The organism is Pedobacter foliorum (assembly GCF_013266735.1).
Lineage (GTDB): Bacteria > Bacteroidota > Bacteroidia > Sphingobacteriales > Sphingobacteriaceae > Pedobacter > Pedobacter foliorum.
The window spans coordinates 692,058-749,728 of the sequence record NZ_JABSNU010000001.1 but is presented as its reverse complement, the minus strand read 5'-3'; the positions used below and the strand labels follow the sequence as shown (position 1 = coordinate 749,728).

Sequence of the window (57,671 nt, the reverse complement as noted above, 5' to 3'; positions counted from 1 at the left end):
TATCTGGGTTGTATTAAGTCTATAAAATGTTTCCTTTAAAATATTCTCAGCATCGGCATCCACATGAAATCCTCTGTACTTAATAAAAATCACGCCCTTCAAATAGGTCCGGGTTTCGACATCTACTGTTGTTGTCCTGGTATATGTTCGAGTATTTTTTTCGTAACGGCTACTCGTGAGAGGATTCTTTTCCTCCTTTTTTAAATATTGATCGTAAATTGACCGATCATCTGGGTTACTTAAAATCTCATAAGCTTCATTGATCTCTCTTATCTTATTCTCAAACTCAATGTTTCCAGGATAAAGATCAGGATGGTAACGTTTAACCTGCTTTCTGTAGGCCAGTTTTATCTGATCTTCCAGAACGCCATGTTCTAGTTCTAGAATCTTATAATAATCTTTAGAAAAATTTATCATAGATCTATAAGGTTATTAAAGAAATCTTCCTGACTGCGATATTCGGGAACTGGTTTTCGTATAGTATTAAAGGGAGGATTTATAAAGGGCTCGTAGAATTCAACGTCTAGGTCATATTTAAATCGGAATAATTTTGAATAATACTGTTTAAATCTTTTGTAATCCTCTTCAACTAAAGTTTTATCGCTGTGCTTTTTTAGTGTATAATATCTACTATTACCCGAAATTGAATAAATCAGTGCAATTGGTGCACAAAATATTCCAAGAATAACAACGAGAATAAAATTCGCTATCGAATATTTACCTGCAAATTCAATTCTCTTTATGAAAAAATTTGATTGATGTATTTTTGTATATGCATTTGTATTTGCTTCATCAATTAAATTTTGAATGTTTGAGAGTTGTGTTTCTATTTTTTTTACCTGCTCATTAATGGTTTCACCTGGCCCTAATGAGGCATAGTGTTGTCGTTCATGAGTTAGTTTATTTATATCCGCCTTATAAAGATCGGTATTTGTTTTGCAGAAATTATTGTAGAGCTGTTCTTTGTAGTTTACGATGTCATTATCTAATTGGTGCCGCACAAAAAATATTTTAACGGGCTGGGCAATCAGGAACCCTATCAAAAGCACAAAACCAATTCTCGATAGATTCGACAAATTAAAAAACTTAATTTTATACGTAGTAGGAAAAACTTCCTTTGAAAAAGTTTGGATCAAAAAAATGTAGATGTTAAAGAACATTAAAGAAAAAAAAGAAGACAAAAGAAGCTCTGCGTGCCACATGCTAAACATAAGTTCGAATGCATAGAAAACAGATAAAAAGCTTATTATCATTATTAATACAACCAAAGATCCAGATAAATAGAACTTGGAAATGTTATCGTTATCTGTCTTTTGGAGAATAGCATAATCAATCCCAATCAAGCTTACAATTGATTTTCTATTTAAAAATTTGATATATACTTGTCTTGACATCTAAGCTTCTTTTATGTACTCATCTGGGTTTTGATGGATGTCATGAAGTTTTTTATCCTTCCATCGATCAATAGCATTTGAACTAAGTTCACTTTGGGCTTCGAGCAATCTTATTTTCTCCTTTAAAACTTTTATTACCTGATGATTGATTACATTATCACGCTCGTGTCCTTCTCCGTCAGGATAGAAATTATATTGGATTTCAATACCCTTATCTGCTTTAACTAACTCTTTTATGTTTTCTTCCATGTAGTCATATGGGCTTTTGATTAGCATTAATTTAAAGAAAATGGGTGTTAGCTCTATTGTCATAAAAAGTAGCGTTACAAATAGCGAAATTACCCAGCCCGCTTGTTCATGCGCCAACTTAATTCTTTCAAGAAGCCCATCTAATCCTGCGGAAACCTTATCAGACTCTTTAAGTTTACGATTTCTATCCACCTCGAGTTCATCTAATTCTTTTTTAACTTTAATATATTCAGGATCATTTTTAACTGACGCAATTTCGGCTTCGTTCGCAGCCAGTTGCTGTTTAAACTCTATACATTTTGTTTTGCAATCACCATTAGATGTTTCATATGCGATATTTGCTTTTCGCTCAGTACTGATAAGCTCTAATGCTGCAATTTTATCCAAAGTTTTTTTTATCGAGTTCTCTTTCTTTTCGATTTCAGAATTAAACACCTTATCTATGTTGGCTTTGTAAGCTTGCTGTTGCTGTATTTGTTTTTCATGTAAGGCAACATCAATCTCTGTTTTGAACATTCTGATTTCAACCGGCTTTGATATTGTCAAAGCTATTATGGCTCCCATAATTATTCTTGGCAGTGCGCCAACAAGTTCTTTTCTGGTTATTGCTTCTGTCCCATCTCCTTTTCCTGTACTTGTTACAATGAACCTATCAATGTTGAAGATAATTGCTCCCCAGATTATTCCAAATACAATGGATATTAAGGCGGTTGGTATGTCGGTTGGATCATAATCTCCTACAACGCCTTCTACAGTTTTAAAGGAATCAATTGCATTCCCCTTCGGAGCGAAAATAGTATAAAATGCATATCCTCCAGCTATAGCGGCCATAACCCCTGTTGCAATTATAATACCGCCTAAACAGACGTATTTAATCTGGTCGCCATAAGTACTTCTTTCCAGAATAAATCTGTCTGCTCCTGCAGCCTTCCAGAAAAGCCGCATAAATTTACTTGATTTTGGTGATTGGTAAAGTTCACTATCCATGCTTGTTAGATTAATGGTATTTAAGATTTATTATTTTTGGCGTACCGCTTAGGTTTTTAATGCTGGTATTGAGTGTTTTAACAGTGATTGTTTTTGGATTTGTTCCAGGAGAAGGCATAATAACTTCGGTCTTTTTTTTAAGATCACCTGTTAGGCACATGTTGAACTCAATTTTATCGGAGATAACAACCCTTGTAAGCTTAATAAATTGTCGTTCTGATCTCCAGCTATTTGATATTATGACTTCAAGAACATCAGTTTCTACAGGAATGGCTATGTATGCTGAAGAATGCGTTTCTAAGGACGAGAATTTCGTGTTTTTTACTCTAACCTTGTAAGCATATCTAATATTCCATGATATCAAAAAAAATGGCTTACTTCCAATTACGTAGTCTACGTATTCCAAATCCAGAAATCTTGGCTTTTGAAATACAAAACTGTTCCTCATCCAAAAAAAGAAGCTAGCTAATTTAGCTTTCATTATAGTTTACACTTATGATTTAATTTATACTGATAACAATAAGCCACTTTAGGCATTGTAGATATTAACTACACGTAACAAGCACTGGAAAGTATCCGAAAAATAGAGAATCGAGCGGTAACATAATATTCGCTTCTAAATCATTACGATTTAGAAGCCATGAATCGCACTCCTTAGAAGCGCAATTCAAGAAAAATTTGGTTGGTTACTTCAAATCTTATTAAAAGATTTCAATAAAACAATTATTTGGGTTAATTTTTTTAACTGATTACAATGCAATAAACAATTAAACTTGACTATAGTGAAACAAACTTTCTTTGGTTCGAATTGCCGAAGTAAAAATGTATTGTATTTCAAGCCACTTTAGCCTTTGTGACACGCGCGTGAACAGTAATAACACCCGTCAGATTTTGGATAGGTTCTTTTCGCTTCAGTTACTGCAGGTTCACAAGAATAAAATTCCCCCAAATACTTTCTGTTAGCTATTTCTGGTAGATAAATGCAACTTTCACTATGGACTTCATGATCGCCATTGGCCTGCGCATGTGTGTTTACATAATACTTCTTTTTCATAATTTTAAAGTTTTAGTTCCTAATTATGAATCAAATGTATAGAGGAAGATCAGACTTTCCTTACGGGAAACCGTAAAGCAAAAACCGATAATAAATCAAATGATTTTGAAATCTTTACAATATGCAATAAGCTGCTCATTAGTTGAAAAGCCCAACACATCTCTAATCAGATTAAGTCGCTTTTCAAGACTGCTTAAACCAGTAGGTATAATCTTATGTTCTTTAAGATATTGGGGGATTTCTTTTTGTTTCGCGCCTTGAGCAAGCAAACGTATAATTGTTGTATCGTATGGCGTAAAAGCAAATGAATTGTTTTCTCGTGTGGTTTGCCTGATTTGAATAGGAAAATAAGTTTTCCCTTTAGCGATCGACTCTATAGCTGATCTGAGCTCCTGGACATCATGACGGGCCTTACGCACATAAGCATCGATCCCAAGGTCCCTGATCAAAGAACTAATGACTTCTGGCCTACCCTCTGCAGAAAACACCAATATCTTTAACTCAGGTTGAATCTCTTTGACAGCTTTAATGAGGGCTGCGCCATCAGTAATCTCCTGAATGGTATGGTCTTCTACAAAGGAAAGATCAGTGATAAATAAATCATAAGGTTGAGCGATGTTTAATCCTTTCCGAATCCAAGATAAGGCTTGGTCACAATAGGCTACATATTTAGGATCTTCAACTCCCAGATCAATTAGCGCCCGTTTAACGGATAGACTGGTGTTTTCGTGATCCTCAGCAATTAATACGCGTTCGAACATGATATCTGTTTAGGTAGTAGGGAAAAAAATGTGAATGCTTAATCCCTTTTCGTTATTTGAATCAAAAGTAATCTCACCACCTATACTTTGAATACGGTTTCCCGTATTGGTGAGCCCATTATTAAATTTTGGTACCCCTTTAATGCCTATTCCATCATCAGTATAATAGATATTCACCTTGTTTTTAATATGCTCAAACTTGATCACCACATTACTTGCAGCACTGTGTTTATCCATGTTTACCATTAGCTCCTGAAGAATATGCATTATTTCGTGTTTAGCTTGTACACTTACCTGTTCCCATAATTCATCCTCATTGCCGACAAGAGATACCCTTCTTTCCTGAGTACCATAGGATGCCATGAGGCTATTAATTTTCCCTTTGAGATCAGGTTCAATAATTGGGGTTTCGTCATAAGCATCATAGGTAATGCCTCGGGACCTTTCGTAGAGTATTTCTATTCTATCCAGGATTTTTTCTTTATCCAGCTCTTCCTTATTCTCAATTTCAGACATTACGGTATAGAGGCCATTTGCAACTACATCATGTACCTTTTTATGAATTTTTAACTTGTTATCCCGAATCATATTTTCAGCCTCCAGCTCTATTTTTTGCCTCCTTTTTTTATACCAAAGCAAGCCAAAAGCAGATCCTCCAATAATTAAAATTAATGAGGCAATGATGAAAAAACGTTGTCTGGTAATCTGATACTTTTTCTCGTTAACATCTTTCTGAAGATTTAGATTTTCAGCTTTATTCTTTTCGGTTTCATAACGAATCAGTGCAAACTGATTTTTAGCTGCACTACGAACAAGCTGTACACTATCGGCAAGATGCTGATAGATTTCAAAATAACGCTTGGTATCGTTGGCTGGACTAAGCTTGATCAGCATTTGAAGAGAGTTGAGTTGATCGTCAGTACTGCTTATTGCTTGAGCAATCTTATATTTTCTATGGGTATAAACTAAAGCAGAATCTGGTTTTGCATCAAAATAGTAATCAACAAGATGGCCCAGACTTGCATTTTGTCCCCACAAATCTTTTTCCCGCTCTCTTATACTTAAGGCTTTTAGAAAGTCTGGCACTGGTTTGTAAGAGCGGTTTTGCATCCATTTGGTTTTGGCACTGTTAGACAGTATCCTTGAATAGGTGATTGGATTCCCGCTAATTCCTTTTTCACCCATTAATTTTTCAAAATATTTCAAGGCTTCGCTATACTTTCCATAGCTACTTAAATTGATCGCAATATTATTGAAATAGATGGTCCTGGAATTTTCATTCTTGGTAAGCGCTATTGCTTTCAGATAAAACTGATTGGCTTCCTCGTATTTTTTTAAAACATGGGCCATTTTACCTAAATTATTGTAATTCGAGGAAAGTATCTCGCTTTGTTCTTGAATGTTAGGGTTCAGATAGGCAATGGCAGAAAGTGAGATTTCCTGACTACCAAAGTAGTCCCCTTTATCACCACTAATGATTGCCATATTGATTAGGGATTTGGCTACCTTTACTTTATCGCCATCCTTCAATGACTTCTCTTTGGCTTTATTGAAGTAAATGAAACTACTGTCTGGGAGATTATTGTCCCAAAAAAACCATGCACGATCATAGTACGCATTATCAAATTGTGGTATTTTTTGCTTCATTTCTTGATGGCAAGAAATGAACAGCAACAATAGAAGAGACGTAATTAGTATTTTCAATATTTTTAATTATTCTCCTAATTTATAAAAAATGCGGGCAAAATCTTGCCCGCATTGAAACATGACTATCTTCTAGGAGGATTATTACCTGTTTCGCCACCATGATCACCAGGAAGTGGCGGATCGCCAAAGGTTGTTACTGTACCGTTACCACAATCTTTTGGAGTGTTATAATGAGGGGTTGCGAATCCCATGATCAAAGCAAATAAAAATGCAAACATTGTCAAAAATTTTAGAATTGAAATACTTGGTAGGCCTCCGCGATCCATACGCGGAGGTTGCTACATTGCATTTCAGAAGCGCTTCTGAAATTTTTGGGAAGTAGAATGAGATTCCATTGCGGGCGGCAGTAACTGCTTCCCAAACCGGTCACGTCCTACCGCAACTTCTTCTCATTTTTTGCAATCTGTTTGTACATGAGTTACAATAGCTAATCGACCCTCGAACTGATTACGGAAGCAAATGTATAGGGCTTGAAATCGTTAATTAGCAGGCGGTTCCGAGGATTCCGATAAATCCACCGGAAATCCGGAAAACCGTAAAAGAATCCGAAAATTCCGGCTACATTTACTTATCAATTATTTGGATAATGCTCGAGGATTATAAAAAGGCGGTGATTTCTAATTACCACGACAAGAAAGAAAAGGGATTACTTTCTTTAAATTTGGCACATCCCACACCTGCAAAACTGCGGAATGAATCCATTGTTGCTTTAAGGTCAAGAACCAAGAAGGAAGATGATGCCTTCATAAAAGATTTTTTCAATTTCGGCACCAAATTAGAAGACTATAGCCGTAGTATCGAGAGATTCGACGCAGATAAATTAAGACCCCTAGTTAAGTTCTTAAAAGGCCTAATAGAAGATACGGATCCTAGAAATGTGGAACTTCTGGCATGGCTTATAGATTTCGAACCTAGACCCTATAAGTTTGGGGTTGATTATGTACTGGACATCAAACCGGATAAAGAATCTGGAATTCCTGATAAGGATGAAGAAAAAGAAGAAGGTTCTGAGACATTACCTGAGTTAACTAAGGAAAGAGAATTTGAGAAAAATAGTTCCTTTCTCCCCACTAAAAACAGTTCAATAGCCAGAAAGGCTATTGTGCCGATGATGGTGCTTTCATTAGTAACCATCGGTGTTTATTTGTATACAAATCACGGGATCAAAGCATACATATGCGATAAAGGATCTGCCAGAAAGTATCATCTAAGTGATAAGTGCCCAGCTTTGAAAAATTGTAAGGATCAGTTTGTTCAAACTAGCATAGCCGAGGCGGAGAAAAATGGTAAAACCCTATGTGGTTTTGAACATAAATAGATAAGGTTCGTCTTAAAATTCTCTTGCATTACGGAAAACCGTAAGTAAACAGATTTACAGCCTGTTATATTTACAGCATTCAAAACCACAACCTTATTTTAAATTTTCTAGAAATTAATTATGGAAACAACTCAAGCTATTAAACCTGGACCAAAACCCAAAAAAGACAATGGGGAAGATGACAAAAGGAGAAGAGTGCGGCCAGAAACAAAGCCTAAACATCCTATTTTAAAGCCTCACGAACATAGGCCTAAAGATTAAAGGAAATAAAATAGCGCTCATCCAATGGGGACAGCCTGATAAAGTTCAGGTATGTCCCTTTTTTATTTTTTTAATTCCATTTTTATTTCTTTCAGATACAATATCTATCAGCTGGTGGCGCGCCAACTAGGATGAAATTTCAGTCTTTGTATTGATTGCAGACCCTTAATATAATTGGATTTTCAGTGTCACACGAACGCAAGGGCTTGACCAAAAGTCGATAAGTTATTTAAAATTCCTTCCCCCATGAAAGGTTTCCTTTGGAACTTCTCCAGGAACCGTTATCCGTTTGTTTTGTGAGGGATAAGGTGCACTTTTCTCATCAGAACGTGATAAAGTCAATACCGGCAATTCCTCCTGTTCCCGCTGAACAAGTTTTCCCATTAGTTTGGTCAAGTCCACACATTTGCTGACTACCACATGCACCACCTCTCCTTCCCGTTGTAAACGGCCTTCTACCATCAGCAGCCTTGAATGTAAAATTTCCTTTCGATAAGTATCAAAAAACTTTTCAAATACCACCAGGTTACTAAAGCCAGTTTCATCTTCAATGGTAATAAAACATACACCAGCAGCAGTTCCTGGCCGTTGTCGCACCAGTACGAGCCCTGCAACCTTCACCAGTTGCCCGTTACGTGCGTCCTTATTGATCTGATGGCAGGACAAGATGCGGAGCATTTCCAGTTGTGGACGTACAAAGCTCACTGGGTGTGCTTTTAATGACAAGCCTACAGTGGCATAATCCTGAACCACATGTTCCCCCTGACTCATGAGTGGCAATTCCACCTGCGCTTCCAATACACTTTCAGAGGGTTGCCCTTTAAAAATCTCCACCGGCATATCCTGTAAGGCAGATACCTCCCATAGCGCTTTTCTGCGATCCAGACCAATAGAGCGGAATGCGTCAGCATCTGCCAGTCTTTCCAATGTATTAATTGCTATCCCCACATCACGCAAAGCAGTAACCGTCCTATACCCCTTTCCCTTACAGTTCACCAAAACATCCATCTCCTCCTGTCCTAGCCCTTTAATCTGTCTAAAGCCCAAACGGATCGCATAATATTTCCCCGATTTCTCTTCCAGTAAATTATCCCAGGTAGAATAATTGATATCAACCGGACGTACCTCTACTCCATGTTTCTGTGCATCAATGACAATTTGTGCAGGTTGGTAAAAGCCCATCGGCATGCTATTGAGTAAAGCTGCCGCAAAAGCATCCGGATAATAATGTTTCAGCCAGCAGGATACATAAACCAGTAAGGCAAAACTTGCCGCGTGACTTTCCGGAAAACCATAACTACCAAAACCCTCCAGCTGCCTGAAGATCCTTTTGGCAAATTCCTCGCTATACCCCTTCGCCTTCATTCCTTCAATCAGCTTTTTTTCGTATAGGTTGACCGTTCCGGTATATTTAAAAGTGGCCATACTGCGGCGCAGACCATCTGCTTCGGCCGGGGTAAATCCAGCTGCTACAATGGCTATCTTCATTGCCTGTTCCTGAAAAAGTGGTACCCCAAGGGTTCTCCCTAAAATTTCTTCGAGTTCAGGAGATGGATATACCACAGGTTCTTCTCCATTCCTGCGTCGCAAGTAAGGATGTACCATATCTCCCTGTATAGGTCCGGGTCGGACAATGGCTACTTCAATCACCAGATCATAAAAACATTTAGGTCTTAACCTGGGTAGCATCGACATCTGTGCCCGGCTTTCAATCTGGAATACTCCCAGGGTATCGGCAGCACTGATCATCCCATAAACTTCCGGATCATCCTGAGGGATATTTGCCAGGGTCAGGTTTAAACCATAATGTGCTTTACACAAATCAAAAGCCTTACGGATACAGGTCAGCATACCTAAAGCCAGTACGTCCACTTTCAGAAAACCCAATGCATCAATATCATCCTTGTTCCATTCAATATTTGTACGGTCTTCCATCCGTGCATTCAGGATCGGACAGAGATCAGTCAGTTTCCCATTGGTGACCACAAAACCTCCGGTATGTTGTCCCAATTGTCTGGGGAAACCCATCATCTGTGCTGTCAGTTGCAAGGTTTTCTTTAAATGGGGATCCTGTGGGTTCAATCCTTGCTCGGTTACACGCTTGCCTTCAAACCATTCGTCTGTAAACTCCCAGATGGAGCTGGACAGCCGGTTAATGGTATCCACGGATAAACCCATCGCCTTACCCACGTCTCGTAAAGCACCCTTCTGGTGCAATTGGGTTACTGTAGCCACAATGGCCGCACGGTCACGGCCATACTTGGTATAGATGTACTGCATGATTTCCTCACGCCGTTCATGCTCAAAGTCCACATCAATATCCGGTGGTTCATTCCGGTCTGAAGAAATAAAACGTTCGAAAAGCAAATCAAATTTCATCGGATCAACAGAGGTCACACCCAGGCAGAAACAGATGGCTGAATTGGCAGCCGACCCCCTTCCCTGACACAATATCCCCCGACTGCGTGCTTCACGGACAATGTCTTCCACAAACAGAAAGTAATTCGCATAATCCATCTTACGGACAAAGTCCATTTCATGGGCAATCATGTTCAGCACTTTCTCCGGGATAACCTCACCATAAAAGGCATGCGCACCTTTCATACACAGGTATTCCAGTTCTTCCAGGGGTGAACGCCCACTTTTATTGATTTCTTCCGGATAGACATATTTCAGTTCATCCAGTGCAAAAGTACAGGCTTCAGCAATGACCATCGTATTGCGGATCGCTTCGGGATAGTTACGGAACAGACGGTGCATTTCATCAACAGGTTTCATGTAGCGCTCTGCATTCTGATGCAAGCGGAAGCCTGCTTCCTGAATGGTGCATTTTTCTCTGACGCAGGTCAGCACATCCTGCAACTCCCTGCGTGCAGGATTGTGGTAATGTACATCTCCAGTAGCCACTACAGGTATCTCAAACCGATCAGATAACTGCCGGATGCGAAAGATCAGCTTGTCATCATTACCCAGGTAAGTCCGTGTTGCAGATAGGTGCAACTGCTTACCCAGCGCTTCTTTATACTCCTGCAAATCTTTAATAAAGGAATCTTCAAAATTGAAATGACGGTTCAATATACCCGGCATAATCAGGGTAAACAACATTCCTTCCGAATGTGCATATACATCCGTCTTATTCAAGTGACAGGATCCTTTTTCCGCACGCAAGTTCCCAAGGGTCAGTAAAGCCGACAGTCTGCAATAAGCATCCTTGTTGCTTGGGTAAGCCAGCAAACTTGGTCCGTCCAGTAAATCCAGCCGGCAGGCTGGAATGAGCTGAATGTTCTTTTGTTTGGCAGCTGCATGTGCTCGCACAATGCCAGCTAATGTATTGCGATCGGTAATGGCTATTTTTTTATACCCAAAAGCTGCTGCCTGATCCACGAGTTCATTGGGATGGGAAGCTCCCATTAAGAAGCTGAAATTAGAAGTTACCTGTAATTCACTGTATTCCATTGTTTCCTCCTTATTTAAGCGAAAAATCCATGTAAAAACCATTGATAGCGCTGTTCGCCACCATAGTGACCTGAACGGAACAGCCAATAACGCTGTCCAAGTTCATCTTCCACCTGGTAATAATCCCGATGCTCCCCTGCATCCAGCCACCATTCCCGTTCTATGCGTTCTGGACCGTCGGCTTTGACTACTAAATGCTGGATGCCTTTGTAAATAAAAAACTTTGGCGGATGATCTGGGATCAGCGCCATTACTTCAATTGGGGCAGGTTTATTGAGCAATTCAGTGGGACGTGGTCTATCAATATGCCAGTCAGTGCTTGGTTTATCGGTAATGGAAACTGCACGATTTGCAGAGCGCTCTGGCCAGTAACGCGCTGCGGGGACATAACGGTGAATCACCTCGGCTCCCATTTTACCAACCACGCGGTCCAATAACTGGATCACACTTTGATCGTCCAGTCCTGGTTTACCCGCCCAAAGCGCTTCCTGTCCGGGTAAAATATCATCTACTTTAGGTGCCTCTAAGACAAACAGTTCAATGCCCAGTGCCGGTCGGATCTGATCAATCTTTAACTGAAAAAGTTTAAACAAATGACTTACACTACTGGTTGCTCCGCTGGTGCCTATGGAAACCTGGACTACTTTACCATCAATTCGGTAGCAAGTCAATACCCCGGTTCTCAAACCCTTCCCTTCGTTCTGCAAGCGAAGGCATAAATGTTCTAGTAATCGGCTGATCGCCATTTCGATACCTGTACGGGTTTTAATCGGTTCCAGACAGGGCAAACGTTCCTGAAAGAGAACAGGCAGCTGCAAGGGGGTAATCAGTTCATCCACAGTACCCAAAGCCTGAGCCAGACGGGTTAAAAAATCTTCTCCGAATCTTCTGCGTAATACTGAACGGGGCATCCCTACAAAACTTCTGATCTGGTAAAAGCCTAGCTTGCGTAGCTTAGCCAGGGTGATTTCGGGTAAACGTAAGGCTTCTGGTGGTAAAGCAAGTAATGCTTCAGTATGCGCTCCAGCTGCAATCAGTGGGCTTACTTTTCCGAAACGGGCGATGGCCCAGGCTGCACCTGGGGTATCCGCCATTGCCACACGTACTGTATATCCTTTGCTTTTTAACCTGGATACGATTTCTTTCAGGTATTGCCTTTCTCCGCCCCAAAGGTGGGGACAGCCACTTACATCCAGAAACAAACCATCAAAAGAAAAATCATCAACCATTACTACAGGTGAATAGCGTACACACCACTCTCCCAGTCTGTTCAGTAGTTTGGTGGCACGACCTGCTTTATCATCTAACACCTCCAGTCCTGGACACAGGGCCTTGGCATCAGCGGCACGCATCCCTGTTTCAATTCCCTGTGAAGTGGCTATTGGGCTGACTGCAGTAATCATATTCCGTCCATGATCAGGTGCTGCAAAAACAAAAGGTACCTCAGCAAGTTCCGGACTGCGGATAACTTGCCAGTCTGCCAGTAACTGGCGGAACCATATGGAAACATAACGCTTTTGCATTTTTTAACCGTTTAACCAATTTGTAGTTTTCCTTGATCGTACCATGCAGCTGTTTTTAAAGCAGGTGTTACTTCTACAAAACGATCTCCACCCCATTCCAGGATCCAGTTGCCTGGGTTTCCGTTACGGACTTTGGTGAGTTCCACCTTCCAGCGTGGGAAGCCCAGACCGGGCATTCCCTCCTCGGTTACACTTGGGACGGGGCTGATCTTCCAGCGTGCGGTAGCTACTGTACTTATGGCTTTTCGGGCATCTTTACGTAAAATAAATCCGGTCACTCCTGATTCTTCCACGGCAAGCTGGAGTCTGCGTGATTCAATCAGACTGAGTTCATTCAGTTCCGCCACTACAGCAGCAAGACCTTCACATTTTAAAGCTTCTTCCATGATCCAGAGTACATCCTTTTCTCTGGTAACGTCCATAAAAATGATCCGGTCGGGTTCCACATTGAAGGTACATAAGGAAACCGGGAATAACTTCCTGGTCGTACTGATCCAGACGCAGGCTGCTCCATCTTTCATCAATACCGATAGCAAACCACCGATAAATCCGTCACTGGCTGCTGCATGTTCGGGCAATACCGTGATGAATTCATGAATGGCTTTCCTGGGAAATACTCCGTTTGGAAATGCTTTTTCAATTGCTCCAAGACCAATCACTTCCTCAGTCATCGTTCCCTGGGCTTTAAAGCCCTGCCACAACAGGATATCCTGTTGTAGTTTATTGACTAATTCCTGTTTTGCGTTCATGATGTTATCCCCCTTTCCTAACTCATTGTATGAGTAATTCAAATGAACAAGCAAATATAATACTAAAAATATTAGTATTTAAGTTAAGTCGAAAAAGAATTTTTTCATCAGCTAAATTAACTTAAACGGAAAGGGGATATTTGGAGTTACTAATTAAAGAAATTCCGATATTGGCGCTTATTATCCTGTTTATGAAAAAAATTATCCTGCCTATCCTGATCATTCTACTCCTTGGCTGTAAAAAAAAGAACGATAACGTTCCTGATGCGCAAGCTATTTCCTTAAAGGAGTTTTCTTTTGATAATGACAATAATTCCAAACTGATGTTTCAGGATGGTGAATCTATGGCCTTATTAACGGCTGAGTCGCGTCGATATGATATTGGAAAGGTTTTGCGGGTAAAGGCAATAGATGAAACCACTATTGAAGTGGCAAACTTTGCACCTGTTGATATAGAAGATGCCACCATATTACTGACCATTGCAGGCTCGTCAAAGCAAATCAAACTTTTTAAAGTCAAAAAAATCAGGGCGCATGGGATGCAGAGAATAAAGTATCCCTTTATTGACGGAAGCTCAAAATTTGTTGATACAGATGATGTTGAAATAGATTTATCTCCCTACAAAGGGGCTGGACTTGCAGTAGATAAAGTAAACTTTGATTTTACTGGTGAAACTGAGCTCATTAGAAAATTAAAGAAATTGGCCAAGCTACATTGGAAAATAAAGTATACTGATTTTGATGTGAATGATAATACCACAGACAATTGGAAAGAAAACATTGAGGCTAAAGATGTAAGACGATTTTCAGGATTGATCATTAACCTGGCTTATCTGATTCAGGCCAATGAAACGAAAACCGCTTATCTTGCAGAACCGATAATAGGTAACGATGGGCTCAGCCCTTTAACAATAGCTCAAAAGGAAATTGCATTCCAGAAGATGATTGCCATACCACAGTTCAATTGTGGGGTTGTGGTGAATGTTTCCGGTTTAGGTGGCGGCTCCACTTTTGGGGTGGCTAATCACGTATTAAATGATTATCTCAGCAAGGACGTATGTTTTATTGCTATTCATGAAATAAGCCATATGATAGGTTATAATCATGATTCTACAATGACTTATCCAAAAGATGGAAAAGGTGCGGTTGAGGCTTGTACCAGAATTTATAAACAGATGTTAGCTAATAATGAGTTCCCCATTAAAAAAGCAGGATACTATAAACAAAGTGATTTATAAATTTTACTGTAATTGCGGTTTGCTTCTGCAAAATACTAATTTGTCATAGTATACGATAGATTTTACGTTTTGTTTTAATGTATTGATCCATACGTGCATTTAAAATGCGCTTACAGTCGAATGCAAAATATCATCTTCAAAATTTAACCCTCAGGCTCCGTTGCCATACCAGTAGTTGTGCTTTTGTATATGGCTATCAGTAAATACCCAATAAGTACTATTTTTTTAAATCAGATTCGGTATGCATGGCACAAATCCAGTTTTCCTGATCCTTCACCCAGGTCGAGGTACAGGCGCATTTCCCGGAAGATTGCAGGCCTTCCATGGTGTATTCAAGTGTGATGAGGTAGGCAATGATTGCACTGTCTCCAATGATTTGAATTTCAGCATCAGAAATGTCCAGCACTTTAAGCTGTCTACCTTTTCCTGATTCAAACATTTTTTTGAAAATAGGTTCGTCTACACTTCTTACTCCATCCTTCCCAGCTACAATACAAGGGAAGTGAGTAAGGCTTTTTACAGTATCAAAATCATGGCTTTCCATCGCTTTCCAATACTTTTTTTCAAGATCAAGAATTTGATTTTTCATCGTATTAAGTTTGAATGCTTATAACAATGCTGGCGGAATATGGTTTGGTAAAACTATTTGCATCAGCTGAATAGATAAGAGAAAGCGTTAATAAACAAACGAGGAATTCATCAACTGACTAGAAACAGTGTTATTAGGATATTACATTTTTACTTATCTTTTGATGCAACATATCTAAAAAATGTTTGTCTTTTTTATTGCATACACCATTGACTAAATTCGTAACCAACTATTGAACCAAATGAAAAAAAAGATCATTACGCTCCTACTTGCACTGATTAGCGGTAGCTCTTTTTCACAAACTTTATCAAAAGTTGATTTTATGGAAGATTTAGAATTTCTAAAAAAAACTTTACCTGTTAAGCATACCAATCTTTTTGCTAAAATAGACCGTAGCCAATTTGAAAATAAAGTAGACCAGGTATCCATGAGGTCTAACGGATTTGACCGAAATCGCTTTATTGTTGAACTTTTTAAGCTGACACAATCTATTGGTGATGAGCACACTTTTATAGAAGTAGATTTCACCAAAATTTTACCCATCCAATTCGAGCTTTTTAAGGAAGGTTTATTCGTTGTAGGCGTCGATTCTGCAAATGCTTCAGTATTGAACAGCAAACTGGAAAGTATAAACGGGCATCCCCTTAGTGAAGTGCTCGCTCGTTTTAAGGAAATCATTCAGCATGAAAATCCTTCGTATTTCGATGATCGTCTTTTGCAACACCTTAACAATCCAGTGCTGTTAAATGGTTTGGAGTTAATTGATAACGATTCGACCGCAACATTTGCATTGAGCAATAGCAGTGGGCAGATACAAAAGATTACCCTAAGACCAGTGGCGGGTAAAGACGTCACCAGGCTGAACCTGGCTCGCTCCGGGGGAAGTCTGCTCTCGCACAAAGAAAAGAGCAATTATTGGTTCGATTACAATGCGGATGAAAAAATCCTTTATTTCAACTACAGCGAATGCAGAGAGCACCAACAATATCCCTTTGCAAAATTCAGTGAAGAACTTTTTCCGATCATTGACGGGCAAAAACCCGAGAAGATTATACTTGACTTGCGCTACAACGGTGGAGGAAGTTCGGCCATTTTGAATCCTTTTATTGAAAAGATTTCTGGTAGCTATTTAAATAAGAAAGGAAAATTCTTTGTGCTGATCGGCAAAAAAACCTTCTCATCAGCTGTCATGAATGCGGTTGACCTGAAAAAAAATTCGAATGCCATCTTTATTGGTCAGGCTACAAGTGGCAATATCAACCATTATGGTGAAGTAAGAGGTTTTAGTCTACCTAAATCTAAAATAGTTGTTGCCTATTCTACCAAATACTGGGAGCGCTGGAAAGGAAAGAAAGGGCCGCTAAAGCCTGATCGCGATGTGAAGTATTCGATCAAAAATTATACAGCAGGAAAAGACGAAGCATTGATGGAAGTTTATAAGAACGATAGGTAAAAGATTTTTAGGCTCCATCTTTTCATTTCAGTATATTGTGATCAGCAATTACCAATGCAGACATGTGGAATTAAAAGGTTTCACCATACCGATAACTTGATATGAAATCAGATCTCGAAGAGCTCATTGAGGCTTATGAAATAGAAAAGGCTGAACTTGAAAAACAGATTTCCGAATACCTTGAGGAAGCAGACTATATTTATGCTCATTATCATAATAAAGCTTTAGAGATCATCAATAGAAGGCTGGATGTGCTCAGGAACCTTCACAATCCATTTTACCTATCTATTGCAGAGGAAGAATGGAAAATCAGCACCTACAGTAAATTGCTGGCAAAACCAGAATATAAGTACCAAGTAGATTTTTTCTCAAAATATCTGAGAGAAAGTGAAAACAAAGTTATCAACTGGAAGCAGGCTAGTTTTAGCCCAAAGTATGATAGTCAGGAGGTTGATGATGCCTTATTTGATTTGGTAAATGGAACAGGTAAAGGCTTCAAACTCTATTTTAAGACAGATCCGAACATATTTGCGAGCTTTGCTTTAGGAGATCATTTCATTGAGATAAAGCTATTTTATGATGTTATTGCTGAGTATGATTATCAGTATATTTTTGAGAAGGTCAATCAACTTAAAGCTCTGGGCTTTAATTTAAGGGAAGGACAATGGATTTATCACTAACATTTTGATCAATTTAAAGATGCTTTGGAAATTAAGATGATACTTGCACGTTTAATCTATGACATCTTTCATTATGACCAAAGATTTGACGTCGCAAAAATTGCATATCAGTAACTGTTTCGAAATTTAAAACATATGGCTAACCTTTATCAAAGCAACACCATTCTCATACGTGAATTTATACCTGAAGAGCAGCAGGTGTTCATTGCCCTTTTTGAAGATGAGGAAGTTGCCCGATACATTCCTTTACGCTCAACCATACAATACCAGGAATTATTTAATGATACGATAGCCGATTATGAAAATGGTCCATTAGGCCGATGGGGAATATTTGATGCGCAGACCCAGGACTTTATAGGAATGTGTCTTACCCGAAATTTCAAGTACATTTCAGATCAGGTTGAAATTGGCTACGTTCTGGCCAAAAAATATTGGGGTAAAGGTATTGCCAGCGAAGTCAGTAAAGTTCTGGTAGCTTATTGTTTTAAGTATACCAACACCAGTCAGGTTGTTGCAGTTACCGATCTGGAAAATATTGGTTCACAAAAGGTTCTTGAGAAAGCAGGACTTAAGCGATTAATGAACTTAAAAAGAGATGAAGAAGAACTCGCTTATTTCCGGATTGAGCGCTGGCAACATTTGTAAATAGAAACATTTTAATTCATTTCGAGTGTCTTGTCTTGAGTGCTTGAAGACGCTTTTGTTGATTTATTTGTTTCTTTGATATCAAGATGGACATCATCTGTGAGTTCAAAATTTCCATCTTTTGATGGAATGATCCGGCTGCTTAACAAAAATTCAGACCATCGCTTCAAAAAATCTACTGGGAATTTTGTTGTTTTCATTGAAACAAGCACCGTATGCCTGCAGGTTTTGCCGTTTACAACGTAAATAAGGGCAGAAAAATTACTTTAACGGATATTCCTTATCTGCTTCATCTTTTCTGTCAATAACGCCAATACTGGTGGTTTACCTACTAAATTAAAGCTCCAAATGTCATCCGTAATGAGAACGAAATTACCGGCAAAACTGTAAACAAAATCCCCGCCTTCAATTCCAATAATCCAATCTTCTTTGTTTAGATCAGGATAAGTATGCAGTACCTGCCAGCAATACTCCCTGACCTCATCTTCATCCCAGAAGTCATCCAAGACAGATAATATGCTGTCTTTCTCCTTCAATCCATATCTTAAGCGCATTTCATCGGTTTTATTTTTCATAGAAGATCATATGGTCTGTAGATTATCCTACCGTAAATCCGGACAAACACTATACCAGTAAAATGTCTGGGTTTTGCATTTAGGGCTGAGTTCAGAAAATCTGTAATCCAGCTGGATTACAGATCGATTTTTCATTGCATTTATTTGGCTAGTAAGGTGGCCAGGTAATCCAGTGTCATGGTAAATCCTTCCTTAAAGCCCATATTAATAATATTCTCCAGATCAGCAAGTGTTTTGTGCTTAATTACGATATTGACACTGGTCAGCCCATCTGATTCACTAAAGTTCAGGCTCCACTCTGAACCGGGCATTTGTGGATTGATTTTTTCATCTTTGTCCGTAAACGCATCCAAGAATTTAAAATTTGTTTTGGGGCTTATAGCCGTAAAATCCTGAATGGACCAGTGCTCCTCGCCTTCAGGGCCTACCATTGCATAAAATCTGCGTCCACCCTCTTTGAAGTCCATGTATTTGGTTTTGGAAAGCCAGGGCTTAGGTGCCCACCATTGATCAAGAATTTCCTGTTTTGTAAATGCGTCCCAAACTGAAGAGAGACCTGCCGCAAATTCTCTGTTTACAAATACTGTATTTGTAGATTTGTCGACTGTGAAGTCGAATAATAGGTTACTTTTCATTTTTTTTCATTTTCATGGTTAACAATAAATCATCAAGTTGGCTAAATCGTGTTTCCTAGAAATCGACCCGATGACAAGTAGCAACAGGACAAAACAATCCGGTTCAACTGCAAAAGGTTAATATTTAAGGTAGTGATTCATGAGTTGGGACAACCTATAATTAAATGCAGTCACCACTATTTTTTTGCCTGTACTTCCTCATTGACCTTAGTACATAAAAGCAATAAAGCAAAGCTGCTAACGATATTATAAAAGTTATCACAAGATATTTTAATGGGTAAAGACTTTTAGCAAGATCAGTGAAATGGTAAATTATACATATGAAAGAAAATGGAGCAACAAAACCGCTTAACCCGAGTAGTCCTGCGGATATCATTTCTTTGGCTTTTAAATTTTCCATAATCATTTAGGTTGGTTTGCTAAAGATAACATTTATTCAAAATTGATAGTTACAACCCGTTGTTAAACATTTGCTAATCTGATAAAAGTGAAGTTCGTCAATTTAATCTTTGAAGATATGGACAAAAGGGATCAAAAGCACCTAAATGCAAAAAGTCTTAGATTTTTCTAAGGCTTTCTCTGTGCTCACCGATATACTTCGAACACACCAATTTCTTAAAGATTTGAAGGTAATTGCAGATATGAAAAAATATATTGATGACAAGAGAAATAGGCGCCTAAGCTTAAAAAAAATATTGATTTCAACAGTTTAATAAACAGTAAAAATCGATAGAAAAGTGACTTTCCATATGGGATTCTCTGGATTTGGTTACTTAATCTAAATATGTTTAAACTAGTAATGACCAATTTACAAACGCTACTATGATACCAAAAGAACTTGTAGGAAGTAATAACGCCAACCGTAACTATGAAAAAATGATTCTAACCGAACTTTATACCCTCATAAGGGTTAACATCTACAATGAAAACCATAACTATGCCCTAGCAACTACTTCAACTCTCCTATTCCTTCACACATGCTCCTAAATCACCTCCCTTTCCGCTATGGATTTTTTGCAATTCTTCAACATCCGCTTTATCCTTCAATCTACCAGTATTAAATTTAGACAACACTAAGTCATTAAGGTGAAGAAATGGAATTTTTATATCATCAATATCTGCGATAATTTTTCTCCTATCAGCGTCTTCAAACTCTATCATGCTAATTCTGGTCAAAAAATCTACTTTTTCTGGCTCATCCCACATCGAGAAGACAATATATTTTGTAAAATCAAGCTCAGCTATGTGCTGTATATCCTCTTCGTCAAAGTCCATTTGCCTTAGAACAACCAACAACTTCAACTTATTTACATTATCAGGCCTTAGCCATAAGTCCACATCTCCAGTGCTTCTTGCATAGCCATGAAATATTACAGAGTAACCACCAATTACAATAAAATCAACTTTGTTTAATAAAAGTTCCTTTAATAAGTCCTGATGTCTTTCTATAAACAGATTCATCCAGTTGTGATTATTCTGATTTTGCGTGTAGCAGTTCTGTTTTTTAGGTCCTCTCTACTTACATGATACGCACGTAAAATAAGTTCGACAGTCTGCCTCAAACGGTCAACAGGTGATTGTTTAATAATATCCTGTATCTCCTTTTCTTTCGCAGCTTCAAGTGAATTGAAAATATGTATCCTATTTTTCATTTTATTCGACGATCGGTAAGTACAAATGTAAATATATCTTTCTAAACATGAAACGCATGCATCTTATTCGCTTAAAAGTATTTTTATCCAAGCAGTAAAATATAAATCGACCTGAAGACAAGCCGCAAAAGGACAAGATACATCTATAATAGTTACGAACACACTAATTTTTTAACGACTTGGAGGTTGTTGCAGATATAAAAAAATACATAAACGACGTGAGAAACAGTCCCATCTGGAAATCATAACTAATAACGCTTTCCAGATGGGACTTTATTAAAGGATAATATAATCTTTACCTGCTACTAGTTGTAATTTTTTCTCCTTGCCATTGTATAGAAAAGTACAGCTCTCATTTTTACCGGCATGGATAGTGGCGGATTTTAGCTTGCCGGCAGCCCATTGTATGTCCAATTTGTGTCCCCCATCAAAATATTAACTGCCCCTTTGAAAGTGTCAAAACTTATTGCATAAAATTCGTTCTTAAAGTGTTGGTTCAAATATGAACCCATTGCGAGAGAGTTAGAAGTAGTATCTTTCATAATGTGCGTATTATGTGCCCAAACTATAGTTTTCCTTTTTTTTGCTTCATAGGATTTAATGAGGTTCTCCGTCATAAATTTATCGCGGGTATATGGGTCGCCCCAATAATCTTCCCTGTCTAAACCAATTAAAACCACTTTATCTTCCGATGCCTTATCTTTGTTGTATTTTCTTATCCGTTGAAATAGGTTATAGATTTCTTCCGTACTATATAAAGCCATATGTTTCATAAGTTCCTTCAGATTTCCTTCCCCAGTCTGCAGATATATATTGATTGGCACAATCATAGATTGTGGAGTTTCAAATGAAAGCAATTTAAAATTGCATTTACTTATGAGGAATTCTATGATCCGTGCTTTTTGAACATAGAATTCATGAGTCCCGTGGGAAGCCTCACCTATTCCAACTATGTTTTTAATTCTTAATTCATTAAGTAAAAACGATAGGTCGTTGTTAGTGGAATCTGATTTTAGTTCATACGCATTTTTATTAATCTAGTTAAGGGACTCCTGTCCAGAGGCTTCGAAAGCAAATAACAGCACGAACAAAATTGAGATTTTAAATTTCATCCAGTGATGGGTTGAGTATGCATTCTTCATAGGCTTTGTTTAATGTTATCTAATAGATGTTTCAAACGTCAGAATTCCATAACCATAGATTCACAGGTCTAATTTGACACAAAGTAATTGACTTAAAAAATCAATTCCTCTTATAAAAAATCGTTCTATCTTAGCAATTACAAGCAAATACACTAAGAGTAAAATCTTTATAAAATAGAGTATAGGAACAATTTTAAGGCATAAATGGCTTAAAATTGTCCTAACTACCAGCAAAAGCACTGAAAGGCAACAAAAATAAGACTAACAGACAAAATGAATAAATTTGACTTTAATAATAAAAGATTTGTATTGATTCAAAATTCCAATAATGGAGAAGTAAATACAGAAACCATTTTTAACTATAAACAAGATGACAGTCTTGTTACTGCCGAATATTCTGGAGGAACAATAAGATACGGGAAAATTATAGCTGAATTAAAAGGTGACCAATTAAATATGCTTTATCAATGTTTAACAACAGATAATCAATTGAAAGCGGGTAAAGCACTAGCGCAAATTGTAATAACGCAGAATGGTAAAATGAAACTGTCTTTAAATTGGGAATGGTTGACAAATGGAAACGACAAAGGAGAATCTGAATACATAGAAATAGACTAAAATGAATAATATCGTTTATCTGAACTCAAAAAAACTATAGATGATTTGAAGAGCTAATTTCTACTCCATCAATGCTCCGAGCTTAAAATCTTGTCTATACTGTTTTAAAATTGCGTCTGCTTGGTTTATCTTAGTGACATGAAATTTTCGGCCCTTGTTTTTATTGTACTATTTTTTTGTGCAACGTTCAATGTAAATGCACAGTATTTGGATCAGATGTCCAAACAATTATATCAGCCATCTGATCTTAAAAAAGATATTGATCTCGTAAAAACTACACTGGAAAGAGAGCATCCGAATTTATATCTGTACATCCCTAAAAAAGCGCTTGACTACAAATTCGACAGTTTAAGAAAAACAATAGATAAGCCAATTACCTCAATTGCGCTGTATATCAAGTTACAACGGGTGATCAGCAGTATAGGCGATGGGCATTTGACGGTAGAGATAGATTATTCGAAATTCACTTCGCAGGACATTGCTTTTTTGAAAAAACCATCACTGCAACACCCCATTTATCAGTTCGGCTACTATGTGACCGGAAAAAGGCTGTTTATCACGAAAAATTTATCTGCCGATTCTACAATTATAAAAGGCACAGAGATCATGAGTATTAATGAAGTGCCTGCAACAAGGCTAATTGATAGCCTTTACAGTTACATCACCAGTGATGGTTACAATACAACTTACAAGAAGCACTTGATGAATAATGCTGGTTTGTTTGCAGAGCGTTATCGGTTTTTGTTTCCGGGAAAAGAGCCGCTGGACATTTCGCTCAAATCATCAGGAACCTCTAGGAAAATTAAGTTAGCAGCACGTCAGGAGAAGGGGTTTGACAGCATTGGTGGAATGCCGCCGCCTACTACAGAATATAGGACATTATCTGCTGATCAAAATGTTGCCTATCTTAAACTCCGCACTTTTTATAATGAACCTAACTTTGTGGGTTATGAGGGTGTTTTTGCAGACATAGAAAAGCGTAAGCCAAAAGCCCTAGTTATCGATTTAAGAGGGAATACCGGCGGAGAACTAATTTGGGCTGCCAGGATTTACAGTCACCTGCTAGATATCCCTAGGTATTTTTACAGACTTCCCGATGAGATCAAACAACAGAGAAAGCTGTACGACAATCCGAAAATAAGAAACTGGGTTGACAGCACACCAAAGTCCAACTACCAAATGATCCAACCTTATTCCTTTACATTTAAAGGAAAAATATACGTGTTGATTGACGGAGGTTCCTTTTCATCAAGTAGCCTCCTGGCAGCGAATTTGAAAAATCTAAAAAACGTAACGCTTGTGGGTGAAGAGACCGGCGGTAGTAAAAATATCTTTACAGCAGGTGTACACAAAAGCGTTACCCTGCCTCATAGTCAATTGCTGCTGAAATATGGAAATATCCCCGCATATTTTGGTGATATCACAAATATCGACGGCCGAGGTGTTATGCCGGATATTCCGATTACTTACCAGATTGAAGATTATTTAGCAGGTAAAGATTTGGAATTGGATTGGGTATTGAAGGATATTGTGAAAACCGTTGACCTCAATAACTAAGATTAAGTGTGGATTATTACAAAAGTGGCAGCAAGTTCTATACCAGTGCTTCTCCCTCACGGTTGATGATGAATTGTGTATTTCGGAGATAGCGGTTCTTCCCCAATTTTGGTGGTTATGATGGTGTCAAGTCTTATTTTATCAATTTTAATAGCCATTTTAAACAGTCTGTTGGCTCTACAATTGACCAAGAATGTGGATGTCTTGTTCCGTCAACTCTAAAGCCCTTGCCAATGGCGGGAATAAATTCTGCTTTTGTATTTCCGCTTTGCATTAAAAAATTGGTCATAGCCGAGAGATTGGCCGCATTCAAATCATAATAATCTCTGCTTTTGTTTTTAAGCTGCCAAACTATATCCGGGTCGCAATACAATCTTGTCGGAACGTTAATTAAATATTTCGCATTACCCCCATCATCTCTACTTCGCGTAAACATTGAGCCTTCTACATATTTTTCTGGAAATTTATCTGGCGAACCACCATATTGTTTTTCAAATTCATTCACCAGGAAATGGTCTTCCTGCAATGCCATTTTTTTGCTTTCCGATAATTTGTTACCTTCCTTTTCGTATTTAACGATGGCCGTCTTTGCGCCGTTATACAAATCTATCAGATCTACTGGAGGATCAATGCCTATTACCGCCAAAGGTTTCAGATAAGTGATGTGTTTTGGATTACGAGACATTTCAGTGTATTGCAATGCGTTCATCCCGCCAAGCGAAAGTCCACCTAAAATAAATTTATCTTTTGGTGCTTTGTATCTCATCACGATGTCTTCAAAGACCGTATCGAAAAAGCGTTTAGCCGTTGTATCTGTATCCAGCGTATTGTTGTAATTCGCACTCACTACCACAGCTAAAATATTTTTATCATAAACTTGTTGCATCAAATCTTTATTACAGCTGATCACATTCTCAGCTGTTTCGCCTGTTGACGGGAATAAAACTAAAACAGCCTGTATTGGGCTTTTAGGAACGAGTCCGTAATAGAAAAGGTTATCGACTTTAGTTATGTTGCCATAAGTTTCCATACTGTTTTTGATGGCGATGGTTTGTTTTTTCAGTATAGGTAAATATTTGTCATCCAGATTTAAAAATTCGCCATTTACAAAATTGCCAATGGTTTTACCACCATTGTTAAAATAGGCTGCGCCTTTCCCGTTTAAAGCACCATTAATAAAAGTTCCTTCAAAACTGGCATATCCAATAATTTCAAACTTCCCTTTCCCATCAAATTTGCCTTGCTTCATTTCTCCTTTGTAGGTCGCTGCCAATTTATGATTTTGAAACCATTGCAAAAAGCCAGTTCCAGATGCATAATTGTTTTTGCAATTGCCGTTCCAAGTAAGGCTATCTGTGGGTGTTGGTTCATCTAACCATATTTTGCAATTAGATTGATGTTCTTTTACAAACTTTCCATTGTTTTGGGCAAAGGAATTTGTGGTAAATAATATTAAAAAGCCAAAAAATAGTAATCTCATTCTTCCTGTAATGTTTTAGTGTTGTTGAAAATTACACAATACTTCTTTAGGTTGTATATTTCGGAGATAGTGATTCTTCCCCAATTTTGGTGGTAGAACAAAACCTCGCCTTGCATCGAACGCTAAAACATGCCTTTCGGTCGTGCGAGGAATATTTTTCGGTGGAAGGAAAAACCGAGAACTCGACGTGACCACCAAAATTGGGGAAGAACCAGATAGTAGTCACTCCATTTCGGTCCAAACTGTTCAGCCGAACTTCCACCCTTTATCTGAGGAGGTATGCTAGCCTTTAGGCCAAATATATTCAAATCCCGAAAATTCAATCTTATATGAGCCTGACGGAAGCGCTAATATTTAGTACTACAGAAAGAATGCTTTTAAATATTCAAATGCATTTTTTGTATTGTCCTTGTAAACACTTTTAAGTTTATCGATCAGCTCGTTTAGGTTAACGATTGAGCCGCCTGTTGGTGGTAAAATTGAATTTGCCGGAAGCTCAACTTCTTCAATCTTAGTTGCAATCCAGCTTACATTTTCATGGGGCAACGCAAGTTGTAAGATCATTCCTGGTAAGCCACCAAATAACTCGGGGCCACCTGAAACTGGAATTTTGTCGGTATAGAACGCTACTACGTAAACAGAATCAAGTGTAAGACCATTCGCCCGACGACAAGGATAACCTGCTACATCGCGAACTTCATCTGTAAACTTCCATTTTATATTTTTTAGGCTATCTTTTAGTAAATATGTTTCATCAAATACCTTTCTTTTGCTGATCAGCTTTTTATTATTTAAATCCGAATAAACGATGTTATTTTGCATCGCTATTTGCGGATCATTGAAATAGCTTGTGATTGAAGTATTCACACCAACAGGGGTAAACAATGTTTTACCATCAGCAAACGTCAAGGTGCTTTTCAGTTCCTTGAACTGCGGATGTTGTTCCTTATAAGTTTCAAAAGCCGGCTTTAAAAGGGTTTCATTTTCTTTGTTAATACCGCGCTGTATGATCGCGTACATATTTACCTTTTTTTGATATTCGATTAATCCTGAGCGGGTAAACCTTACGTTTTGTGCAAAGGAGGAAATGGTTATAATTGACAGGACGCTTAAGGTTAGCATTAATTTTCTCATCGTTTTATTTATTTGGTGTTTTGTTAGCCCCCATCTTATTAAAATCATAAGATAACGAGATCATAAAATATCTTTTTATTGTGGTGTAATTGCTTTGGGTGATAAGGTTACCTGATATATTCCGATTAAAACCGGTATTCTGGTTCAGCAGGTCGTTACCTGAAAGGGAAAGCTTTAGCGTCTGTTCTTTGAGGAACAACTTACTTAAGGAGGCATTAATAATTACTCTGGGAAAATTTTGGGCAAAAGTTTCTGTTTTACTATTATATTGATAATTGGCATTGGTGGAAAGTTGAAATTTGCTAGGCAGGTATAGTGTAAAATCTCCGTTGCTGCTGAACCCCCTCCCATTGTTATTAATATTTTGTTGTAAAGACGATCCGCTAATGGTATACGTAGGTCCTAAACTGGCATTAAATTCATAAACGTTAATTTTAGCTTTTGAAAACCTTGCCTGTAAGGTATATACGGTATAATTTGTCCGGTTCAGTTCCGTATTGGATAGGTTATAATAGGTGTTTCCATTCATGTTCAAGTTGAGTCCGGCATTTAGGTCTAGTGGCTTAATCTTACGGTCAAAAAAGACAGAGAAGTTAAAGCTACGGGTGTTTCGATCTCCCAGATTAATATACCTGTTAATCGTTCTGCCCGAGGAATCGGCCATCAGACTACTTACCACGGGATTTGCGGTCAGTTGATAACCAGCAAATATTCCGACCAGCTGACCGTTTAGCGGGTTATACGATTGGTAGGCGACAAAAATGCGCTGCGCAAATGACGGCTTCAAATCAGGATTACCCTGAGTGATATTTAAGGGGTCATTATTGACAAGGACCGGTTGTAACTGTGCTACTGTCGGCTCTACAGAATTGCCATCATAGTTTAGTCTGACAGAAGATTGTTGGGAGATGCTGTATGCTAAATTAACCTGTGGATTCCAGAGTATAAAATTTCGGTTCAGCTTGCTTTTTGAGTAAATATCCAACTGTCGGAAATCAACGGTACTTACCTTACTCCCGAAAGCGAGCATAGTTTTGTTTTTAACCAGGTTGAAGTTAAGACCCAATTGATTCGATAATTGCTTTACTTCAAAATTATTGCTGTAAAGACTGTCGATGGAACTATAGCCTCCCCATCCTGATTTATTGAATGTTCTTTGATTTGACGCACTACCACCAGCGGCGAAACCATAATTCACTATCATTAACATTGATTTCGATAGCGGCTCTGAGTAATTTAGAATGGCATTTACTCCATTGTTAGATATGGCATTTGCTTTAAACTGGTCAACCGATTGGGTACTGTCTTGAAAACTGTTGGAATAAAAGTTGATTTTTGAATTTAATAAACCTGTACTATTGATTTTATTGATTGACCCAATAAAATTCAAAGAAAAAGTTCTGCCTGGTTTGTTTAATTTTTTAGTGAATAGCATTCCAGCGGAGAGGTTGTGTTGATCCGTTTTGGACGAATTATTTAGTAAATTATTGTTCAACAGCGTACCTGCTTCGTTTTCAGTATTGGTAAAAGCCTGATTAGTTTGTTCTGTATTTTTGATGCCGCCATTTAGCGTAACTTTGAAACTGGAAGTACTGTCAGGTTTGATCTGGAAAACCCCATCAATTTTTTGACGAAAAACATGACTATGAAAAGTTTGATCAGCGTTGCTGTTAAGCTGGCCGGTTGGAATGTTATTTTGGGTCTGAATATTGTTTGTTCCGTCTACAGTCAATGCCCCGATCTTATAATTGGCGTTAACGCTGAGTGTATCACCCTTCCATTTGTTGTCATAATGAACGCCACCGGTACGGGCGAGCGGTAAACCTTTGCCATCATACCGGCCACTGTGAGATTCCAGCTCATCGTATCCGCCAAGGTCAATCATCATTCCTGGCGAAGAAATATCAATATTTGAAGTGGCATATTTAGAATTATCCTGCCAGTCAAGGCTTGTTTTTCCATTGTTTCCAGTAATACCATAGACCGAGAACCTTTGCTTTGCCTTAAAGGAATTAAACATCAGTTGTCCACTATAATAACCATCGGTTCCAACTCCCACATCGGCTTTTCCGAAATAACCATTTTTTTTATCTTCCTTCAATTTGATGTTCAGCGTCTTGTCAGTTTTGCCGTCATTCATACCGGTTAGCGTCGCCAGATCACTTTTCTTATCAAAGAGCTGTACCTTATCGACCATATCTGCACGTAGGTTTCTGGTAACCAGGGTTGGGTCGTCCCCAAAAAATTCTTCTCCATCAACCAGTACCTTGTTTATCGTTTGACCTTGAGCGGAAATCTTGCCATCCTTATCTATCTGAATTCCGGGTAGTCTTTTTAACAAGTCCTCTACTTTTGCATTCGGACCTAATGCATAAGCTTTGGCATTGTATTCTGTGGTATCTCCTTTGATTCGAATGGTGGATACGGTTCCCTTTATAACTACCTCTTTTAACAGATTGGTTTTCAGCATCAGACCGATCATACTAAAATCCATGGTACTTCGATTTGAATCCAGGGAGAACTTCTCCGTGTAGTCTACATAACCTGGGTATGAAATATAAAGTATATAATTACCGTATTGCATCCCATTCATCAAGAAACTCCCGTCTGGTTGAGTTCTTGTAAATTGCCTTATAATAGAATCTTTACTGTTTAAAATGACGACTGAAGCGTCCTTAAGCTTCAGGTTATTGCTGGTATCAATTACCATACCTTTGATGGTATGATCGTAAGTCAGTGTCCGGGGCTTTATTTGCTGGCAAAAAACAGGCAAAGCGAATCCAATTGACAATATTATTGTCATTAATTTTTTAAAGTTCATTCGTGGTTTAGGTTACTGTGATACCTTTATTTAGGTGTAGATTTTAGCAGTTTTTCAATTTCATCTGTATAAGATGGGCCGATAGGAATCTCGGTCTCACTCAGCCATACACTTCTTTTATCCACCTTGGTTATTTTTCCTTTCGCTACGATAAATGAACGGTGCACCCGGATAAAGACATTGGATGGCAACAAAGCTTCGGCCTCAGCGGTAGTAAGACGGGACATTACGGGTGGTATTTCGTTTAAGTGCAGCTTCATGTAGTTGCCGATGCTTTCGACGTAGCGCAAATCGGCAAGATCTACTCTGATTTGTTCAACGCCACTTTTTATAAAAATAACAGGTAAAGGTTCCGAAGCTGTCTTATTATTATTGTCTTTCATTTGTTGATACTCGTAAGCCTTATTACATGCTTTTAACAGGCGCGAGAATGAAAATGGCTTTAACAGGTAATCAATAGCATCCAGCTCAAAGCTTTGAACGGCATGTTCACTGTAGGCAGTAGTGAAGATTACCATTGGCGGTTTTGGTAATGATCTGATAAAATCTATACCTGACAGGCCGGGCATTTTAATGTCTAAAAAAATCAGTTGGATATCATTTTCTTGCAAGAAACTAATGGCTTCAACTGCTTTAGTGAAGCTGGCTGCAAGTGCTATAAAAGGAATTTCTTCCAGTAAGCTTTTTACAACTTCCAATGCGAAAGGTTCGTCGTCGATGGCTATGGCCCGTAGCATGTTCATATCTTAGAGATTTCAGTTTTAATAGTCAGATCCACAATAAATTCTTTCTCGGTTGTTTCACAAGTTAACTGGTGCTGGCCCTGGTAAAACATTTTCAGCCGTTCTTTAACGTTTTGAAGGCCTATGCCGGAATGTTTTCGTTCAGGGTCATTGGGGTCTATTTGATGCAAACTGTTCCTCACGTTAAACCGGATGCCTTGCTGGTCACATGTCAATATGATGTTTATCCTTGACTTCTGATTGATGTCAATCCCGTGTTTGAAAGCATTTTCCACAAAAGGGATCAATAACATAGGGATGATTTCGTAGCTGCAATTGTCAACGGTGATTTTTTCATTGATCTCAATTTCTTCCGAATTCTGGATGCGCAATTTTTGGAGTGCTATATAATTCTGAAGATAGTTAATCTCGTTGCTCAAAGGGATAAAGTCCATATGGTTGTCATCTAGCATAAATCGCATCATATCGCCCAGCTTTTGTACCGCGCTGGCTGTTCTTTTGGAACCATCCATCAGGGCCATGGCATATATCGTGTTGAGGATATTAAAAAGAAAGTGAGGATTGATCTGCGAACGCAAAAACTGCAAGTCTGCTGTCGATTTGGACAATGCAATTTCGGCACCTCTTAATTCTCTTATTTTATCCTTGCGTTGCTGATAAAGCATCCAGGTAATCGGTGTCACAACAACAAGTTGAATGATCCAGTTAATTAGCAGCATGTTTGGCGTTACGCCTCCCCGGTTTGGAAACAGGACAATGGGAATTGAATAGAAAAAGGTAGAAATTACAAGCCGCCAGATCAATTGAAAGGCATTTCCTGATGTATTTGCAAAGCGTGGAAACAGCCAGTAGGTATTACTGAAATAAACAAATATAACAGCCGGTATAAAAACAAAATAAGCACGATATATACCCTCATCGTTAATGATGTGGAAGGTGGATGCCAGGCTAGGCAACATTAAAAAGATACATAGGCAAGCACTCATTTGATTGGCAATCAAAATTTGGTAAGTACTTTTTTGGCCGGAGTTTTTGATGCGGTATATAACGTATTCTCGAATACAAGCATAAATTCCATAAACGAGTAATAAAATCAACGCCCTGTCAAACCCTGCCCATAAATCTGTTAAAGGACTTTCATTATATCCAAATAAAGCAAGCAAACGAAATTCCCCATAATTGTTCCAGGCTGGATGCGCATAATAGCTGGCAACGTTTACCCCAACGGCAAGAAGAAAGCTGAGTAACAGTAACTGAAATAAAACCCATGGATAAATAAGGAACGACCTGTAGTTTGCCCGCCGAATTTGTGGGATGGTAAACAAATTGATCCAAAAATAAACAGCCAATAATAAAACCACTACGCCTACCCGTGGTAACAAAAGATGAGCTGCATAATTAAACTGAAGGTTGGGATGGGTAATACTATACTGTTCAAAACCAGCAGTATAAATGGGGAATAAATTTAAACGCTGTAGAATATAACCCAGGATCGCCATCAAACCAAAAAAGGCAATCAGCAGTTGTTCATACTTTCTTATTTCAACTTTCATTGTCTTGTATATTTGATACAATGATACAAGGTAGGAATTTACGCTTTTTAAGAATGTGACCAATAATGGATTTTAGGGATGGAAAGTTTAAATCAGATCTATAATTGTGAAGAATCTTAAGTATGGCTATTCAATTGAACCGCTATTTCCAGGGGTTCTGTTGGTTTGGTTATTCACCTGATGATTATTTGTCTGCACCTTTTAAATCTTTATTTAAAAGGTGGATCCGCTGAAATTCCTTTTTTACTAATCAATCTGGCTATTATTTATTTGCAGCATCCATTGTCAAAAACGCATTAACGACAAACCACAGCCCGACGAAGCACTCTCTAAAGAATTTATCTAAGTCTGTATCAAACAAAAGTGTACTACTTTGGTTTCGTTGTGATCATTTTATGTTATTGTAAAAGTTTAAGCAGGTTTTCTTTTACATGCGGCCACTCGGAAAACAGAATAGAATACTTACAAGAGTCCCTGATGGTGTAATCAATTGCCATTCTATCTGCACGCAAAATCCCCTCGAATTTTCCCCCAATACGCTCTATTGCTGCCTGTGAACGTTTATTTCTTACATCTGTTCTAAAACACACCCTTAACGCATTCCAATTCTCAAACAGGTTTGTTAGTAACAGTAATTTAGTTTCTGTGTTAATGGCTGTCCGTATCGCATTTTCGCGCAACCAAGTATGGCCTATTTCGCATACGTCCAATTTAGCTGCTCTATCCAAAGGGTGTCCACTTGGCCATTCCCATTTTTCGATGTTCCAGTACCTCGTAGTTCCTTTAATTTGATTGTCTTTTTTTCCAACTATGACAAAAGGATATGCAATTCCTAAATCTCTACACTCAATTGCCCTGTCCACATACTTTGTCATTGACGGTTCGTCCTGGGGTACATACGTCCACTTAAAAATTGAAGGATTTTCATTAGCTGCTTCAATAAGTCCTTTGATATGACTATGTTTCAAAGGTTGCAGTAACACGTGTCTGCCCTCTAATACTATTATTTCTGCCATTGGTCTTTAACTTTTAGTTATCCAAACAGGACCAATCCTTAGTTTTAGGATCGTCTATTTTTATTTTTTTAAAAAAAAATCCTGATTACAATAGGTTGATTTCGCTATTTCAAATCTTCTACATTGTCCAATATGTAGCACTGCTCCCATTGGCTCATACCGATTTTGGGATAGTAACCCACCGCTTTGGGTGCTGCCAATAAGATAAGTTTTGCTTTCGGTGCATGTTCTTTGGTCATACGGATTAGTGCTTTACCTATTCCACTCTTCTGATAGCGTTCATCTACCGCCAAATCCGAAAGATAGGTACAATACACGAAGTCTGTCAAAGACCTTGACACTCCGATTAGTTTGCCGTTATCCCGTGCAGTTGCAATGAGGTTGGCATGTTGTAGCATTCCGGCAATCCTTTCAGGATCGTTTACAGGCCGTCTTTCACCTAGTGTAGAGTTTACCAATACCTGCCTAAATTCTTCTGCTCCTATTTTTTCTTCTATCTGATATGTAATCATATTCCTGATTTTTTTTTATTGGTTTAAAAAATATTGTCTGCAGGAGCCATCTCTCTCTCTGTCATACCGTAATCCCTTATGACTGTGGCGACGCGCAACCTATAATCTTCAAATACGGAATTTCTGCCAATTTGCTGTGCATTTCTGTGCATTTTTTGGTTTCGCCATTCCCTCACGCTTTCCTCATTTTCCCAAAAAGAAAGCGAAAGGATTTTTTTTGGATCAACAAGACTTTGAAACCGTTCTATGGAAATAAAGCCGGGAATATTGTCCAGATCGCCTCTTAGCATTTTTGCGATGTTTAGGTATTCATCTTTCTTCCCTTCCTTGGGAACTACTTCAAATATTACTGCTATCATTTTTGTTTAATTAATTAAAGATAGTCGCATTTTAGTAGCGCAGCTATCAACATTTTTTTTGAAAAATTTACAAATAAATCAGACTTGTCCCTATCAAATTTACTTCCACCAATAGTAATAGTTGTGCAACCCGTCATATTCAAACCCGCAACGTGGGTATAGCGTATTGCCAATGTCATTTGTTTTTTCGGTTTCCAACATCAAACCACAAGCACCTGTCTCATTGCACCATTTTTTACTACGGTCAATTAATGCTACCGAAAGGCCATTACCTCTAAAGTTTGGATCAACAAATAGGTCGCTTAGCAGCCATTGTTTTCCAAGTTTAATGTAGTGGTAAAGTTCATACAATTGAACAAACCCAACTGCCTGATCTGCCACATAAACCAAAAAGATATGGGATTGCCCTTGCTTTAAACGCTCTCGTATAAACGCTTTACATTTTTCATAATCAGGCTGTTGACGGTAGAAAATTCGATATTGATTGAATAAATCCGTAGCCACGTCTAAGTCAACCATACTTGCTTTTTTAATACTGTAATCCATTTTAAAAGTGTTTTATTTAATACTGCAAATCTATTTTTAATAAGGACTACCTTTGCAATCCAGTTTTAATATATATAGTAGTCCAGATGTTTCCTGACAATCAGGAACGGAGTATTAAAAGCCGGAACGCTTCTGCCTGGCAGTCGGGAGCTTGCAAAAACTTTGGGAGTACACCGAAAAACAGTAATTGCAGCTTATGAAGAATTGAATGCACAGGATTGGATTGTGATTATTCCAAGAAAGCACGTTGCAGTGTCAGAACATATTTCGCTATTAAAACCCCATGATTGGAGCCGGATTGGGATAGATTTGGAATTTAGCCATTTGTCAATTCAAACCTGCAATTGATCAAATCATTTTCAGTCACACTTGCGAATTACCCTCTTTTGTAGAAAATAAAAACAAATGAGAACACAATTAAAATTGAAAAATCTGATGATGCTACTCCTGGTAGGTGCCGCATTTATCACCAATGAAGCGAAATCACAAAGCAAAAGCCCAATACATTTTGGCCTTAAAGGAGGAGCTAATTTCTCTAACCTTTCGTTATCTAAGAGTAATCTTGACTCTAAATATTCGCTGGGCTATCATGGCGGGCTTTTAACACGGATAGATATTTCAAAATTGTACATGCAGGGCGAGGTATTGTACTCCCAAAAAAAATCAAAGATTGAAAACAGTAGTTTAAGTGCCAAACAAGCCAAATGGAGCAGCATTGAAGTCCCAGTATTGGTTGGTTATAAATTTCTACAATCAGACAATTTAAACTTTAGAATTTTTGGTGGCGGTGTTTATTCTTATGTACTGAATGACAAGGCTTCCGTTTTGAAACAAGCATCCCAATCCTTTCAGAAATTCGACAGATCTAATGTCGGTTATCAGGCAGGAGTTGGTGTAGATGTTGGAAAATTAACCCTCGATTTAAGATATGAAGGTGCATTGACCAATATGAGTAAAGAATTTAAGGCAAGACCTAATTCCATTCAGGCCAGCATCGGCTTCATGATCTTCTAAAATTCTTTCTACTTTTACCCTCTATTTCCAACTGTCCGAACGGAACGGCTCTCTATGAACTGTTGCCTTTCGGACAGTCTATCTTATGTATGAAAAAGACTCTACTCAATAAACACTGGCTTTTTATCTGCTTTTACTGGTTACTCCTAGGTATATCCATTTGGGCGCAAATGATAAAGGATTTTCAGCCTGTACCTGCAATTTTACAATCGCTGGCATTTGTAACGGCAGCCATTGTTATAGCCCATACAGTTAGTGATGTTCTACTGCCAAACGCCCTTGTTAAAGGAAAAATGAGCTTATTTGTAGGACAAAGCCTTTTGATGACCTTGCTTTTAGCTTTTGTATTAACAGCCATCCCATTGTGGTTTTATAAGCATTATGTAATGGGGACTGCTTTCGATACTCCCCAAAGAATAGAAGCCTATGGAGAATCTCTACTCAGATTTTACAGCAACCTTCCCTCTGCAATTTTGATCAATGCTACAGCCTGCGGTTTGCGCTTTTACCAGGAGCATAGCCTCATGGAGAAAAATCATGAGCAATTACTTAAGGTACATTTGGAAGCACAACTCAGGATTTTACAGGATCAGATTAATCCACATCTGATGTTCAACGTACTTAATCACATCCATATCCTTATGCAGAAAGACATTGACCGCGCTTCTGTATTATTAATTCGCTTTTCAGATATTCTCCGGTACCAATTGTACGAGTGCAACCGTGAATTTGTGACATTGGAAAAGGAACTGAAATACCTGAAAGATTTGGTTGCGATAGAACAAATCAGATGGGCAGATGAACTTGAAGTGAAATGTAACTGGACCGTTCAGAATGGCAAAAGTGAAATATCCCCATTATTGCTGGTACCCTTTATAGAAAATGCATTTAAACATGTATCCCGTTTACCTACAGAAAAGGGCTATGTACATTTGATATTAAAACAATCAGGCGACGTCCTGGAATTGAACATTGAAAATTCCAATTCGGCACAACAGCCACGCAAACAAGATAGTGGAGGAATAGGCTTGACCAACGTTCAAAAAAGACTGGAAATTCTATACCCGGACAAACATGAACTAAATATTGAAAAAACAGAATCAAGCTATAAGGTGCATTTGTGCTTACAATTAAATCCATCAATCTCATGACTACCACATTCAACTCAAACGCTTTACAAACTGAACCTGCAATGCAATGCCTGGTTATTGATGATGAGCCCCTGGCGAGGGTTGGAATTATTGATTTCATTGAGAAGTTAGACTTTCTAACTGTTGCAAGCTCTTGTTCTTCAGCAATGGAAGCCTCTGAATATATAAGAAAAGGGAATATCGATCTTCTTTTTCTGGACATTAATATGCCTTATTTATCCGGGCTAGATTTTTTAGAATCGCTGGAACATCCCCCACTTACCATCCTAACCACCGCTTATTCAGAACATGCGTTAGAAGGTTTCCGACTTCAGATCGTAGATTATTTATTAAAACCAATCCCCTTTAAGCGCTTTTACCAAGCTGCCTTGAAAGCAAGGCAGATGCATATGATGAGCTTAAGCCCGCGACATCCGCAACCAGTAGATACATTTTTATACGTTAGACAGGGTGATGGCTTCCGAAAGATATCCTGGGTCGATATTTTATATATTGAAGGTATGCAGAATTATGCCAAACTCCATTTTAAAGATCAGGAACTGGTGATTCACCAAACGATGATATCCCTGGAAGAAACACTTCCTAGGGATAACTTCTTTAGAATTCATAAATCCTATCTAATTAATATTGCGCATATAGACCAAGTATCGGGAAATCGGATTTTCATCAATGGACAAGAACTTCCAATTTCCAGAACCCGCAGGGAGGATTTATTAAATGAGGTGGTTTACAATAAACTTTTAAGCCGCTAGCGTTTGGAAAAACTCCATGACAATCCAGCGGATCCATAAAACGTAGTCGTAAAACGAGGATCCGCCTCATCCTTCATCTTAAAGAAATCCTTCAATCTTCTACTGGTCAAACTAAAAGAGCGGGCAAGTGATGTGCCGGCAGTCAACTGGATAAACAGTGATTTACTCAATTTAATTTCGGGACGTAAACCAGCAACAACCTGTTGGTAGCCTAAAAGCATTGAAGTATTGTTCCGGTTTACTTCGGCAGTCATGCCACTCAGTTCCACAACAGTTTTAAGTTCTACCGCATCGTTCAATTTTGCACCAAATTCGATTCCATTCGGGAAATTGATTTGTAGCTTGTAACGCCCCTGGGTAGACCAATTGAAATATAAACCCGGCATAACCATAGGAACACCGAAGGTATTGGTCAGTACAGGCCCCACCCCTAGTGCCAATCTTGGGTTGAAATGTTTAATAAACAGAACACCCCCCTGGGCGAGTAGGTCTTTAGATGAAATTTCTTCCATGTCAGTATAAACCCCTACTGAAGCCATCGCCATGATTGACCAGGTTTTACTAATGTGCCTGGAATGGATTAAACCAATCTGCGCATTGAGCATTTCTGTAGGGAATAACGGTTCCTCATAGTTTCGGTTAGTCATTTTAGCATAAGATCCCTCTACTCCGACAGCCCAGATTTTTGGTCGCCCAAGTTCGTCTAATCTTGTTGAAATGGGAATGCTAAAGGCGGCCTGAATTCGCTTAAAGTCACTGGTAGATCCAGTTTTAAGGCTATCTATCGGTCTTACATAATTGGAGAATGGAACATATTCAGCCTTAATTTTTCCCGAGAATCCACTCTGGGCAAATAAGGATGAACCGAAAGCTATACCAGCTATGGTGAGAGAATAACGTAATGTTTGCATATTTTGTATCTGATCTTGTTGTATATCAGACACGAAGAACGCAAGTAGCCTTTAAAGGAGAAAAGATTATTGACAAGTGGCTATCTGAGTATGACCAAATGCAGCTTTTTCTACAGTTTCCTCCATTTCCCTATCTGCCTCTTGTGCATTGCCTACCACATTACCAGTGTGGTTACTTAACTCAGTCAATAGCTTCGTTTAAGGTCGAAAAAGTGTTAATACGCATTAACCCCTCAAAATGATCACTCAATCCTCAATTAAACTGAGCTAATCAGTAATTTTGAGACATTTAATGACATTACCCCCATCTTTTATTGAAACGGCATTAATAGTTCCGTTAGTATTTTTTGTAAAGAAAACCGTCGCATCCAAATCCATAAGGAAAAAATTATCTGGACTTTGTGGTAGCAAATTAAGAAGGGGTATTCCAGACATCCTCAGCACCAATCCATTATCTTTTAAAGCGACAGTTACTTCCACTCCGTCCTCCCTCTTGTATTTACCTTCATACATTTTTATAACACTATCTGATAACTTTAGTATTGAAGGTACCTCATTCAATTTGGTACTCTTATAGGCCTTGTGTATTATTTCACCACCTTCCGGAAAAGTAGCCCTAACAATGTTATTGCACATAATTAAACCATTATCAGCATTAGTTAAAACAATAATACCACGTTTAGATTTTGGTAGTAAAACAATTATTGCCGCTACACCGGGGTCGTTACCCCCATGTTGAAGCGCGTATTCGTTGTTTGGTAAACCATTGATTATACGCCAGCCTAAGCCCTGTTGAAGGTTTGGATTAATTACGGCTTGTGTTTTTATCATTTCCTTATACAAGGATTTCGATAGATGCGTCCCTTTTAAGACTTCAATTGCAAATTTTGAAAGATCACCAATAGTTGTGGTTAAGCCTGCAGCAGCACTGGCCTGAATAGAATAATCTGTCTTTTTAATTTCTATGCCATCAGCATCATACATTCTGGCATATCTTTCAAAATTCTTTTTACCGTCCCAGCCATGGTTAGTATCGGACATGTTTAGCGGTTTGAAAAGAAGCGAATCAGATAGTTTAGATAGTGATTTGTGAAACTTTTGCTCAATTGCAGATCGGAGGTACTCCATGCCTTCTCCCGAGTAGTTGAATTTTGTTCCCGGCTCAAAATTAAACATCAATTTCCCACTTGGATTCATCCAACGCCAGTTGTCAAAACCAGATTGTTGACTTAATATATGACGGGTTGTTATTTTCTTTGAAAAAGGACTTACTGCAACCTCAGGATCAGTGAAATATTTAGCGAGGGGTTCATCCAAGCTCCATTCCCCTTTTTCTACCAATTTAAGCACCAAAGTTGAAAACACGACTTTTGTTAAAGAGGCCACTTCAAATATCATGTTCTTTGGAGCCGGTTCTCCATTATTTAAGTTCCCGTATACCTTTGTTTTTACTACGCTGTTATTTTCTATTATGCTAACGGCAACATTAGGAATGTTTAAATCTTTTTGCCACCGTGCGATCTTAGCGTCAAGCTCATTTAGATTAGGTTTACTAGGAATAGTTTTCTCAGAAGTTGCTTGCTGACAAAAGCCATTGTAATGATGAAAAGTAAGAAAAAAGAATATTGATGAAATATAGCTGGGGAAAAACTTCATATTTATTTGTGCTAAGAAAGTAATTTGATCTGTCCTGTATTTGGTATTGGCTAACTATAAAAATCATTAAAATTTCCAGCATTTCTAATAACATTTGATCCCTATTATCAGAAAGTCTATAACAGCTAAGCAAGCTAAATACAATATAGAAGACGCAATGTCAATATTAAAGGTTGCAGGGGTCAGGAAATGTTTTTAAAGTATATCAGCTTACCAACGGAATTTACATCTTTTGTATGTAAACCAATTGCAAGTTGTCTTGTTCTGTTTATGCTTTCATTTTTGCTTGGCTTCAATGACAAGCTATGGCAGAACAAGACAAGGAGAAAGTCTAAAGTAGCTCCTTTTCAATCAATTTCTTACTGATTTCTAATCAATGCGGCTGTCTTTTTTCAAATCCTTTAGGCTTTTACTATTGAAACTTTTACCGAACGCATAATTGAAACCAAATCGAACATATTGCGATTGCAGCTTATTCAAGGAATGAATATATACATTGGTCGTATTAACCGTAACAGGAAACTGGTTAATATTGAGTATGTCTTCAAAGTTTAAGGAGGCGGTCATACGGCTTTTAAAGAGCTTTTGCTGGACTGCTATACTTATATTACCATTTGTTGCATTCTTAAGCTGAAAGTAATTGTTTGCTGTCACGCAATATCCGTAGACTTGAAACTTTGTATTTTTTGCTGTAAAATTCAGGCTTAAATTTCCGGTAAAGGAAAGGTTACCAGGGAATAGAATGTCATCTGAAATCTTCGTGGAAAAAGTTGACTGAGTTCCGGCTAAATAGGCGTTTAAATTGAACCATTTAGTTACTGTGTTTTGTAAAACCAGATAACCGCCGTACTGTTGTGTACTCCTAAAATTTTCGTAAGTATCAAAATTCATATTTGTTACCGGATCGTATTTGAATACCGCGCTGTAGATGTTGCTTGAATTAGCTACAAATAAAGAAGCCATAAAGAAATTTCCATTCCCATAACTTCTTGAAAATTGAAATTCGCCTTTATTTATCAGGTAAGGCTTTAGGTAAGGGTTCCCACTGCTATATTGACCTAAAGATATTACATTCAGGAAGGGATTTAACATCGAATATCCTGGCCTCTGTATACGCCTGCCCAGATTTAATGAATAATTGGATTGATGGTCACTGGAAGCAAGAGACAAGTTAAGACTTGGGAAAAAATTAGAATAGCTGTTGCTTGATGGAGAAGTCAACGAAGGTGAAGTTAAACTATAATTAAAGCCCTCATACCGCAAACCAAGTTGATAGTTAAACTTCTTTAGTTTTCCTGACAGCAGTCCATAGATGGCTGTGATATTTTCCCTGTAATCAACCCTATTTGATAAAATAGGATCGTTGACGTAAATGTTGGTCAGCGTATCGTAAACTGCGTTGATGAAATAGCTGCCTGTACTGGTATGGGTAAATTTAGTTCCAAGGTCAAGCTTCATAGATTTACTGATATTGGCGGTATAATCAATGTTGGTGGCGGTAAGCTTGTATGGCCGCAGGGTGTTTATCATCCTGTTATCTTCATAGTTGTCAGAAACAGGGTGATTATTGATGTCGTAAAACCTTCTGTTAAATGTTCGATCTGACCGGTTACTGTATTTGGAATAATTGAATCCCAAGTTCAGGATATCCTTATTTCTAAAAGTTTTTTTATACAGTAGATCATTGATGTAAAAGTTGTTGTGAGTAAGGTTGCTTTCATTTTGTAAATAATTATTTTGGAAAATGTCAGCCCTGTTAAATATTTCTGAAGTCAAATGGCTGGGACTGCTCAAATTAAACCTTGCCCCAAAGAAATTGAAAGTTACTAAACTGGTTGAATCCATCTCATAGGTAAGCCCTGTTCTGATGTAACTACTTTTCTGGTTGCGGTCTGCTGAACTTTTTTGTCTGAAAATATAAAGGGAATCTGGCAGATTCCTGTTCTCATAATAGTTGCTCCTATGGTAAAAGTCTTCTTTGTAGGTATAACTGTAGCTGCCTGAGATGTCCCACTTGCTTCTCTTGAAGTTGACATTGGCACTATTGTCCGTACTGACCAATGTAGAAATATTTGAAGAGATGTTTCCATAGAACCCCGGAACCCTGTGTTGTTTGAGTTTAATATCAAGAATGCCACCTTCACCAGCTGAGTCAAATTTAGCGTTTGGGTTGCTGTTGACAGCAATATCAGCAACCTGTGTTGCGGATATACTTTTTAAATAAGCCGCCAGATCGTCACCTGTGATGTTTACTTTCCGGCCGTTGACAAGTACAGTGGGACCTTTACCCTGAAGTTTTATGCTGTTGCTGCCATCTATAGTTACTCCCGGAACCTGCCTGAGTAGCTCAAAAACACTACCCGTAGCTCCAATAGACTTATCTACATTGAATTTATAACCGCCAGGAATGTACGCAATGGTTTTGTTTGCACCATTTATAACAACTTCGGTAAGTTCATTTTGAGATTTATGCATGCTTACTAATAATGAATCCTGTTTGGCGTTTGTGATAGAAATTTCAAACGGTTTGCTTGTTGACCTGAGGTAACCAACAAGACTAATCTTAGCCAGGTATAGGCCTGGTTTAAGCTTAAACAAAAAGTTGCCATCGGGAGTCGTGCTTTCAGTTGCGACCAGACCTGAATCCTTTTTTAGATCAAATATGGTCACTGTTGCAAGTGCTAAAGGCTGCTTTGTTTCGCTATCAACTACCTTCCCTACAAGACTTGAGCCAGGACCGGATTGCAGCTGAGCAATGGAAAAAAAAGGCAATAAGAATCCCATTAAGATAAAAATGTATCTTTTCATAATTTAGAATTAAGATGATTTGATGGTTTGGCTATTTATTCAAAACAAGAGAACGGATGCTTTCCATATCGATGTTATCGCCTACATAGCAACTGACGTGTATTTTCTTAGCACTGATTGTAAAATAAACTACTTCAGTGACCATGTTTTCTTTACCGCGGGTGTAAATGACCGAAGATGTTCTGTCATTAAGTTCCCACTTAAAATACTCTTTATACCAGTTGTCTTTGTTTACCGCTTTATCTATTTGGTTAACGATTTCTTCTGAATGTTGTGGCGAACTATTAAAATTTAGATACTTGTAAACCTTGACCTGTTTCATAATGCGTGCAATACTGGGATGTGACCACATGTGCATCTCGTTCGTGCGCTTTACCATGGCCTCACCCATGGTGTTTACCTCATATTTTGGTTCATCGGAATAACGGCTAAAATAAAGGTCGATCATCGTTTTGGTTTGGGATGCAGGTTTCCCCTGGCCGGACGTAAATGCAGCTGTGCTGAGTAGAAGATATATGGAAAGAATTATAGTTTTCATATTATTGTTTTGGAGATTTAATATTTGACATCGATTCGGTGGCCTCATTAAGACTATTGTAGCCATGATTAAGTGCCTTTGAAATAGAAAATAAACTGGCCTCTGCCTTTTGCTGAAGCGCCAGGTCTCTCTTAGCTTGCAATTTATGGTTAACGGTTAACCCTAAAAAAGTGATACCTGCGATCAGCACTATCGTTGCAGCGACCTTTAATAGCGCACTGAGGTGGATCACCTTAGCTCCGGTCTTCGGCTTTGTTTCTGTAAACTGAACTTCATTATTTTCTATGGCTTTAAAATCTTTGATTGCTTCAAACCAAGTTTCGTCTTCAGAAAGCCCATCATTTAGTTCCTGCGTCGCAAAATGCTGCTTAATTAGTCTTTCCTCCTCAATCGTAGTTTCTGCCCTCCAATATTTTTCAAGCAGCAACATCATCTTATCTTTTTCCATGCATTTTATTTCTTAAGTATTGTCTTCCTCTAAACAGATAAACCTTAACCTGCGACTCGGTGATTTGCAGTATTTGGCTGATCTCCTTGTATTCCATTTCTTCTATTTCACGCAGATACAAAATGTTCCGTTGCACTTCAGGTAGTTTGTTGATTAGCGCATTAAACCTCATTCTTAAATCGGTCAGTACCATTTCTCTGTCCGTATCATTAGGCAAAAGATCTTCTGTAATATCCTCCAAAGCGGTATACCGCTGACTGTTTTTTTTTCTAGAATAATTTAGAAAAGTATTACGTACCATCCGCATTGCGTAAGCTTCAAAGTTTTCCCAGTTTGTCCATTCATCCCTCAGCTGCCAGAGTTTCATTAATGATTCCTGATGAATGTCCTTGGCATCATCGCTATCCTTTGTCAAAGACAAGGCAAAACGGTAAAGCTTACTGTGACTATTTAAAAAATGTTTATAACGTTCAGTATCCATGTATTTGTATAGGAGACAATGTTGGTCGGTCAAAAGTTACAATTATTTTAAATAGTTCTTTTTGTGCTCCCTATCCTGGCAGGATAACCTTTTTTGACTAGCCTTATATTAGGATCGTATTTACTGAAAAGATCTTTTTAATTTTAATATTACTTCATTTAAAACTTCGAGCTTAGTAAATGTCCCTGTAAAAGTGATATAGATCATAGATAATTCTGTCCCTTCTTTCCATATTTGATCAAGATATTCTTACCTACGAATAAGTAGGCTGTCTTAAGCAGCAATTAACATGGTAATTGCTTACTGAAAATTTAAATTGGGTTTAAAACTTATAAATCATAAAAAATGCTGGGAGAACTAAATAAAAAAGAGCTGATTGATCTACTCGAAAGCCAGATTGTTGGCAGGATCGGTTGCCATTTAGATGGTGAAACGTACGTAGTACCGGTTAATTATGTGTACAAAAACAACGCGATTTACGCCCATTCTGGGAATGGGAAGAAAATAGAGATGATGCGTGCCAATCCAAAGGTATGCTTTCAGGTAGACCAGATCAAGGATACTTTTCGCTGGAAAAGTGCTATTCTTTGGGGGGATTTTGTTGAACTGACGGGTGAGGAACGTCAACAGGCTATGCAGGGCATCATACACCGGATTATGCCTTTAACTAACCGGCCATCACAAGATAGCTCACATGGAATTAAGGTTGAGGACCACGATAGTCTTGTGGTATACAGAATTGACTTGACAAAAGCTACCGGGAAATACGAAACCCATAATTTATAACCTTGATATCATTTCACTTGTGATAAATTCCAGGTCATTACTTTAAAAGTGCCTGGCTGCTTCTAAGCCTGGCACTTTTAAAGTAATATCTAGGTTAAAAAGAAAAAAGTAGGTTTCATCTCGTTTTTTATGTTTCTTATCATTTGTCCTTTGGCTGTTGTTGCGTTACGCAATGAATCATTCCTCCATTGGCATATAAGTCTCTCACATCTATCCCAACTACGGTTCTATCAGGATAGAGGCTTTGTATGATTTTGTTTGCTACAGCATCATTAGGATCATTATAATTAGGAACCAGTACTTTTTTATTTCCTATATAATAATTTACATAGGAACCTTTGTAACCCAATTTTTTGCCATAAGTTGTTACCACATCATTTTGTGTTAAAGGAACCTTCACAATGTTATAGCGTATTCCATTTTTATCAGTGGCTGCATAAAGGGTACGAATATCTTCATCGGGAACTTGCCAATCTAGTAAATCATCTTCATTCATGGTTACTAAAGTTGTGGTATTACCAAACCGGGCAAAGCCATCTATGTGCATGTCCGTGATTTCAAGACCGGCCTTTCCTTTTAACCAAATGTATTTGGTTCCACCCAGGTATTTAGTGAAAATTGCTTCTGCTTGGGCCTGTGTCATATCAGGGTTCCTGTTGTTATTCAGGATAGCGCTTTTAGTTGCCAGCAGTGTTCCATTACCATCAATTTCAATAGCCCCACCTTCATTTATCATGACCTTATTCAGATCGATTTTTTCCTTGTTTTGATCATTGGCGATTTTTGCAGGAATGGCATTACAATTTTGATAAGCTGCTTTTTTGCCCCAACCATTAAAACCCCAATCTTCAATGATCAGCTGCCCTTTCTGGTCTCGTACATAGATTGGTCCATTGTCTCTGACCCAAACATCATCAGTTTGATGAATTTTAAAATCCACATTGGTTAAAGGAATACCTGCCTTATCCAGCAAGTGCATGATCCTCTTTTTTTCTGCGTCATCAAATGCAACAATATGAACATTTTCGCTTTCTACTAATGCTTGTGTCATTTTCACCCAGGTGTCATCCAGCCTATTGCGATAAGTAATACCGTATTGATATTGATGAGGCCACTGAAGCCATGTGCCTTCGTGCGGGGCGGACTCTTCGGGCATGGTATACATTATTGCAGAATCTGCAGGTTGATAATTTTCTTCACTCTTTTGACAGGAAGAAAAAGTAGTTAATATAGATATCATCAGAAATAGCATTTTGTTCATTTTTTAAGTTTAAACAGTCAATTGTTGACAAAGGAACTGATAATACAGATCGATCTGTTGTCCAAAATTGACAACTATTTTTTTTTAACCGGAATAAGGATTTCTGTAATGTAGTCATCCATGTTTCGGGTGTTAGAATCATTTTTCCCATAATGTTCTATAATAGGAGAACTATCAAATTCAAGTACCGGGTTAGCAAGCCAGTCTTTATAGATTTGCCTGTAGGTATCTTCTATTAAACTATAGCTCCCCTTATGGATGTACTTGGCATATCTGCCGCCAAAAATACTTGTCGAAAGGAATTCATTACCGGTAGGTGCGCTATCTATACAAGCTTCATACCTGCATTTTAATTTATCGGTAATTAATGGTTGATCCACTATGATTCCAAAATATGCTGTGGCATTGTCCTTTCCGGTAAGGGTATCAATTTTATCCCATAGTGACTCTATTTCGTCGTTGTTATAGTTTTTTGTTTGGATTCCAATGTAAAACACCTTCATTTCCTTTAAAAAAACCAGCTCATAATTTATATGTTTGTCTTCTTCCCTACTGCTATTGATGAAATTTTCAAAAACCATCAGCTTTTCTGTTCTTGCCTGAATGGGTGAAACTTTAAACTGTTTTTTAAAAGCTTTAGAAAGAGACTGCAAACTATCAAAACCTACAGCATAAGCAATATCAGTGATGGTATCACTGGTATAAATCAGTTTTTTGTAAGCATGCTCAAGTCTCAGTCTTTTTTGAAATGCGCCTAATGATTCGTTAAAAATAGCCTTAAATACACGCTGGACATTCCGATAAGAATAATTAGAGATGTGCTCTAATTTTTGAATCGAAACATTTTGATGGTAATGTTCCTCAATATATTTGATTATATGCTGAATTTTTTCCAATCCCATATCAAAAGTGTAACAGTCAAAGTTACAATTATGTGTTATTCAAACATTGATTTATTCGAGCCTAACTCAGCTTTTGCTATCGGATTTCGAAATATTACAGAGGAAATAAATTGGCTTTTGCAATTTTTTTAATTCCTTCAGGGTCTGATCACCGAAAGTAACCATCGGTGCATCATTGGGTGTCTAAACCTAATTTACTTACGCTTTCAACTGCTTAATTAGAAAATGTGGTCTTGGTTTATGTTGCTGAACAGGATTGAAAAAAAAACAAGAAAACAAATCTTATCATTTGAGCTTCTTCCCTTCGTTAATCACAGCCTGATTAACCTCCCTGATTCTTTCAATATCCATTTTCTCAACAGCGCGGTCATAGGTCAAAAGGCCATTGACTTCATGCTCCACATCTGTCGTTTGTGTATATACCGCGACACTTAATCCTTTATATTTCATGAGCTGCTCAACCTGATCTAGCAAAAGAATGTAGCGGTCTGTAAGCGCAGCTTTGGTAGGCTCATAAGCATAGGCGTTATTTTCCACAGGCCACATATGCCCCCTTACAAATAAACCCACGCCTCCAAATTCACCGAGTGATGCTGCTCGCTTATCATCAGGAACCGAAGCATCGTTCGGTCCGATATAGATATGGGTATCTACAAAATCGCCATTCCCAGGATCCCCAGCAGCTTTCTGGTAACCGGGATTGTTGTTGAAGCCAGAATTGCCATTTACAAGTCTTGATGGATCATATTTTTTTACCCAGTCCGTAATTTCTTTTACATCAAATGCACCCCAGTTTTCATTAAATGGAACCCAGGTAATGATAGAGGGGGAATTGTAATGATCGTCTATTATGGCTTTTAGCTCTTTACGGAAAACTGTTCGTGTTCTGGCTGTGTCTTCATGTTGGTACCAAATTGCCGGCATGTCCTGCCAAACGAGTAAACCCAGTTTGTCGGCCCAGTAATAAAATCGTTTTGGCTCAGTTTTCATGTGTTTTCTAATCAAATTGAATCCTGCTTTCTTGGTAAATTCCACATCATATTTTAGCGCCTCTTCTGTTGGCGCGGTCAGAATTCCGTCGGGCCAGTAACCCTGATCAAGTAGGCCGATCTGCATAACGAATTTGTCATTTAGTAACGGTCTTATTACACCGTTCATTTTACCAAGTTTCACATCACGCATTCCGAAATAACTGGTTACCTCATCGGTTACCTCCCCATTTTTACTGCTTAAAGTCAACTTCAAATCGTATAAAAAAGGCGCATCAGGAGACCATAGTTTTGGATTTTTAATTGGAATATAAAATGCAGTTCCGGCTTCAGAATTAGTTTGAGAAACCACTTTTTTTCCGTCAAGCACCACTGCAGAAACTTGAGCGGCGTCTGCATCCACCTCTACCTTCAGGCGGCTATTGGCCAAATCAGGCAGTAGCCGAATGTTCTTGATGTAATTTTTATTTACCGGCTCAAGCCAAACCGTTTGCCAAATTCCCGACGAAAAAGTATAATCGCCACGTGGACCATTTTTACCTGATGGTGCCCGGCCATCGTTTGGATCATGGGAGGCAACAATGAGTACATTAGTGCCCTTTTTTAAAAAAGGAGTGATATTCAAACTGAAAGCATCATAACCACCCGCGTGCGATCCCGCTTTTTGTCCGTTGACAAAGATAGTCGCATCGTGGTCAACGGCATCAAAATGAATGATTACTTGTTTATCTTTCCAGGATTCTGGAATGTCTAAATTCCTGCGATACCACATATTTATTTCCTGTTTTCTTTCAATTCCTGAAAGTACAGACTCCGGACAGTAAGGAACAAGTATTTGATCGGTTTTGCCGCCGAAGTTTATGGGTTTAGCGGGATTCAGGGCATTCATGACGTCCTTACCTCCTATATAGTCCCATTTTCCATTTAAACACAGCCAGTCCTTGCGCTCAAGTTGGGGTCTGGGATATTCCGGAAATGGAATTTTTGATTCCATAGCCACCTTGGTCCAGGCTGTGGGTAATTTAGCCGTCTGACCCGCTGAGCGCTCAACTGAAGCAAAACTGATCAACAAAAGGACGGCAAAAAAGAGAATTCCGATGTTTTTTTTCATCACGAAGAACATTGATTTTTGATTAGGCGTAAGCATTTTTATAAATATATAAATACGTTATGAAAATTTCGCTGTTGCTGCAGTTTTAGTGATTGCTAAGAGAAAACCCTGATCATTTCTATATAGAACTGCAGCTAAACCAGTGCACACGTTTTTAGGAGTGTCAATTTATTTCCTATAATGAAATCCTGGAATGGTCATTTAACCAAAAAATATCAGATTCATCACTGAGAGCTGCCTCATGAGTAATACAGGGTTACAAAAAAACACGATCACTGCTCAATTTCAGTATCAAAAAAAGGAAAATGAAATGGAGTATACTATCCTAGGACTTTCTAAGCATATTTCTGTAACTCAATTGCTGCTGTTACTTAGATTTCAATGATATTTCTTTTAGTTTGCGCAATTCAGCTGCTGTATCCGGGTTCGCTTGATAATGAATCGAATAATAGGACAATTCATTCAATCGACTAATATAGATAGACTTATCGTAATTGATTTTAAAGTTACTGATACTTGGATTGATCTTACTGATAGGCAGCGCAACGCTATTGATCAGCACATTACCAAGCACTGAAGCAATAGCACCATCTTTTATCTCTGTTAAGGAAGGTTCTTCATTCCCCCATTCGTCAACGAATTTACCTTCAGCGTTTTGTTTGTAATTTGTGTTTTTACGGGTATCAGGCGTGAAATTCTTTAACTGGTAGTCTTTCTTAGGTACCCGTATTTTGATTGATTTGATAGACTGGACAGGAATAGTTTCCATCCCTTTTTCAGAATTAATGAATACATGACTAGAATCAACTCTTTGTAATATCCCCTTATGACTGTTCTTATTTTTGACTTTAATAATAGCCAGATAAGGCTGAACAGATTGCGCATGGGCTGCGATAAAACTGGTCGCAGTAAATAAGATGATCAGGCAGATAAATGTTTTCATAGGCCAGTATTTTGCATTGAAATTTAAACGGTGTATTGTTTTTGTCCCAATATAAATCAATTTAAGTAAAAACTGCCATAGACTTAACCCGAAGGTTTAAGCAAAGCCCTATTTTTAGATAACCATGACTGACCAGTACTAGACTGGAAAAACCAAAATGATTGACCTCACTCCGCCAATTCCAAAACAACATCTAATGTCCTGATCATTAACACTAATTGGGTCAAGGCAAAATTGGCGAAGGGGGATCAGTTTGATGTGGTTTATCCAGGAATAACAGATTTTATAGTCAAATAAAAGTTAATTAGTATTAAAATATACTATAATTTAAATATTTAGTATATTTGTAATTCAATTATATCGTTATGAATTATCAACTGATCAAAGAAGTTATTGACCTTATGGAAAAATTTGAGTCTACCGTTGACTCCAAATCTTATACAAAAGATTTGATTGGCTTCAAACGGTGGATTTATGATGGTGAAAAAGAAGTGCAAAATCCCGGCTATGATATTGGTTGGATGGGGAAAGAAAATGGCCGAAGTGCAGATAGTGAGATCAACACCTTAATTGTTCACATGAATAGATACGCAAAAACCTATTCCAGATCAGCTATATGTGACTCAGCGTTCAGCACTCAAGAAGATTTTATATACTTAATTAATCTAAAGGCCTTTGGATCAATGACAAAAACCGAATTGATTAAAAAGAACCTCCAGGATAAACCTGTAGGTATGCAAATCATCAATCGCCTAATTGGGCAAGGCTGGATCCAGCAGCACGATTCTTCAGAAGATAAGAGAAGTAAAATCATTTCGATTACAACCAAAGGAATTGAAGCCCTGGAAGATATCATGGAAAAAATCAGGCAAGCCAGTCAAATTGTGACCGGAAACCTTAGCTATACTGAAAAAATGCAATTGATTAAACTACTTCAGAAACTGGATCGCTTTCACCAAGATATATATGATAAGAATATAGCGCCCGATCAACTTATCCATGTCGCTTATCATGATTTTTTATTAAAAAGCAATTAAAGCTATTGCATCTATCAAGAAACTTAGTAACTGAGATTAAAAAAACAAAACTCTTTCGTGAAAGCATCAGATTCAAAAAAAACTATAGCGATAATTGGGGCAGGAATTTCCGGTCTTTCTGCTGCCGCTTATGCGATGCAGGCTGGTAACGAAGTACATGTTTATGAAAAGCATCCTCAACCTGGAGGAAGAGCCCGACAATTCACAACAGAAAATGGCTATGTATTTGATATGGGGCCAAGCTGGTATTGGATGCCCGATGTTATTGATAATTTCTTTCAGGACTTTGGTTATAAAGCAAGTGACTTTTATCATCTCGTATCCCTTAATCCCCAGTTTGAAATGGTTTTTGAGGATGGACTGCTTACCGTTCCGGAATCTTACGAGGATTTAAAAAATTTGTTTGAGCAGTTGGAAACAGGAGCAGGTAAAAAACTTGATATCTTCATGAGCGCTGCAAAGTATAAATATGAAGTTGGCATGCGGGATTTTGCGAACAAACCATGCTACAGCTGGCTGGAGTTTGCATCTCCTAAAATTGCCAGGAGCGCTTTAAAACTGGATCTATTGTCAAATTTCAGAAGTTACATTAGTAAATATTTTTCACATCCCAAACTAAAAACCTTAATGGAGTTCCCTGTTATTTTCCTAGGGGCTTCTCCGAAAAATATTCCGGCACTTTATAGCCTAATGAACTATGGAGGTTATGCTTTGGGTACCTGGTATCCCATTGGGGGATTCTACCAGTTGGTATTGGGCATGAAAAAAGTAGCGGAAAAACAAGGTGCCATTTTTCATTTTAACCAAAACGTAGAAAAAATCGTTACTGAAGAAGGAGTTGCCAGGGGAATCGTCGTAAATGGGGAGTTTAAGGCATTTGATGTTATTATTGCTTCTTCGGATTACCATCATACCGAAACTCTGCTAAACAGCGAATTGCGCAACTATGATCAAAAATATTGGAAAAGTCGAACATTTGCTCCCTCTTGCCTGATTTACTATTTAGGGTTTACAGAGAGACTTCCTAATCTTAAACATCATACTTTATTTTTTGAAAATGATTTGGATGAACATATTAAGAGCATTTACGAAGAAAAAAAATGGCCTGAAAACCCCTTGTTCTATGTGTGCTGCCCATCCAAAACAGATCCTGATTTAGCACCCACAGGACACGAAAACATTTTCCTGCTGATGCCACTAGCAATCGGCCTTAATGATGATGAAAAAATTCGTGAGCAATATTTTCAGCATATGATCAAACGCCTAGAAAAGCACACTGGAGCAAAAGATTTATTAGCAAAACTAAATTACAAACGAAGCTATTGTGTGGATGATTTTATCAGCGATTACAATGCTTACGGAGGCAATGCTTATGGTCTGGCCAACACCTTGGGCCAAACTGCAGTATTGAAACCCGGCATTAAGAACAGACATTTGTCTAATCTTTTCTATACAGGACAGTTGACCGTGCCCGGTCCTGGTGTCCCTCCATCAATTATCTCCGGTAAAATTGTAGCTAACGAAGTAAACCACCTAAAAATAAAAAACGCGTGAAAAAATTATTTGATGAATTGGCTTATAAGGTAAGCGAAGCGGTTACGGAAAAATATAGCACCAGTTTTTCATTAGGAATTCTAGCGCTAAAGCCTTCCATTCGTCCTGCCATCTACGCCATCTACGGGTATGTGCGTCTGGCCGACGAAATTGTCGACAGCTTTCAGGGTTATGACAAGGCTTGCCTGTTGCAACGTTTTAAAACAGAAACCTGGACTGCCCTTCAAGAGGGCATCTCCCTTAACCCCATTTTACAATCCTTTCAGGATACGGTGAATAATTTTGCCATTGACAAAGCCCTGATCGAACAGTTTCTGCATAGCATGCAAATGGATTTACAGCAAATAGATTACAATTCAGATTTGTACAACCAGTATATATTAGGTTCGGCTGAAGTTGTAGGATTGATGTGTCTTCAAGTATTTGTAGAGGGGAATAAAGAAGCATTCGATAACCTAAAACCTTATGCCATGAAATTAGGTTCAGCCTTTCAAAAAATAAACTTTCTACGCGATCTGAAAGACGATTACCACGTCTTGGGACGCACTTACTTCCCTAATATTGATATGAAAACATTCAACAACAACATCAAATTAGAAATTGAAAATGAGATTCAAGCAGAGTTTAACGAAGCATTAACCGGAATCAAAAAACTTCCTGTTTCTTCCAAATTCGGCGTTTACCTGGCATACAAATACTACCTGTCATTGTTCAAAAAAATAAAGGGTACGCCAGCAGAAAAAATTATGAACCAAAGAATACGTATTCCAAACGGACAAAAATTCTCTCTTGCAATGACTAGCTATGTACAATATAAGATTGCCATACTATGATTTTAAAAAAAGTAATGATTTTGATTGTCTTTTTCCTGATTGGTATTTCTTGTTATGGGCAAAGTATGGATTTAGAAAGCATTAGGGCCAATTACAAAAAAGCTGTTTCAGACAAAAAAATCTGTCTGACAATGATCAAAGGGCTGAGTACAGGTAAGGAAAGTTCAGTACACCTCAGCTACCTGGGTGCTTTTCAAATGATATGGGCAAAACATATTACCAATCCAATATCAAAACTCAAAACCTTTAACAAAGGCAAAAAGAATATTGATAACGCGGTAATGGCAGAACCTAGCAATTTAGAAATCAGAATCCTCAGATTGTCGGTTCAAAAAAACAGTCCCGCTTTTCTGGGATACAAAAAAAATATTGAGGAAGACGAAAAATTTATCAAAACCAACAACAAAGACATTACCTCTACTCATTTAAAAAACATGATACAGTCGCTGATCTAAAAAATAAAAAATGATTTATCAACTTAATAGCGAGCAACAACTATATTGTGATATAGATAGAGCCTGGGATTTCTTTTCTTCCCCGCACAATCTTTCGCGTATTACACCCAAAGAGATGGGCTTTGTGGTATTAAGTAATCTGCCTGAGGCTGACATCTATAAAGGAATGATTATCGATTATACGGTATCCCCTGTGCTGGGTATTCCACTGAAGTGGCAGACACAAATTACAGCGGTTAACTACCAAAAAAGCTTCACAGATTCTCAGAAAAAAGGTCCTTACAAATTATGGAGACACCATCATGAATTTATCCCAAACCAGAAGGGAGTTTTGATGATAGATACCTTGGATTATGAATTACCCTTTGGTATCATTGGCGAGATGGTACACAGGTTTTTGGTGAAGAAAAAATTAACGTATATTTTCGACTACCGCCGTCAGGTGTTGGAACAGCTATTTAGTCCATTAAAACGTTAAAGATGAATTTCATTATCCTACTGGTAACATTTATATTGATGGAAGGTGCCACCTGGTTCATTCACAAGTATATCATGCATGGTCTTTTATGGGGATTGCATCATGACCATCACGACCACAGCACTGAAGGTCCTTTTGAAAAAAACGATTACTTCTTTGTAATTTTTGCTTTACCAGCTATTGCTTTGATCTATTTTGGTTCCCTAAATCATTATAATTACTTGTTTTACATCGGGCTTGCTATTACGTTTTACGGAATCGCTTATTTCCTGGTACATGACGTGTTTATACACCAACGCATTAAATACTTAGCAAATACCCAAAACCCTTACTTACTGGCTATTCGCAGGGCACACAAACAGCATCACAAACACCTGGGGAAAGAAAATGGTGAATGCTTTGGTTTTTTGTATGTTCCACTGAAATATTTCAAAATGTATTATAAAAATGCGAAGTAATGAAACCCTACACTTACTTATTAATAAATTTACTGACCATCAGTGTTTGCTTTATTTTCTCTTTTGATAAGAGAATTCAGTTCAACAAGCATTTTCCTGCCTTTCTGAAAGCGAACGTTTTAGTCGCTATTCCTTTTATTGCCTGGGACGTATGGTTTACCGCTCATCAGGTATGGTGGTTCAATACAGCTTATACTACGGGATGGGTTCTTTTGGGGCTGCCTATAGAAGAGTGGCTTTTTTTCATCTGTATTCCATTTTCATGTGTGTTTACCTATTTCTGCCTGGACAAATTCTTCAATCTTGGTTGGCTAAGTGCCTTTAACAACATTATTGTTTTTGTCAGTGTCATCGTATGCGTAGTTATGGCATTGATACATCATGATAAAGCCTACACGTTTGTAACAGCTATAGCAACAGCAACAACGCTAATTTATCTGCATTTTATAGTAAGAGTACCCTGGATAGGTCAGGCATCTTTTGTATTTGCTATTCTGATGCTTGGATTTTTTCCTGTGAATGGTGTTTTGACGGGTGCTGGTTTGGAATCTCCGATTGTGAATTACAATCCGAAGAACTTTTTAAATATTCGGATGCTTACTATTCCAATAGAAGATGCAGTGTATGGTTACACGCAATTTCTACTCAACATTTATTTTTTTAAAATATTTCAAAAACCTGCAGATCATGATGAAAAATAAAATCTTCGTTCCGACAATCCTCGCAATTGTAGCAATGGTAATTTTAAATTCATGTGCATCGGTGCCTAAAAAAGCAAAACCTGTTACCAATTTTGAAGTAAATCGCTATTTAGGTAGCTGGTATGAAATTGCCCGTTTTGACTTTCGTTTTGAGAAAGATCTGGATAATACTGTAGCACAATACAGTTTAGACGAAAATGGGAATGTAAAAGTGCTAAACAGTGGTTATAACTATAAAACAAAGGAATGGAAGTCCGCAAAGGGAATTGCTAAATTCAGAGGCGATAAAAACATCGGCGCGCTAAAGGTCAGTTTTTTTTGGCCATTTTATGCGGGTTACAATGTATTGGCGATTGACAATAATTACCAATATGCTTTAGTTGCTGGGAAAAATTTAGACTACCTGTGGATTTTATCCCATGAAAAAAGCATACCGGATAATGTAAAAACAAATTATCTTAAGATTGCCAGAGCTATCGGATACGATACTTCCAGATTAATATGGGTGAAACAAGATAAAAGAAATCCTGTTATCCATGAGTAGTAAAATTGCAATACTTTACTTTAGATGCGGTTTGAGTTCAGAAGATAATATTGGCTTTCTGGACACTCCAAAGCTACTGACCACCTTATTCAGAAATGGTATGGCTAGGGATCAATTGTTCAAAAGGTATGTAATAATCCCCAGTGTGTTTGTCCAGTCGTGCATTTACTTGTCAAGGATTCAGCGGCGGTCTTAGAGGACAGTTCGACCAGTTTTATACCAAAAGAAGATTTTCTTGAAGTTCTTTAGCGTTCTCCTCAATTTGCATTTAGTCTGTTAAAGGCATTAAGCCATGAATTCACCGTATTTGCCAATAACATTTCAGCATTTTCAGATGCTTCGGCAGCGGAAAGACTCGCAATTGCCCTCGTTGTATTCAGAGAAAAATCAAAACAAGGTCACAATGGCTCCTTACATCAAACCGAGTACTATGCCGGCAGTCCACTATTCGCCATGGGAATGCAGAATACATTGGTCTCCATGATCTCAGGCTCAGTGGTCAGGACGACCCACCTTACAGGGATGTTCACCGATTTGGGAACTGATCTTTCATTGGCCATGATTCAACGATGGAAACTAACGTTAAGGATAAAGCGTAGTATTTTGCTGAGGGCAGTCATCGTTAGCTTTTTTCTATTAGGCGGGGTTATGGGTACATTTTTATTTCTGTGGTATCAATTTGATGAGTTTCTATTACCCATTCTGCTTTTGATAATTGCCTTATTTTATGACTATTTCCGTTTTTATATCATCCGCTTAGTGCGTCGTTACAAATAACGAAAGCATATGAAAATTTATTTATAGAGCATTTGTTCATCAGTATAATAAGTGGTGGTGTCGTTCCATATTTTTACTTTAATGGTCTTTCCTGTAGGACTATTTTTTCTATCTGCATTATGGATCATCAATAAATCTGGATCAACTTTATCAAATTTTAAAGCGTTTAACTTTCTTGTTTCTTTAATGGCATCCAATAAAACATATTTAATAGTTTTATGAAGTATTTTTACTTTATCCAGGGGGATTTTACTTGCTATTGAAAAAGGAGAAATTTCTGCATACCAAAGAATTTCATCAGCGTAAGCCTCCCCGATCCCTCTAATCAGCCCTTGATCAACCAATATCGATTTAATTTCCTCTTCTGTACTGGATAATAATTCTATTAGATACTCAGAAGTCATTTCCTTGCTGAACACATCCGGAACACTTTCATGAACAGGTTTCAAACGAAATCTACTTAATTCCTGAGTATCCCTAACAGATAGCATTTGCCCACTGCTAAAATAAAGATTCAATAAATCGGAATCAGCATAATCTGAATTTTGTTCTATCACATGCAGCTGCGCAGAATCCGATAAACTCAACTCAAGAACAGCATAATTTTTGAATTGAAACCGTAAGGATAAACCTTCGCGCCATATTTTTTTCAATTCATTTCCAACCAGACTTTCCC

At 38.0% G+C, this 57,671-nt stretch carries 58 protein-coding genes (2 of these 58 cut by a window edge); 21 read left to right on the top strand and 37 right to left on the bottom strand.

Features of this window, described 5'->3' with window-relative positions:
- The 7 genes from HQN83_RS03455 to HQN83_RS25375 form a co-directional block, all read right to left on the bottom strand.
- Nucleotides 1–417 carry the beginning of a J domain-containing protein gene (locus HQN83_RS03455; protein WP_173088598.1) on the bottom strand. It extends 1,581 nt beyond the left edge of the window, so the window shows 417 of its 1,998 coding nt (coding positions 1–417); the start codon lies at nucleotides 415–417; its stop codon lies off the left edge, out of view.
- On the bottom strand, nucleotides 414–1,394 hold the full coding sequence (locus HQN83_RS03450) for a DUF4407 domain-containing protein (protein ID WP_173088597.1): 981 nt from the start codon (nucleotides 1,392–1,394) through the stop codon (nucleotides 414–416). Before HQN83_RS03450 ends, HQN83_RS03455 begins: the two co-directional genes overlap by 4 nt.
- Nucleotides 1,395–2,630: a DUF4407 domain-containing protein gene (locus HQN83_RS03445; protein WP_173088596.1), complete on the bottom strand. Its 1,236-nt coding sequence runs from the start codon at nucleotides 2,628–2,630 to the stop codon at nucleotides 1,395–1,397.
- A gap of 10 nt (nucleotides 2,631–2,640) precedes the next feature.
- Nucleotides 2,641–3,111: a hypothetical protein gene (locus tag HQN83_RS03440; protein ID WP_173088594.1), complete on the bottom strand. Its 471-nt coding sequence runs from the start codon at nucleotides 3,109–3,111 to the stop codon at nucleotides 2,641–2,643.
- A gap of 668 nt (nucleotides 3,112–3,779) precedes the next feature.
- Complete coding sequence (locus tag HQN83_RS03435; protein ID WP_173088592.1) at nucleotides 3,780–4,445, bottom strand: response regulator; 666 nt, start codon at nucleotides 4,443–4,445, stop codon at nucleotides 3,780–3,782.
- 9 nt (nucleotides 4,446–4,454) lie between these two features.
- Nucleotides 4,455–6,092: a tetratricopeptide repeat-containing sensor histidine kinase gene (locus HQN83_RS03430; RefSeq protein WP_173088590.1), complete on the bottom strand. Its 1,638-nt coding sequence runs from the start codon at nucleotides 6,090–6,092 to the stop codon at nucleotides 4,455–4,457.
- 122 nt (nucleotides 6,093–6,214) lie between these two features.
- Entirely contained in the window at nucleotides 6,215–6,343 is a 129-nt protein-coding gene (locus tag HQN83_RS25375; RefSeq protein WP_262890039.1) for a hypothetical protein, read from the bottom strand.
- Between the two features lie 395 nt (nucleotides 6,344–6,738).
- Here HQN83_RS25375 and HQN83_RS03425 point away from each other — a divergent pair, with 395 nt between their 5' ends.
- Nucleotides 6,739–7,470, top strand: a complete 732-nt coding sequence (locus HQN83_RS03425; RefSeq protein ID WP_173088588.1) for a hypothetical protein — start codon at nucleotides 6,739–6,741, stop codon at nucleotides 7,468–7,470.
- Between the two features lie 486 nt (nucleotides 7,471–7,956).
- On the opposite strand, the gene HQN83_RS03420 is transcribed toward HQN83_RS03425, so the two are convergent.
- Genes HQN83_RS03420 through HQN83_RS03410 form a run of 3 tightly spaced genes read right to left on the bottom strand, consistent with a single transcriptional unit; the run spans nucleotide 7,957 to nucleotide 13,501 of the window.
- Nucleotides 7,957–11,187: an error-prone DNA polymerase gene (locus HQN83_RS03420; RefSeq protein ID WP_173088586.1), complete on the bottom strand. Its 3,231-nt coding sequence runs from the start codon at nucleotides 11,185–11,187 to the stop codon at nucleotides 7,957–7,959.
- A 14-nt stretch (nucleotides 11,188–11,201) separates the two neighbouring features.
- Entirely contained in the window at nucleotides 11,202–12,710 is a 1,509-nt protein-coding gene (locus HQN83_RS03415; protein ID WP_173088584.1) for a Y-family DNA polymerase, read from the bottom strand.
- An 11-nt stretch (nucleotides 12,711–12,721) separates the two neighbouring features.
- Entirely contained in the window at nucleotides 12,722–13,501 is a 780-nt protein-coding gene (locus HQN83_RS03410) for an ImuA family protein (protein WP_246254215.1), read from the bottom strand.
- A 149-nt stretch (nucleotides 13,502–13,650) separates the two neighbouring features.
- Between HQN83_RS03410 and HQN83_RS03405 the strand changes: the two genes are divergently transcribed.
- Entirely contained in the window at nucleotides 13,651–14,697 is a 1,047-nt protein-coding gene (locus tag HQN83_RS03405; protein WP_173088582.1) for a hypothetical protein, read from the top strand.
- A gap of 217 nt (nucleotides 14,698–14,914) precedes the next feature.
- Here HQN83_RS03405 and HQN83_RS03400 read toward each other — a convergent pair whose 3' ends face one another.
- A complete protein-coding gene (locus tag HQN83_RS03400) occupies nucleotides 14,915–15,286 on the bottom strand; it encodes a nuclear transport factor 2 family protein (RefSeq protein ID WP_173088580.1) in 372 nt (123 codons plus the stop codon).
- Nucleotides 15,287–15,527: 241 nt separating this feature from the next.
- Between HQN83_RS03400 and HQN83_RS03395 the strand changes: the two genes are divergently transcribed.
- The 3 genes from HQN83_RS03395 to HQN83_RS03385 all read left to right on the top strand — a co-directional run bounded on the left by HQN83_RS03395 (nucleotide 15,528) and on the right by HQN83_RS03385 (nucleotide 18,064).
- Entirely contained in the window at nucleotides 15,528–16,739 is a 1,212-nt protein-coding gene (locus HQN83_RS03395; protein ID WP_173088578.1) for a S41 family peptidase, read from the top strand.
- A 101-nt stretch (nucleotides 16,740–16,840) separates the two neighbouring features.
- Nucleotides 16,841–17,419 (top strand): hypothetical protein, encoded by a 579-nt coding sequence (locus HQN83_RS03390; RefSeq protein WP_173088576.1) that lies wholly within the window; start codon nucleotides 16,841–16,843, stop codon nucleotides 17,417–17,419.
- Nucleotides 17,420–17,554: 135 nt separating this feature from the next.
- The gene (locus HQN83_RS03385) at nucleotides 17,555–18,064 is read left to right on the top strand and encodes a GNAT family N-acetyltransferase (protein ID WP_173088574.1); all 510 of its coding nucleotides are present in this window, start codon (nucleotides 17,555–17,557) and stop codon (nucleotides 18,062–18,064) included.
- Between the two features lie 11 nt (nucleotides 18,065–18,075).
- On the opposite strand, the gene HQN83_RS03380 is transcribed toward HQN83_RS03385, so the two are convergent.
- The 5 genes from HQN83_RS03380 to HQN83_RS03360 form a co-directional block, all read right to left on the bottom strand.
- Nucleotides 18,076–18,264 carry a hypothetical protein gene (locus HQN83_RS03380; RefSeq protein ID WP_173088572.1) on the bottom strand — a complete coding sequence of 63 codons (189 nt, stop codon included), beginning with the start codon at nucleotides 18,262–18,264 and terminating at the stop codon, nucleotides 18,076–18,078.
- 66 nt (nucleotides 18,265–18,330) lie between these two features.
- Nucleotides 18,331–18,639 carry a hypothetical protein gene (locus tag HQN83_RS03375; RefSeq protein WP_173088570.1) on the bottom strand — a complete coding sequence of 103 codons (309 nt, stop codon included), beginning with the start codon at nucleotides 18,637–18,639 and terminating at the stop codon, nucleotides 18,331–18,333.
- A 140-nt stretch (nucleotides 18,640–18,779) separates the two neighbouring features.
- A complete protein-coding gene (locus HQN83_RS03370; protein WP_173088569.1) occupies nucleotides 18,780–19,274 on the bottom strand; it encodes an SRPBCC family protein in 495 nt (164 codons plus the stop codon).
- Between the two features lie 963 nt (nucleotides 19,275–20,237).
- Complete coding sequence (locus HQN83_RS03365; protein WP_173088568.1) at nucleotides 20,238–20,735, bottom strand: DUF6036 family nucleotidyltransferase; 498 nt, start codon at nucleotides 20,733–20,735, stop codon at nucleotides 20,238–20,240.
- A 574-nt stretch (nucleotides 20,736–21,309) separates the two neighbouring features.
- Entirely contained in the window at nucleotides 21,310–21,756 is a 447-nt protein-coding gene (locus HQN83_RS03360; RefSeq protein ID WP_246254211.1) for an erythromycin esterase family protein, read from the bottom strand.
- Nucleotides 21,757–22,341: 585 nt separating this feature from the next.
- Here HQN83_RS03360 and HQN83_RS03355 point away from each other — a divergent pair.
- Nucleotides 22,342–22,686: a hypothetical protein gene (locus HQN83_RS03355; RefSeq protein ID WP_173088566.1), complete on the top strand. Its 345-nt coding sequence runs from the start codon at nucleotides 22,342–22,344 to the stop codon at nucleotides 22,684–22,686.
- A gap of 138 nt (nucleotides 22,687–22,824) precedes the next feature.
- Nucleotides 22,825–24,243, top strand: a complete 1,419-nt coding sequence (locus tag HQN83_RS03350) for a S41 family peptidase (RefSeq protein WP_173088565.1) — start codon at nucleotides 22,825–22,827, stop codon at nucleotides 24,241–24,243.
- A 133-nt stretch (nucleotides 24,244–24,376) separates the two neighbouring features.
- Here the strand turns inward: HQN83_RS03350 and HQN83_RS03345 are convergent, their stop codons facing one another.
- From HQN83_RS03345 to HQN83_RS03305, 9 genes are all read right to left on the bottom strand, one after another.
- Nucleotides 24,377–25,723 carry an MORN repeat-containing protein gene (locus HQN83_RS03345; protein WP_173088564.1) on the bottom strand — a complete coding sequence of 449 codons (1,347 nt, stop codon included), beginning with the start codon at nucleotides 25,721–25,723 and terminating at the stop codon, nucleotides 24,377–24,379.
- 360 nt (nucleotides 25,724–26,083) lie between these two features.
- Complete coding sequence (locus tag HQN83_RS03340) at nucleotides 26,084–26,857, bottom strand: GLPGLI family protein (protein WP_246254208.1); 774 nt, start codon at nucleotides 26,855–26,857, stop codon at nucleotides 26,084–26,086.
- A 4-nt stretch (nucleotides 26,858–26,861) separates the two neighbouring features.
- On the bottom strand, nucleotides 26,862–29,660 hold the full coding sequence (locus HQN83_RS03335; RefSeq protein WP_173088562.1) for a TonB-dependent receptor: 2,799 nt from the start codon (nucleotides 29,658–29,660) through the stop codon (nucleotides 26,862–26,864).
- Between the two features lie 44 nt (nucleotides 29,661–29,704).
- Nucleotides 29,705–30,421: a LytR/AlgR family response regulator transcription factor gene (locus HQN83_RS03330; protein WP_246254207.1), complete on the bottom strand. Its 717-nt coding sequence runs from the start codon at nucleotides 30,419–30,421 to the stop codon at nucleotides 29,705–29,707.
- Complete coding sequence (locus HQN83_RS03325; protein WP_173088560.1) at nucleotides 30,418–31,974, bottom strand: sensor histidine kinase; 1,557 nt, start codon at nucleotides 31,972–31,974, stop codon at nucleotides 30,418–30,420. The genes HQN83_RS03330 and HQN83_RS03325 overlap by 4 nt, the downstream gene beginning before the upstream one ends.
- 398 nt (nucleotides 31,975–32,372) lie before the next feature.
- Nucleotides 32,373–32,990 carry a GNAT family N-acetyltransferase gene (locus HQN83_RS03320; RefSeq protein WP_173088559.1) on the bottom strand — a complete coding sequence of 206 codons (618 nt, stop codon included), beginning with the start codon at nucleotides 32,988–32,990 and terminating at the stop codon, nucleotides 32,373–32,375.
- Between the two features lie 104 nt (nucleotides 32,991–33,094).
- Nucleotides 33,095–33,502: a GNAT family N-acetyltransferase gene (locus tag HQN83_RS03315; RefSeq protein ID WP_173088557.1), complete on the bottom strand. Its 408-nt coding sequence runs from the start codon at nucleotides 33,500–33,502 to the stop codon at nucleotides 33,095–33,097.
- A gap of 23 nt (nucleotides 33,503–33,525) precedes the next feature.
- Nucleotides 33,526–33,861 carry an antibiotic biosynthesis monooxygenase family protein gene (locus HQN83_RS03310; protein ID WP_173088555.1) on the bottom strand — a complete coding sequence of 112 codons (336 nt, stop codon included), beginning with the start codon at nucleotides 33,859–33,861 and terminating at the stop codon, nucleotides 33,526–33,528.
- 99 nt (nucleotides 33,862–33,960) lie between these two features.
- The gene (locus HQN83_RS03305) at nucleotides 33,961–34,407 is read right to left on the bottom strand and encodes a GNAT family N-acetyltransferase (RefSeq protein ID WP_173088553.1); all 447 of its coding nucleotides are present in this window, start codon (nucleotides 34,405–34,407) and stop codon (nucleotides 33,961–33,963) included.
- Nucleotides 34,408–34,500: 93 nt separating this feature from the next.
- Between HQN83_RS03305 and HQN83_RS03300 the strand changes: the two genes are divergently transcribed.
- The 4 genes from HQN83_RS03300 to HQN83_RS03285 all read left to right on the top strand — a co-directional run bounded on the left by HQN83_RS03300 (nucleotide 34,501) and on the right by HQN83_RS03285 (nucleotide 37,324).
- Nucleotides 34,501–34,755: a GntR family transcriptional regulator gene (locus HQN83_RS03300; RefSeq protein ID WP_173088821.1), complete on the top strand. Its 255-nt coding sequence runs from the start codon at nucleotides 34,501–34,503 to the stop codon at nucleotides 34,753–34,755.
- A 57-nt stretch (nucleotides 34,756–34,812) separates the two neighbouring features.
- Nucleotides 34,813–35,421 (top strand): porin family protein, encoded by a 609-nt coding sequence (locus tag HQN83_RS03295; RefSeq protein ID WP_173088552.1) that lies wholly within the window; start codon nucleotides 34,813–34,815, stop codon nucleotides 35,419–35,421.
- An 89-nt stretch (nucleotides 35,422–35,510) separates the two neighbouring features.
- Entirely contained in the window at nucleotides 35,511–36,572 is a 1,062-nt protein-coding gene (locus HQN83_RS03290) for a sensor histidine kinase (RefSeq protein WP_173088550.1), read from the top strand.
- Nucleotides 36,569–37,324 (top strand): LytR/AlgR family response regulator transcription factor, encoded by a 756-nt coding sequence (locus HQN83_RS03285; RefSeq protein ID WP_217277298.1) that lies wholly within the window; start codon nucleotides 36,569–36,571, stop codon nucleotides 37,322–37,324. The genes HQN83_RS03290 and HQN83_RS03285 overlap by 4 nt, the downstream gene beginning before the upstream one ends.
- Here HQN83_RS03285 and HQN83_RS03280 read toward each other — a convergent pair.
- The 7 genes from HQN83_RS03280 to HQN83_RS03255 form a co-directional block, all read right to left on the bottom strand.
- Entirely contained in the window at nucleotides 37,321–38,235 is a 915-nt protein-coding gene (locus HQN83_RS03280) for a DUF6268 family outer membrane beta-barrel protein (protein ID WP_173088548.1), read from the bottom strand. The two genes, HQN83_RS03285 and HQN83_RS03280, sit on opposite strands and share 4 nt — an antisense overlap.
- Nucleotides 38,236–38,301: 66 nt before the next feature.
- Nucleotides 38,302–38,424, bottom strand: coding sequence for a hypothetical protein (locus HQN83_RS25370; protein WP_262890038.1), 123 nt, complete (start codon nucleotides 38,422–38,424; stop codon nucleotides 38,302–38,304).
- A gap of 78 nt (nucleotides 38,425–38,502) precedes the next feature.
- Complete coding sequence (locus HQN83_RS03275; RefSeq protein WP_173088546.1) at nucleotides 38,503–39,891, bottom strand: serine hydrolase; 1,389 nt, start codon at nucleotides 39,889–39,891, stop codon at nucleotides 38,503–38,505.
- A 369-nt stretch (nucleotides 39,892–40,260) separates the two neighbouring features.
- The gene (locus tag HQN83_RS03270; RefSeq protein ID WP_173088544.1) at nucleotides 40,261–42,699 is read right to left on the bottom strand and encodes an outer membrane beta-barrel family protein; all 2,439 of its coding nucleotides are present in this window, start codon (nucleotides 42,697–42,699) and stop codon (nucleotides 40,261–40,263) included.
- 31 nt (nucleotides 42,700–42,730) lie between these two features.
- A complete protein-coding gene (locus tag HQN83_RS03265; RefSeq protein ID WP_173088542.1) occupies nucleotides 42,731–43,237 on the bottom strand; it encodes a DUF4252 domain-containing protein in 507 nt (168 codons plus the stop codon).
- A 1-nt stretch (nucleotide 43,238) separates the two neighbouring features.
- Nucleotides 43,239–43,685 carry a hypothetical protein gene (locus tag HQN83_RS03260; protein ID WP_173088540.1) on the bottom strand — a complete coding sequence of 149 codons (447 nt, stop codon included), beginning with the start codon at nucleotides 43,683–43,685 and terminating at the stop codon, nucleotides 43,239–43,241.
- The gene (locus tag HQN83_RS03255; RefSeq protein ID WP_173088538.1) at nucleotides 43,672–44,166 is read right to left on the bottom strand and encodes an RNA polymerase sigma factor; all 495 of its coding nucleotides are present in this window, start codon (nucleotides 44,164–44,166) and stop codon (nucleotides 43,672–43,674) included. Before HQN83_RS03255 ends, HQN83_RS03260 begins: the two co-directional genes overlap by 14 nt.
- A 345-nt stretch (nucleotides 44,167–44,511) precedes the next feature.
- Here HQN83_RS03255 and HQN83_RS03250 point away from each other — a divergent pair, with 345 nt between their 5' ends.
- A complete protein-coding gene (locus HQN83_RS03250; protein ID WP_173088536.1) occupies nucleotides 44,512–44,952 on the top strand; it encodes a pyridoxamine 5'-phosphate oxidase family protein in 441 nt (146 codons plus the stop codon).
- Between the two features lie 139 nt (nucleotides 44,953–45,091).
- Here the strand turns inward: HQN83_RS03250 and HQN83_RS03245 are convergent, their stop codons facing one another.
- The 4 genes from HQN83_RS03245 to HQN83_RS03230 form a co-directional block, all read right to left on the bottom strand.
- Nucleotides 45,092–46,213: an agmatine deiminase family protein gene (locus HQN83_RS03245; protein WP_173088534.1), complete on the bottom strand. Its 1,122-nt coding sequence runs from the start codon at nucleotides 46,211–46,213 to the stop codon at nucleotides 45,092–45,094.
- 74 nt (nucleotides 46,214–46,287) lie between these two features.
- Nucleotides 46,288–47,115, bottom strand: coding sequence for an AraC family transcriptional regulator (locus HQN83_RS03240; RefSeq protein ID WP_173088533.1), 828 nt, complete (start codon nucleotides 47,113–47,115; stop codon nucleotides 46,288–46,290).
- Nucleotides 47,116–47,400: 285 nt separating this feature from the next.
- Entirely contained in the window at nucleotides 47,401–49,215 is a 1,815-nt protein-coding gene (locus tag HQN83_RS03235) for a glycoside hydrolase family 2 protein (RefSeq protein ID WP_173088531.1), read from the bottom strand.
- Between the two features lie 367 nt (nucleotides 49,216–49,582).
- The gene (locus tag HQN83_RS03230) at nucleotides 49,583–50,158 is read right to left on the bottom strand and encodes a hypothetical protein (RefSeq protein WP_173088529.1); all 576 of its coding nucleotides are present in this window, start codon (nucleotides 50,156–50,158) and stop codon (nucleotides 49,583–49,585) included.
- Nucleotides 50,159–50,523: 365 nt separating this feature from the next.
- Between HQN83_RS03230 and HQN83_RS03225 the strand changes: the two genes are divergently transcribed.
- The 9 genes from HQN83_RS03225 to HQN83_RS25365 all read left to right on the top strand — a co-directional run bounded on the left by HQN83_RS03225 (nucleotide 50,524) and on the right by HQN83_RS25365 (nucleotide 56,995).
- On the top strand, nucleotides 50,524–51,195 hold the full coding sequence (locus tag HQN83_RS03225; RefSeq protein ID WP_173088527.1) for a MarR family winged helix-turn-helix transcriptional regulator: 672 nt from the start codon (nucleotides 50,524–50,526) through the stop codon (nucleotides 51,193–51,195).
- A gap of 57 nt (nucleotides 51,196–51,252) precedes the next feature.
- Nucleotides 51,253–52,749 carry a phytoene desaturase family protein gene (locus tag HQN83_RS03220; protein WP_173088525.1) on the top strand — a complete coding sequence of 499 codons (1,497 nt, stop codon included), beginning with the start codon at nucleotides 51,253–51,255 and terminating at the stop codon, nucleotides 52,747–52,749.
- Nucleotides 52,746–53,582 carry a phytoene/squalene synthase family protein gene (locus HQN83_RS03215; protein WP_173088523.1) on the top strand — a complete coding sequence of 279 codons (837 nt, stop codon included), beginning with the start codon at nucleotides 52,746–52,748 and terminating at the stop codon, nucleotides 53,580–53,582. Before HQN83_RS03220 ends, HQN83_RS03215 begins: the two co-directional genes overlap by 4 nt.
- Nucleotides 53,579–54,037 carry a hypothetical protein gene (locus HQN83_RS03210; RefSeq protein ID WP_217277297.1) on the top strand — a complete coding sequence of 153 codons (459 nt, stop codon included), beginning with the start codon at nucleotides 53,579–53,581 and terminating at the stop codon, nucleotides 54,035–54,037. Before HQN83_RS03215 ends, HQN83_RS03210 begins: the two co-directional genes overlap by 4 nt.
- 10 nt (nucleotides 54,038–54,047) lie before the next feature.
- Nucleotides 54,048–54,515, top strand: coding sequence for an SRPBCC family protein (locus HQN83_RS03205; protein WP_173088521.1), 468 nt, complete (start codon nucleotides 54,048–54,050; stop codon nucleotides 54,513–54,515).
- Between the two features lie 2 nt (nucleotides 54,516–54,517).
- Nucleotides 54,518–54,973, top strand: coding sequence for a sterol desaturase family protein (locus HQN83_RS03200; protein WP_173088519.1), 456 nt, complete (start codon nucleotides 54,518–54,520; stop codon nucleotides 54,971–54,973).
- Nucleotides 54,973–55,674 (top strand): lycopene cyclase domain-containing protein, encoded by a 702-nt coding sequence (locus HQN83_RS03195; RefSeq protein ID WP_173088517.1) that lies wholly within the window; start codon nucleotides 54,973–54,975, stop codon nucleotides 55,672–55,674. Before HQN83_RS03200 ends, HQN83_RS03195 begins: the two co-directional genes overlap by 1 nt.
- Nucleotides 55,661–56,218 (top strand): lipocalin family protein, encoded by a 558-nt coding sequence (locus HQN83_RS03190; RefSeq protein ID WP_246254204.1) that lies wholly within the window; start codon nucleotides 55,661–55,663, stop codon nucleotides 56,216–56,218. Before HQN83_RS03195 ends, HQN83_RS03190 begins: the two co-directional genes overlap by 14 nt.
- A 273-nt stretch (nucleotides 56,219–56,491) precedes the next feature.
- Complete coding sequence (locus HQN83_RS25365; protein ID WP_173088813.1) at nucleotides 56,492–56,995, top strand: YoaK family protein; 504 nt, start codon at nucleotides 56,492–56,494, stop codon at nucleotides 56,993–56,995.
- Nucleotides 56,996–57,012: 17 nt separating this feature from the next.
- Here HQN83_RS25365 and HQN83_RS03180 read toward each other — a convergent pair whose 3' ends face one another.
- Nucleotides 57,013–57,671, bottom strand: the 3' portion of a protein-coding gene (locus HQN83_RS03180; RefSeq protein ID WP_173088514.1) for a DNA-formamidopyrimidine glycosylase family protein. The gene runs 124 nt beyond the window's last position; only the last 659 of its 783 coding nucleotides appear in the window; its start codon lies off the right edge, out of view; the stop codon is at nucleotides 57,013–57,015.

What these genes read in the sequence shown, in the direction of transcription:
- HQN83_RS03250 (WP_173088536.1), top strand. Translation starts at nt 44,512, where the DNA reads ATGCTGGGAGAACTAAATAAAAAAGAGCTGATTGATCTACTCGAAAGC.
- HQN83_RS03430 (WP_173088590.1), bottom strand. Translation starts at nt 6,092, where the DNA reads ATGAAGCAAAAAATACCACAATTTGATAATGCGTACTATGATCGTGCA.
- HQN83_RS03450 (WP_173088597.1), bottom strand. Translation starts at nt 1,394, where the DNA reads ATGTCAAGACAAGTATATATCAAATTTTTAAATAGAAAATCAATTGTA.
- HQN83_RS03360 (WP_246254211.1), bottom strand. Translation starts at nt 21,756, where the DNA reads ATGATTGTGCCAATCAATATATATCTGCAGACTGGGGAAGGAAATCTG.
- HQN83_RS03425 (WP_173088588.1), top strand. Translation starts at nt 6,739, where the DNA reads ATGCTCGAGGATTATAAAAAGGCGGTGATTTCTAATTACCACGACAAG.
- HQN83_RS03440 (WP_173088594.1), bottom strand. Translation starts at nt 3,111, where the DNA reads ATGAAAGCTAAATTAGCTAGCTTCTTTTTTTGGATGAGGAACAGTTTT.
- HQN83_RS03320 (WP_173088559.1), bottom strand. Translation starts at nt 32,990, where the DNA reads ATGGCAGAAATAATAGTATTAGAGGGCAGACACGTGTTACTGCAACCT.
- HQN83_RS03355 (WP_173088566.1), top strand. Translation starts at nt 22,342, where the DNA reads ATGAATAAATTTGACTTTAATAATAAAAGATTTGTATTGATTCAAAAT.
- HQN83_RS03245 (WP_173088534.1), bottom strand. Translation starts at nt 46,213, where the DNA reads ATGAACAAAATGCTATTTCTGATGATATCTATATTAACTACTTTTTCT.
- HQN83_RS03345 (WP_173088564.1), bottom strand. Translation starts at nt 25,723, where the DNA reads ATGAGATTACTATTTTTTGGCTTTTTAATATTATTTACCACAAATTCC.
- HQN83_RS03205 (WP_173088521.1), top strand. Translation starts at nt 54,048, where the DNA reads ATGATTTATCAACTTAATAGCGAGCAACAACTATATTGTGATATAGAT.
- HQN83_RS03195 (WP_173088517.1), top strand. Translation starts at nt 54,973, where the DNA reads ATGAAACCCTACACTTACTTATTAATAAATTTACTGACCATCAGTGTT.
- HQN83_RS03255 (WP_173088538.1), bottom strand. Translation starts at nt 44,166, where the DNA reads ATGGATACTGAACGTTATAAACATTTTTTAAATAGTCACAGTAAGCTT.
- HQN83_RS03385 (WP_173088574.1), top strand. Translation starts at nt 17,555, where the DNA reads ATGGCTAACCTTTATCAAAGCAACACCATTCTCATACGTGAATTTATA.
- HQN83_RS03365 (WP_173088568.1), bottom strand. Translation starts at nt 20,735, where the DNA reads ATGAATCTGTTTATAGAAAGACATCAGGACTTATTAAAGGAACTTTTA.
- HQN83_RS03240 (WP_173088533.1), bottom strand. Translation starts at nt 47,115, where the DNA reads ATGGGATTGGAAAAAATTCAGCATATAATCAAATATATTGAGGAACAT.
- HQN83_RS03325 (WP_173088560.1), bottom strand. Translation starts at nt 31,974, where the DNA reads ATGAAAGTTGAAATAAGAAAGTATGAACAACTGCTGATTGCCTTTTTT.
- HQN83_RS03395 (WP_173088578.1), top strand. Translation starts at nt 15,528, where the DNA reads ATGAAAAAAAAGATCATTACGCTCCTACTTGCACTGATTAGCGGTAGC.
- HQN83_RS03415 (WP_173088584.1), bottom strand. Translation starts at nt 12,710, where the DNA reads ATGCAAAAGCGTTATGTTTCCATATGGTTCCGCCAGTTACTGGCAGAC.
- HQN83_RS03235 (WP_173088531.1), bottom strand. Translation starts at nt 49,215, where the DNA reads ATGAAAAAAAACATCGGAATTCTCTTTTTTGCCGTCCTTTTGTTGATC.
- HQN83_RS03445 (WP_173088596.1), bottom strand. Translation starts at nt 2,630, where the DNA reads ATGGATAGTGAACTTTACCAATCACCAAAATCAAGTAAATTTATGCGG.
- HQN83_RS03370 (WP_173088569.1), bottom strand. Translation starts at nt 19,274, where the DNA reads ATGAAAAGTAACCTATTATTCGACTTCACAGTCGACAAATCTACAAAT.
- HQN83_RS03295 (WP_173088552.1), top strand. Translation starts at nt 34,813, where the DNA reads ATGAGAACACAATTAAAATTGAAAAATCTGATGATGCTACTCCTGGTA.
- HQN83_RS03190 (WP_246254204.1), top strand. Translation starts at nt 55,661, where the DNA reads ATGATGAAAAATAAAATCTTCGTTCCGACAATCCTCGCAATTGTAGCA.
- HQN83_RS03435 (WP_173088592.1), bottom strand. Translation starts at nt 4,445, where the DNA reads ATGTTCGAACGCGTATTAATTGCTGAGGATCACGAAAACACCAGTCTA.
- HQN83_RS03350 (WP_173088565.1), top strand. Translation starts at nt 22,825, where the DNA reads ATGAAATTTTCGGCCCTTGTTTTTATTGTACTATTTTTTTGTGCAACG.
- HQN83_RS03260 (WP_173088540.1), bottom strand. Translation starts at nt 43,685, where the DNA reads ATGGAAAAAGATAAGATGATGTTGCTGCTTGAAAAATATTGGAGGGCA.
- HQN83_RS03335 (WP_173088562.1), bottom strand. Translation starts at nt 29,660, where the DNA reads ATGACAATAATATTGTCAATTGGATTCGCTTTGCCTGTTTTTTGCCAG.
- HQN83_RS03265 (WP_173088542.1), bottom strand. Translation starts at nt 43,237, where the DNA reads ATGAAAACTATAATTCTTTCCATATATCTTCTACTCAGCACAGCTGCA.
- HQN83_RS25375 (WP_262890039.1), bottom strand. Translation starts at nt 6,343, where the DNA reads ATGGGATTCGCAACCCCTCATTATAACACTCCAAAAGATTGTGGTAAC.
- HQN83_RS03200 (WP_173088519.1), top strand. Translation starts at nt 54,518, where the DNA reads ATGAATTTCATTATCCTACTGGTAACATTTATATTGATGGAAGGTGCC.
- HQN83_RS03270 (WP_173088544.1), bottom strand. Translation starts at nt 42,699, where the DNA reads ATGAAAAGATACATTTTTATCTTAATGGGATTCTTATTGCCTTTTTTT.
- HQN83_RS03390 (WP_173088576.1), top strand. Translation starts at nt 16,841, where the DNA reads ATGAAATCAGATCTCGAAGAGCTCATTGAGGCTTATGAAATAGAAAAG.
- HQN83_RS03230 (WP_173088529.1), bottom strand. Translation starts at nt 50,158, where the DNA reads ATGAAAACATTTATCTGCCTGATCATCTTATTTACTGCGACCAGTTTT.
- HQN83_RS03315 (WP_173088557.1), bottom strand. Translation starts at nt 33,502, where the DNA reads ATGATTACATATCAGATAGAAGAAAAAATAGGAGCAGAAGAATTTAGG.
- HQN83_RS03225 (WP_173088527.1), top strand. Translation starts at nt 50,524, where the DNA reads ATGAATTATCAACTGATCAAAGAAGTTATTGACCTTATGGAAAAATTT.
- HQN83_RS03210 (WP_217277297.1), top strand. Translation starts at nt 53,579, where the DNA reads ATGATTTTAAAAAAAGTAATGATTTTGATTGTCTTTTTCCTGATTGGT.
- HQN83_RS03305 (WP_173088553.1), bottom strand. Translation starts at nt 34,407, where the DNA reads ATGGATTACAGTATTAAAAAAGCAAGTATGGTTGACTTAGACGTGGCT.
- HQN83_RS03290 (WP_173088550.1), top strand. Translation starts at nt 35,511, where the DNA reads ATGAAAAAGACTCTACTCAATAAACACTGGCTTTTTATCTGCTTTTAC.
- HQN83_RS03285 (WP_217277298.1), top strand. Translation starts at nt 36,569, where the DNA reads ATGACTACCACATTCAACTCAAACGCTTTACAAACTGAACCTGCAATG.
- HQN83_RS03330 (WP_246254207.1), bottom strand. Translation starts at nt 30,421, where the DNA reads ATGAACATGCTACGGGCCATAGCCATCGACGACGAACCTTTCGCATTG.
- HQN83_RS03405 (WP_173088582.1), top strand. Translation starts at nt 13,651, where the DNA reads ATGAAAAAAATTATCCTGCCTATCCTGATCATTCTACTCCTTGGCTGT.
- HQN83_RS03400 (WP_173088580.1), bottom strand. Translation starts at nt 15,286, where the DNA reads ATGAAAAATCAAATTCTTGATCTTGAAAAAAAGTATTGGAAAGCGATG.
- HQN83_RS03340 (WP_246254208.1), bottom strand. Translation starts at nt 26,857, where the DNA reads ATGAGAAAATTAATGCTAACCTTAAGCGTCCTGTCAATTATAACCATT.
- HQN83_RS03310 (WP_173088555.1), bottom strand. Translation starts at nt 33,861, where the DNA reads ATGATAGCAGTAATATTTGAAGTAGTTCCCAAGGAAGGGAAGAAAGAT.
- HQN83_RS03275 (WP_173088546.1), bottom strand. Translation starts at nt 39,891, where the DNA reads ATGAAGTTTTTCCCCAGCTATATTTCATCAATATTCTTTTTTCTTACT.
- HQN83_RS03375 (WP_173088570.1), bottom strand. Translation starts at nt 18,639, where the DNA reads ATGAAAAATAAAACCGATGAAATGCGCTTAAGATATGGATTGAAGGAG.
- HQN83_RS03280 (WP_173088548.1), bottom strand. Translation starts at nt 38,235, where the DNA reads ATGCAAACATTACGTTATTCTCTCACCATAGCTGGTATAGCTTTCGGT.
- HQN83_RS03380 (WP_173088572.1), bottom strand. Translation starts at nt 18,264, where the DNA reads ATGAAAACAACAAAATTCCCAGTAGATTTTTTGAAGCGATGGTCTGAA.
- HQN83_RS03420 (WP_173088586.1), bottom strand. Translation starts at nt 11,187, where the DNA reads ATGGAATACAGTGAATTACAGGTAACTTCTAATTTCAGCTTCTTAATG.